51 protein-coding genes (2 of these 51 running past the window's edge) are annotated in these 57,671 nt (G+C 59.7%); 31 read left to right on the top strand and 20 right to left on the bottom strand.

What is annotated here, in order from left to right; all coding sequences use genetic code 11:
* A protein-coding gene (gene ydiJ / locus AC13Q5_RS18105; protein ID WP_488502644.1) for a D-2-hydroxyglutarate dehydrogenase YdiJ crosses the window boundary here: on the top strand, positions 1–275 show its end. Its footprint begins 2,761 nt before the window's first position; 275 of the gene's 3,036 nt are visible here — the last part of the coding sequence; its start codon lies beyond the left edge, outside the window; the stop codon is at positions 273–275.
* An 82-nt stretch (positions 276–357) separates the two neighbouring features.
* Here ydiJ and AC13Q5_RS18100 read toward each other — a convergent pair whose 3' ends face one another.
* Positions 358–1,461, bottom strand: a complete 1,104-nt coding sequence (locus tag AC13Q5_RS18100) for a saccharopine dehydrogenase family protein (RefSeq protein ID WP_457890823.1) — start codon at positions 1,459–1,461, stop codon at positions 358–360.
* A 138-nt stretch (positions 1,462–1,599) separates the two neighbouring features.
* On the opposite strand from AC13Q5_RS18100, the gene AC13Q5_RS18095 reads away from it, so the two are divergent.
* Positions 1,600–2,031: an Lrp/AsnC family transcriptional regulator gene (locus tag AC13Q5_RS18095; protein WP_075854123.1), complete on the top strand. Its 432-nt coding sequence runs from the start codon at positions 1,600–1,602 to the stop codon at positions 2,029–2,031.
* 10 nt (positions 2,032–2,041) lie between these two features.
* Here the strand turns inward: AC13Q5_RS18095 and AC13Q5_RS18090 are convergent, their stop codons facing one another.
* The 8 genes from AC13Q5_RS18090 to AC13Q5_RS18055 all read right to left on the bottom strand — a co-directional run bounded on the left by AC13Q5_RS18090 (position 2,042) and on the right by AC13Q5_RS18055 (position 11,270).
* Positions 2,042–2,866 (bottom strand): ABC transporter ATP-binding protein, encoded by an 825-nt coding sequence (locus AC13Q5_RS18090; RefSeq protein ID WP_488502643.1) that lies wholly within the window; start codon positions 2,864–2,866, stop codon positions 2,042–2,044.
* Positions 2,863–3,852 carry an ABC transporter ATP-binding protein gene (locus AC13Q5_RS18085; protein ID WP_488502642.1) on the bottom strand — a complete coding sequence of 330 codons (990 nt, stop codon included), beginning with the start codon at positions 3,850–3,852 and terminating at the stop codon, positions 2,863–2,865. Before AC13Q5_RS18085 ends, AC13Q5_RS18090 begins: the two co-directional genes overlap by 4 nt.
* Positions 3,853–3,854: 2 nt before the next feature.
* A complete protein-coding gene (locus AC13Q5_RS18080) occupies positions 3,855–4,712 on the bottom strand; it encodes an ABC transporter permease (RefSeq protein ID WP_075854120.1) in 858 nt (285 codons plus the stop codon).
* Between the two features lie 3 nt (positions 4,713–4,715).
* Positions 4,716–5,720, bottom strand: coding sequence for an ABC transporter permease (locus tag AC13Q5_RS18075; RefSeq protein ID WP_075854119.1), 1,005 nt, complete (start codon positions 5,718–5,720; stop codon positions 4,716–4,718).
* A 117-nt stretch (positions 5,721–5,837) separates the two neighbouring features.
* Positions 5,838–7,736, bottom strand: a complete 1,899-nt coding sequence (locus tag AC13Q5_RS18070; RefSeq protein WP_488502641.1) for an ABC transporter substrate-binding protein — start codon at positions 7,734–7,736, stop codon at positions 5,838–5,840.
* A gap of 195 nt (positions 7,737–7,931) precedes the next feature.
* Positions 7,932–9,440: an arabinosylfuranosidase ArfA gene (arfA, locus tag AC13Q5_RS18065; protein WP_488502640.1), complete on the bottom strand. Its 1,509-nt coding sequence runs from the start codon at positions 9,438–9,440 to the stop codon at positions 7,932–7,934.
* 218 nt (positions 9,441–9,658) lie between these two features.
* The gene (locus AC13Q5_RS18060) at positions 9,659–10,588 is read right to left on the bottom strand and encodes an ArsR/SmtB family transcription factor (protein ID WP_075854116.1); all 930 of its coding nucleotides are present in this window, start codon (positions 10,586–10,588) and stop codon (positions 9,659–9,661) included.
* A 181-nt stretch (positions 10,589–10,769) separates the two neighbouring features.
* Positions 10,770–11,270 (bottom strand): invasion associated locus B family protein, encoded by a 501-nt coding sequence (locus tag AC13Q5_RS18055; protein ID WP_075854115.1) that lies wholly within the window; start codon positions 11,268–11,270, stop codon positions 10,770–10,772.
* 285 nt (positions 11,271–11,555) lie between these two features.
* Here AC13Q5_RS18055 and AC13Q5_RS18050 point away from each other — a divergent pair, with 285 nt between their 5' ends.
* Entirely contained in the window at positions 11,556–11,852 is a 297-nt protein-coding gene (locus AC13Q5_RS18050) for a GNAT family N-acetyltransferase (protein ID WP_488502639.1), read from the top strand.
* Positions 11,853–12,145: 293 nt separating this feature from the next.
* On the top strand, positions 12,146–13,168 hold the full coding sequence (locus tag AC13Q5_RS18045) for an LLM class flavin-dependent oxidoreductase (protein WP_488502638.1): 1,023 nt from the start codon (positions 12,146–12,148) through the stop codon (positions 13,166–13,168).
* A gap of 149 nt (positions 13,169–13,317) precedes the next feature.
* Here AC13Q5_RS18045 and cml read toward each other — a convergent pair whose 3' ends face one another.
* Entirely contained in the window at positions 13,318–14,514 is a 1,197-nt protein-coding gene (cml, locus tag AC13Q5_RS18040; RefSeq protein WP_488502637.1) for a CmlA/FloR family chloramphenicol efflux MFS transporter, read from the bottom strand.
* A 337-nt stretch (positions 14,515–14,851) separates the two neighbouring features.
* On the opposite strand from cml, the gene AC13Q5_RS18035 reads away from it, so the two are divergent.
* On the top strand, positions 14,852–16,354 hold the full coding sequence (locus tag AC13Q5_RS18035; RefSeq protein WP_457880819.1) for a methyl-accepting chemotaxis protein: 1,503 nt from the start codon (positions 14,852–14,854) through the stop codon (positions 16,352–16,354).
* Between the two features lie 90 nt (positions 16,355–16,444).
* Here AC13Q5_RS18035 and AC13Q5_RS18030 read toward each other — a convergent pair whose 3' ends face one another.
* The gene (locus AC13Q5_RS18030) at positions 16,445–17,323 is read right to left on the bottom strand and encodes a LysR family transcriptional regulator (RefSeq protein ID WP_457880818.1); all 879 of its coding nucleotides are present in this window, start codon (positions 17,321–17,323) and stop codon (positions 16,445–16,447) included.
* Between the two features lie 170 nt (positions 17,324–17,493).
* Between AC13Q5_RS18030 and bla the strand changes: the two genes are divergently transcribed.
* Both bla and ampC read left to right on the top strand, forming a co-directional pair.
* Complete coding sequence (bla, locus tag AC13Q5_RS18025) at positions 17,494–18,387, top strand: class A beta-lactamase (RefSeq protein WP_488502636.1); 894 nt, start codon at positions 17,494–17,496, stop codon at positions 18,385–18,387.
* 106 nt (positions 18,388–18,493) lie between these two features.
* Positions 18,494–19,681: a class C beta-lactamase gene (gene ampC / locus AC13Q5_RS18020; protein ID WP_488502756.1), complete on the top strand. Its 1,188-nt coding sequence runs from the start codon at positions 18,494–18,496 to the stop codon at positions 19,679–19,681.
* A gap of 116 nt (positions 19,682–19,797) precedes the next feature.
* On the opposite strand, the gene AC13Q5_RS18015 is transcribed toward ampC, so the two are convergent.
* Together AC13Q5_RS18015 and AC13Q5_RS18010 are read right to left on the bottom strand one after the other, a co-directional pair.
* Entirely contained in the window at positions 19,798–20,718 is a 921-nt protein-coding gene (locus AC13Q5_RS18015; RefSeq protein ID WP_488502635.1) for a dihydrodipicolinate synthase family protein, read from the bottom strand.
* Positions 20,719–20,806: 88 nt separating this feature from the next.
* A complete protein-coding gene (locus tag AC13Q5_RS18010; RefSeq protein WP_457880891.1) occupies positions 20,807–21,520 on the bottom strand; it encodes a FadR/GntR family transcriptional regulator in 714 nt (237 codons plus the stop codon).
* A gap of 212 nt (positions 21,521–21,732) precedes the next feature.
* Between AC13Q5_RS18010 and AC13Q5_RS18005 the strand changes: the two genes are divergently transcribed.
* The 5 genes from AC13Q5_RS18005 to AC13Q5_RS17985 all read left to right on the top strand — a co-directional run bounded on the left by AC13Q5_RS18005 (position 21,733) and on the right by AC13Q5_RS17985 (position 28,928).
* Positions 21,733–23,679, top strand: a complete 1,947-nt coding sequence (locus AC13Q5_RS18005) for an ABC transporter substrate-binding protein (protein WP_488502634.1) — start codon at positions 21,733–21,735, stop codon at positions 23,677–23,679.
* Between the two features lie 86 nt (positions 23,680–23,765).
* A complete protein-coding gene (locus AC13Q5_RS18000; RefSeq protein ID WP_457880813.1) occupies positions 23,766–24,752 on the top strand; it encodes an ABC transporter permease in 987 nt (328 codons plus the stop codon).
* Between the two features lie 9 nt (positions 24,753–24,761).
* Positions 24,762–25,883, top strand: a complete 1,122-nt coding sequence (locus AC13Q5_RS17995) for an ABC transporter permease (RefSeq protein WP_488502633.1) — start codon at positions 24,762–24,764, stop codon at positions 25,881–25,883.
* 7 nt (positions 25,884–25,890) lie between these two features.
* Positions 25,891–27,612 (top strand): ABC transporter ATP-binding protein, encoded by a 1,722-nt coding sequence (locus AC13Q5_RS17990; RefSeq protein WP_488502632.1) that lies wholly within the window; start codon positions 25,891–25,893, stop codon positions 27,610–27,612.
* Positions 27,613–27,740: 128 nt separating this feature from the next.
* The gene (locus tag AC13Q5_RS17985) at positions 27,741–28,928 is read left to right on the top strand and encodes a galactarate dehydratase (protein WP_457890852.1); all 1,188 of its coding nucleotides are present in this window, start codon (positions 27,741–27,743) and stop codon (positions 28,926–28,928) included.
* A gap of 88 nt (positions 28,929–29,016) precedes the next feature.
* On the opposite strand, the gene AC13Q5_RS17980 is transcribed toward AC13Q5_RS17985, so the two are convergent.
* The 3 genes from AC13Q5_RS17980 to AC13Q5_RS17970 form a co-directional block, all read right to left on the bottom strand.
* Positions 29,017–30,327 carry an MFS transporter gene (locus AC13Q5_RS17980; protein WP_488502631.1) on the bottom strand — a complete coding sequence of 437 codons (1,311 nt, stop codon included), beginning with the start codon at positions 30,325–30,327 and terminating at the stop codon, positions 29,017–29,019.
* 92 nt (positions 30,328–30,419) lie between these two features.
* On the bottom strand, positions 30,420–30,626 hold the full coding sequence (locus AC13Q5_RS17975) for a KTSC domain-containing protein (RefSeq protein WP_075854101.1): 207 nt from the start codon (positions 30,624–30,626) through the stop codon (positions 30,420–30,422).
* Between the two features lie 116 nt (positions 30,627–30,742).
* The gene (locus AC13Q5_RS17970; RefSeq protein ID WP_457880808.1) at positions 30,743–31,174 is read right to left on the bottom strand and encodes a VOC family protein; all 432 of its coding nucleotides are present in this window, start codon (positions 31,172–31,174) and stop codon (positions 30,743–30,745) included.
* 70 nt (positions 31,175–31,244) lie between these two features.
* On the opposite strand from AC13Q5_RS17970, the gene AC13Q5_RS17965 reads away from it, so the two are divergent.
* The 15 genes from AC13Q5_RS17965 to AC13Q5_RS17895 all read left to right on the top strand — a co-directional run bounded on the left by AC13Q5_RS17965 (position 31,245) and on the right by AC13Q5_RS17895 (position 48,304).
* Positions 31,245–31,826, top strand: coding sequence for a TetR/AcrR family transcriptional regulator (locus AC13Q5_RS17965; protein ID WP_488502630.1), 582 nt, complete (start codon positions 31,245–31,247; stop codon positions 31,824–31,826).
* A gap of 199 nt (positions 31,827–32,025) precedes the next feature.
* Positions 32,026–33,012 (top strand): BMP family protein, encoded by a 987-nt coding sequence (locus tag AC13Q5_RS17960; protein WP_457880806.1) that lies wholly within the window; start codon positions 32,026–32,028, stop codon positions 33,010–33,012.
* 14 nt (positions 33,013–33,026) lie between these two features.
* Positions 33,027–34,451 carry an amidase gene (locus tag AC13Q5_RS17955; protein ID WP_457880805.1) on the top strand — a complete coding sequence of 475 codons (1,425 nt, stop codon included), beginning with the start codon at positions 33,027–33,029 and terminating at the stop codon, positions 34,449–34,451.
* Positions 34,448–35,974, top strand: coding sequence for an ABC transporter ATP-binding protein (locus AC13Q5_RS17950; RefSeq protein WP_488502629.1), 1,527 nt, complete (start codon positions 34,448–34,450; stop codon positions 35,972–35,974). Before AC13Q5_RS17955 ends, AC13Q5_RS17950 begins: the two co-directional genes overlap by 4 nt.
* On the top strand, positions 35,964–37,013 hold the full coding sequence (locus tag AC13Q5_RS17945) for an ABC transporter permease (RefSeq protein WP_075854095.1): 1,050 nt from the start codon (positions 35,964–35,966) through the stop codon (positions 37,011–37,013). Before AC13Q5_RS17950 ends, AC13Q5_RS17945 begins: the two co-directional genes overlap by 11 nt.
* Complete coding sequence (locus tag AC13Q5_RS17940) at positions 37,010–37,951, top strand: ABC transporter permease (RefSeq protein ID WP_488502628.1); 942 nt, start codon at positions 37,010–37,012, stop codon at positions 37,949–37,951. Before AC13Q5_RS17945 ends, AC13Q5_RS17940 begins: the two co-directional genes overlap by 4 nt.
* A gap of 15 nt (positions 37,952–37,966) precedes the next feature.
* The gene (locus tag AC13Q5_RS17935; protein ID WP_488502627.1) at positions 37,967–39,259 is read left to right on the top strand and encodes an amidohydrolase family protein; all 1,293 of its coding nucleotides are present in this window, start codon (positions 37,967–37,969) and stop codon (positions 39,257–39,259) included.
* A gap of 260 nt (positions 39,260–39,519) precedes the next feature.
* Positions 39,520–40,404, top strand: a complete 885-nt coding sequence (locus tag AC13Q5_RS17930) for a dihydrodipicolinate synthase family protein (RefSeq protein WP_075854092.1) — start codon at positions 39,520–39,522, stop codon at positions 40,402–40,404.
* A 21-nt stretch (positions 40,405–40,425) separates the two neighbouring features.
* A complete protein-coding gene (locus AC13Q5_RS17925) occupies positions 40,426–41,085 on the top strand; it encodes a GntR family transcriptional regulator (RefSeq protein WP_488502626.1) in 660 nt (219 codons plus the stop codon).
* A 60-nt stretch (positions 41,086–41,145) separates the two neighbouring features.
* Positions 41,146–42,477 (top strand): ABC transporter substrate-binding protein, encoded by a 1,332-nt coding sequence (locus AC13Q5_RS17920; protein WP_488502625.1) that lies wholly within the window; start codon positions 41,146–41,148, stop codon positions 42,475–42,477.
* Positions 42,477–43,409, top strand: coding sequence for a carbohydrate ABC transporter permease (locus tag AC13Q5_RS17915; RefSeq protein WP_075854089.1), 933 nt, complete (start codon positions 42,477–42,479; stop codon positions 43,407–43,409). The genes AC13Q5_RS17920 and AC13Q5_RS17915 overlap by 1 nt, the downstream gene beginning before the upstream one ends.
* 1 nt (position 43,410) lies before the next feature.
* The gene (locus tag AC13Q5_RS17910) at positions 43,411–44,226 is read left to right on the top strand and encodes a carbohydrate ABC transporter permease (protein ID WP_075854088.1); all 816 of its coding nucleotides are present in this window, start codon (positions 43,411–43,413) and stop codon (positions 44,224–44,226) included.
* A 31-nt stretch (positions 44,227–44,257) separates the two neighbouring features.
* The gene (locus tag AC13Q5_RS17905; protein WP_488502624.1) at positions 44,258–45,316 is read left to right on the top strand and encodes an ABC transporter ATP-binding protein; all 1,059 of its coding nucleotides are present in this window, start codon (positions 44,258–44,260) and stop codon (positions 45,314–45,316) included.
* A complete protein-coding gene (locus AC13Q5_RS17900; RefSeq protein ID WP_488502623.1) occupies positions 45,313–46,257 on the top strand; it encodes a sugar kinase in 945 nt (314 codons plus the stop codon). Before AC13Q5_RS17905 ends, AC13Q5_RS17900 begins: the two co-directional genes overlap by 4 nt.
* Before the next feature lie 325 nt (positions 46,258–46,582).
* The gene (locus AC13Q5_RS17895; protein ID WP_488502622.1) at positions 46,583–48,304 is read left to right on the top strand and encodes an ABC transporter ATP-binding protein; all 1,722 of its coding nucleotides are present in this window, start codon (positions 46,583–46,585) and stop codon (positions 48,302–48,304) included.
* Positions 48,305–48,383: 79 nt separating this feature from the next.
* Here the strand turns inward: AC13Q5_RS17895 and AC13Q5_RS17890 are convergent, their stop codons facing one another.
* Entirely contained in the window at positions 48,384–49,796 is a 1,413-nt protein-coding gene (locus AC13Q5_RS17890; RefSeq protein WP_488502621.1) for a helix-turn-helix domain-containing protein, read from the bottom strand.
* A 206-nt stretch (positions 49,797–50,002) separates the two neighbouring features.
* On the opposite strand from AC13Q5_RS17890, the gene aceA reads away from it, so the two are divergent.
* The gene (gene aceA, locus AC13Q5_RS17885; RefSeq protein WP_488502620.1) at positions 50,003–51,292 is read left to right on the top strand and encodes an isocitrate lyase; all 1,290 of its coding nucleotides are present in this window, start codon (positions 50,003–50,005) and stop codon (positions 51,290–51,292) included.
* Positions 51,293–51,318: 26 nt separating this feature from the next.
* Positions 51,319–51,564 carry an SMc00767 family acetate metabolism repressor gene (locus AC13Q5_RS17880; protein ID WP_075854082.1) on the top strand — a complete coding sequence of 82 codons (246 nt, stop codon included), beginning with the start codon at positions 51,319–51,321 and terminating at the stop codon, positions 51,562–51,564.
* 71 nt (positions 51,565–51,635) lie between these two features.
* Here AC13Q5_RS17880 and AC13Q5_RS17875 read toward each other — a convergent pair whose 3' ends face one another.
* Positions 51,636–52,598, bottom strand: a complete 963-nt coding sequence (locus AC13Q5_RS17875) for an asparaginase domain-containing protein (RefSeq protein WP_488502619.1) — start codon at positions 52,596–52,598, stop codon at positions 51,636–51,638.
* Positions 52,595–54,046 carry an amino acid permease gene (locus tag AC13Q5_RS17870; protein WP_488502618.1) on the bottom strand — a complete coding sequence of 484 codons (1,452 nt, stop codon included), beginning with the start codon at positions 54,044–54,046 and terminating at the stop codon, positions 52,595–52,597. Before AC13Q5_RS17870 ends, AC13Q5_RS17875 begins: the two co-directional genes overlap by 4 nt.
* 273 nt (positions 54,047–54,319) lie before the next feature.
* Here AC13Q5_RS17870 and AC13Q5_RS17865 point away from each other — a divergent pair, with 273 nt between their 5' ends.
* A complete protein-coding gene (locus tag AC13Q5_RS17865; RefSeq protein ID WP_488502617.1) occupies positions 54,320–55,744 on the top strand; it encodes an aspartate ammonia-lyase in 1,425 nt (474 codons plus the stop codon).
* Here the strand turns inward: AC13Q5_RS17865 and AC13Q5_RS17860 are convergent.
* Positions 55,719–56,432: a FadR/GntR family transcriptional regulator gene (locus AC13Q5_RS17860; RefSeq protein ID WP_488502616.1), complete on the bottom strand. Its 714-nt coding sequence runs from the start codon at positions 56,430–56,432 to the stop codon at positions 55,719–55,721. The genes AC13Q5_RS17865 and AC13Q5_RS17860 overlap by 26 nt on opposite strands.
* A 188-nt stretch (positions 56,433–56,620) precedes the next feature.
* Here AC13Q5_RS17860 and AC13Q5_RS17855 point away from each other — a divergent pair, with 188 nt between their 5' ends.
* Positions 56,621–57,671, top strand: the 5' portion of a protein-coding gene (locus AC13Q5_RS17855; protein WP_488502615.1) for an MFS transporter. 131 nt of this gene lie beyond the right edge of the window; 1,051 of the gene's 1,182 nt are visible here — the first part of the coding sequence; it begins with the start codon at positions 56,621–56,623; its stop codon lies beyond the right edge, outside the window.

The raw sequence follows: 57,671 nt of genomic DNA, 5'->3' as shown, positions 1-57,671 counted from the left end.
TCAAACAATGGTCCGTGCTCTTCGACAAATTGGGCATCAAGCTCGACATGACCGATGTCGGCTGTTGCGGCATGGCCGGCACCTTCGGCCACGAGGTGCGCAATCGTGCCATCTCGGAAAGGCTCTACGCGATGAGCTGGCAGGACAGGATCGCTGAGAACGGCAATCAGATCGTCGTCATGGCAACCGGCTTTTCCTGTCGCTCGCAGGTCGCCAAGATCGATCGGCAAGCTATCCCGCACCCGGTCGAAATCCTCGTGCGGCTGATTGGCTAACCGCTGAGGAGCCGCTCCCAAGGGGCTAAAACACATGTGGCGCCCGAGGGCGCCACATATAAAAACAAGTGAAAATAGCCGCTTAGACGGCTTCTCTCATCTTGATCTTTTCCAGGCTGTAGACCTGTCCGAAGCGATTGGCGAGGAAATCGCCGAGATCGATTTCTTCCTGGCAGACGAAGCCCTTGGCGGGAAGCTTGCCCTGAGCCAGCAGATCAAGCACCGTCGTAATGCCGGCAGCCGTGGTGATCTGGATCGCGCTCATCTTCTTGCCCGCAACGATGCCTGCATAAACCTTGTTGGCATAGGTCTCCTGCATGTAGCGACCCTCGCGCCAGCCGCAGACGGTGACGAAAACGACCACGACATCCTGCATGGTAGCCGGCAGCGCGTTTTCGAAGAGATCCTTCAGCACGTCGCGACGGTTCTTGAGGTTCAGGTCGTTGAGCAGCGCCTTGATGATGGCCTGATGGCCGGGATAGCGGATGGTGCGGTAATTCATCGTACGCACGCGGCCAGCCAAAGTCTTGGCCAGAGTTCCAAGGCCGCCCGATGTGTTGAAGGCCTCATAGGTAACACCGTCGAGCGAGAATTCTTCGCGCTCTTCCATGGCCGGCACGGTCACGAGCTTGCCTTCGACGATCGCTTCGCAGGGCTCGATATATTCATTGATAAGGCCGTCCGTGCTCCAGGTCAGATTGTAGTTCAGGGCATTGGACGGGTATTGCGGCAGCGCGCCGACGCGCATGCGCACGCTGTCGAGGCTGTCGAAATGCTTGGTGAGATCATTGGCGACGATCGAGATGAAGCCCGGCGCCAGGCCGCATTGCGGGATGAATGCCGTATTGGCACCCTGCGCCAGCTCTTCCACCTTCTTCGTCGTTGCGACATCTTCGGTGAGGTCGAGATAATGGACGCCGGCCTCGAGTGCCGCTTCCGCGACGAAACCTGTGAGATGGAACGGTGCAGCCGACAAGACGGCGAACTTGCCCTTCAAAACGCCGACGAGCCCGGCGCGGTCGGAAATGTCGACGGCGGCGGTGGAAATTGCAGGGTGACGGTCGATCTTATCGAGCTGCTCCTGGCTACGATCGGCGACAACGACCTTGTAATCGCCCGTTTCGGCCAGCATCAGAGCGATCGCACCACCGATCTTGCCTGCGCCGATGACCACTATGTCTTTCATATGACTCCCCTGCATTTCATTGATAAGATTTTTATAAGTGTAGGCAGGAGTTGGACGATTCATAGCGACGAAAAATGCATTTCGTTGTATAAATCTGTACAAACTGACGAATGAAATTCGCATAATGCAGGAAACGCCATGCAGGTTACAGATAAGGATCGCGAACTGATCGCCTTGCTCGGCCAGAACGCCCGCATGCCCGTGGCAACGCTCGCCAAAAGACTGTCGCTGTCGCGCACCACCGTTCAGGCGAGGCTCGAACGGCTGGAGCGGGAAGGTGTGATCTCAGGCTACGGCGTGCGGCTGTCTGAGACCTATCTTTCCGGCCTCATCCGGGCGCATGTACTGATCACGATCGCGCCGAAGGCGCTGTCAGCCGTGACGGCATCACTGGATGCCATTCCAGAGGTGACGACGCTTCATTCCGTCAGCGGCACATTCGATCTGATCGCCATCATCGCGGCGCCCTCGATCTCCGAGCTGGATCAGTTGATCGACGGCATCGGCACGATCGACGGCGTCGAACGCACCCTGTCGTCCATCATTCTCTCAACTCGAATTTCCCGTTGAAAGCTGCCGTTCAGCCGATTGCTGTCGACTCCATCTCGGGCGTGGCGGAAAGGACTGCCTCCTTCAAAGCCCGCGAATAGGGATGCTGCGGATTATCGAGTACGGCGCGCGCGCCGCCCTGCTCGACGATCTCGCCCTTCTTCATGATGATAATCCGATCGCTGATGTAATAAGCCGTTGCCAGATCATGGGTGATGTAAATGATCGAGAGCCCAAGATCCTTCTTCAGCTGGCCGAAGAGATTGACGATCGCCATTCTAAGCGACGCATCGACCATGGAGACCGGTTCGTCGGCCACCAGCAAGCGTGGCTGCGGGATGAGCGCCCGCGCGATGGCCGTTCGTTGCAACTGACCGCCGGACAGCTCATGCGGAAATCGCCCTTTCACCTCGGCAAGGGTCAGACCGATATGGGCAAGCGCCTCGTCAGCCATGCGCTCGACATCCGCGCGATCCGGCTTGACGCCGGTCGGCGCGAAATTCCTTGCCGTTTCAAATAGATATCGATCGACCCTCTTAAGCGGATTGAACGCTTCGAACGGATTCTGAAGAACCGGCTGCACCTCGCGCATGAAGGCGCGCCGTTCGGATCGTCCATGAATGGCAACGGGGTTTCCGCGAAAAGTGAGATCACCCGATGTCGGCGCCGTCTGGCCGAGAATCATCGCCGCGATGGTGGATTTGCCCGAACCGGACTCGCCGACGATGGAGAGTATTTCCGGCTCATCTCCCAGGCTCAGGCTGACGTCGTTCACCGCCACGATCTGACGACGGCTGAGCATCCCGCCCTGCCGGTAGACCTTGCTGACATGCGAGAGGGAAAGAAGATCGCTCATGACGCTCCTCCCGTCACCGCGAAGCAGGCGACGCGACGCTCCGGCTCGACGGTAACCATGGGCGGCGCTTCACGGCTGCAGATATCCATGCGTTTCGGACAGCGCGGATGGAAACGGCATCCCTCCGGCGGCATGGCGAGATTGGGCGGCCGCCCTTCCAGCGAAGGACGCGTGGAAGCGTCGCCGATCCGCGGCAGACTTGAAACCAAGTGCTGTGTGTAGGGATGGAGCGGCATATGAAAAAGCTTGCGCGTCGGCGCTTCCTCGACCAATCGGCCGGCATAGACGATACCGATGCGATCAGAAACGGCGGCGTGAACGCCCATGTCATGGGTGACAAACAGGAAGGACGATCCCATTTCGCGTTGTATCTCGCGGATCATCGACAGCACATCGCGCTGGACGATGACATCGAGCGCCGTCGTCGGTTCATCGGCAATGATGAACTCCGGCGTGAGAATGGTGGCGAGCGCGATCGTCATGCGCTGACGCATGCCGCCCGACAATTCATGCGGATAGGCATCGAGGAGATGCGCGTCGAGCTTCAGCCGCTGGAGATGAGCGCCAACCCGATCGAAGAAGGTGGCACGATCAGCTTTCATATGCCGAAAGGCGAAATCGGTGAACGAATGCCGGATGCGGCGCACCGGATTGAGCACATTCATCGAGCCCTGCATGATGTAGGAGAGATGCCGCCAGCGAAGCGACGCCCGCTGCTCCGCCGTCATCGCATAGATATCCTGCGTCCCATTGTTGAAATGAAACTTGACCGCGCCCGAGACGACACGAAGCGGTGGCCGGATGGCGCCCGCAATCGTCTTGATCAACGTCGTCTTGCCGCTGCTCGATTCACCGGCAACACCGTAGATCTCGCCGCGGCCGATCGAGAGGCTGACATCGTCAACCGCCCGCACCTCGCGATCGACACCGTAGAGAAAAGCCCGGTAATAGGCCTTGAGGTTATTGACCTCGACGACAGCCTCCATGCCTAGCCTCCCATCCGGTTCAAACGACTGCGGGGGTCGTTGTATTCATTCATCGACATCGATAGCAGGAAGAGCGCCATGAACAGCACAACGATGGCCGCCACCGGCGCTGCGACCCACCACCATGTTCCGGCGATCAGCGCCGAATGTGCGTTGGCCCAATAGATCATCATGCCCATGGTCGGCGTCTCGATATCGGTGAAACCGAGCACCGACAGCGTGATCTCCATGCCGATCGACCAGATCATGTTGTTCATCGTCGTGGCGAAGACGATCGGCAGCACGTAGGGCAGATGCTCCTGGACGAGGATTTTGGACATGCTCATGCCGGAATAGACGCTCTGCGTCGTAAACGGCCGCGTCTTCAGGCTGATCGCCACCGAACGGATCAGGCGCGCATCATAGGACCAGCCGAGCGAGGCCATGACGAGGATGAGCACCGTCCAGGTCATGCCGTCCTTGAGCACGAAATAGAACAGGATCAGCAACGGAAACTGCGGGATGACCATGATGCTGTCATTGATCGCCATCAGCACGCGATCGACGGCACCGCCGGCATAGCCCGCCACCAGCCCGACCACCAACGAGATGATGCGCGACAGAATGGCGACGCCGATGCCGAAATAAAGCGTGTTGCGGAGCGCTGTGGTCAGTTGCCAGAAAACGTCCTGGCCGCGCGACGTCGTGCCCAGCCAGTATTGCCCATCCGGCGGCATGTCGGGTGGCAGTAGGTAAAGATCCGAGGGGCCATAGGGCGAGAAATAAGACAGGATCACCAGCCCGACGATGATGACGAGCAAAAGCAGACCGCAAAGGAATTCCATATTCTGGCGAGCAAGGTCACGAACGATCGTCAGCATGGCCTACTCCACCTTGATGCGCGGGTCGATCAGCGGACCCAATATGTCGATGATGAAGACGGCGGCGGCGACTCCGGCGATCGAGAGGGCGCTGAGCCCCAATACGAGGCTGTAATCGCCGGCATGCACCGCCGAAATCAGGAGATTGCCGATACCTGGATAGCCGAAGACGATTTCGGTAATGACGGTGCCGTTGAAGACGGCGCCGAGCGACATGGCAAGCCCGGTAAATTGCGGCACCATGGCGTTGCGGGCGATGTAGGAGCGCAGGATCTTGCGCTTCGGCACGCCGCCGAGCTCGGCGAAGACGACATAATCCTCTGTGATGATATTGGAGACGAGTGCGCGCATGCCGATCAGCCAGCCGCCCGTCCCGACGAGGATCAGAGACAGCGCTGGCAGAATGGAGTGGCGAAGAATGTCGAGCACCAGCGCAAAAGACAGCTGCAGATTGGTGTTCATCTCATAACCGCCATTGATCGGCAGGATCGGCCAGACATAGCCGAAGAGGATGATGAGAACGAAGGCCAGGATATAATAGGGTATCGGCTGCATGGCGATGAAAACGAGGCTGACGGCCTTCAGTATCGTGCTTTTGCGGTAGTAGCCTGCGAGCGCGCCGATCATGTTGCCGAGCAGGAATGTGATGATGACGGAAACGGTCATCAGACCGATCGTCCAGGGCAGTGCCCTCATGATGATGGCCGAAACGGGGGTGGGAAATGCAGAGAGCGATGGCCCGAGATCACCGGTCGCAAGACGCTCCCAGAAATGCAGATATTGCTGCCAGATGGAGCCTTCGAGACCGTAAAGTTCCCGAAGCGACTGACGCATCAATTCGACGGCGCGCGGATCGGACGCACCCATTTGCTGAATGGCGCCGATGCTTTCCTCGACGGGATCGATCGGCGTCATATGAGTGATGAAGAACGTCGCGGAGATGCCAAGGAAGACAACAAGCAGGAATTGGCCAAATCGTTTTAATACGAAAACTGGATAGGACGTCATGCCGCCGTCTTCCTCACTGCTTGCGCTTCATCGTCAATTCAAAAGATTCGCCGGACGTGCCTAGTGTCCGGCGAAAGGTGCCTGATGCAGCGACTGCCGCACCAGGGTCGGGAGAAACTAAGGCTGGGCGGGCTTGAGCTTGACCATCATCAACCGGGAGTTCGCCCAATTGGGAACCGGGTCCGTATAGGGGTCGGCAATGGTCGGATAGCCCTTCCAGTAGGTCGTATCCATCGAGGTGAAGACGTTATAGGACATCAGAGGAATGGTCGGCATCTGCTGTGCCACCAGCTTCAGATAGTCCTTGCCAAGCTCGATGCCCTTCGGATCATCGGCGCTGACGCGGCGGATATTTTCGATGATCTTGTCGAGATCCGGATTGGACCAGCGCTGCCAGTTGCGAGCCGCCTGGTTCTCGCCTTTCTTGGCAACGAAATCCGAATGCCAGCTATCGAGGAAGAAGGACAGATCGGGATCGCCGCCCCATGTCTCGACGCTCCAGGCAATGGCGCACTGGAAGTCGCCGGTCGCCAGCCCCTGCCAGACGGCCGAGGAGGGAACGGCCTTGGCGTCGATGCCGAAGGCAGCCCATTGCTGCGCAATCAACGTGCCGGCACGGGTGAAGACCGAGCGGGTGTCGCCCTCGACCGTCATGCGGATCTTGAAGGGCTGGCCGTCAGGCGTCATCCATTTGCCGCCAGCCTTCTTGAAGCCGGCCTTTTCCAGAAGCTCGGCTGCCGCCTGGGGGTCGGGCTTCCACCAGCCATAGCCAAAGGCGCTGCTGATCGCGGCCGGGTCGGTCGGGATCTGATCCTTGTATTTCGGCTGTTTGCGCAGCAGGTCGGCGATTTGCTGGCCGATCGTCGGATCGTAAGGCTTGATCTTGCGCTTGCCCGTATCGATCTCGAAATTCTTCAGCCAATCCTGCATCGGCGCCTGATAGTCCGTCATGGCAATCGCCGTCGGCGGAACACCGAGCGCTGAAAGCGTCGCAGCACCACGATAGCTCGCCATATCGACGGCCTTGATATCGATGAGCAATGCCAATGCCCAGCGCACGTCCGGATTCTGGAACAGCGGATCCTGTGTATTGAAGATTACGGCAGGCAGCGTCGGATCGGGATGAGCGAAGGGGAAGCCGGGGAACCAGCTTTCGACGGTCTTCGACTTCTCCTTCAGCGTGAACATGCCTTCAGGCGTGTTGTCGTGAATGATATCGAGATTGTGCTCGAGCTGCGCGATCGTCCGCTTGTCCGGTGGGCCGGGATCGACATAGCTCACATATTTCGGAGCCGGCTCGCCGAAGCGGGCAAGCGAGGTGCGCTGCCAGTCGTCGCGCTTCTCCCAGGTGTACCACTTGCCCTGCGGGTCAAACGCCTTCAGCTTGTAGGCGCCGAGCGAAACGGGATTGGCAAAATCATAGCGAACCGGATCGGCGACCTTTTCGAAGACATGCTTCGGCATGATCCAGGCGCCGTTCCAGCGAACGGTGAAGATCGCATGGAAGCGCGAATTTGGCTTTTTCAGCTTGAAGACGACCGTATAGGGATCCGGTGCTTCAACACTCGCGACCTGGACCGAGAAGGCCGCACTCCAGTTCATGCCCGGATGGTCCATCTGGGTCTTGACGGTGTAGACCACGTCATCGGCGGTGAATTCGACGCCGTCGCTCCAGTAGATGCCCTTGCGCAATTTCACCGTCATCTGGGTGAAATCGTCGTTATATTGCGGCTTGTCGGCAGCAAGGGAATTATCCCATGCCGAACCGCCCAGGCCTTTCTCCGGATCGATGTACCAGAGCGTATCCATGGTCAATTGTTGAATGCCGGTCGAGACGCCGCCGCCGCCATTGACCCAGACGTTGAACCAGCCAGGGTTCTTGATCGTTCCCTCAGGATTTTCGACGATCAAGGTCTCCTTGCGTGGCAAGGCGGTATAATCCTGAGCCTTGGCCGCCGCGATGAGGCCGAACGTGGCCAGTGCGACGCCGAAGGCAAGCTTCTTCCACTGCTGCATGATCTCCTCCCATTTTTATCGACTGCGCGGCGCACCCAAGCGATGATGAGCAGACCGCGATTTTCACCCCTTTTTTCCCGGCTGGCCGCGCAAGTTGCGTGCGGCGGTCCGGGTCTGCAACAGATCGCCGGTCGCCTCCTCGCGACCGTTCGACCGTTTTCGGTGCCGGGGCGCATCGGCCCCAGCGGCAAGGCATCACACCGCCAGCCGGATCACCGTGTAGGATAGCGGCTTCAGCGTGGCGCGAAGGCGACCATCCTCGATCTTGGCATCACCCGTCTGGGTCGGGACGACCGCATTCGGCTGCGCCGCAGTGTTAACCGCCTGCAGGTCGCCATGAACCATTTCATGCTGTTCGACGACGCGAGCTCCGGCAAAGCCTTCGAGACGCGTGTCGAGATCGAGCGCGCTGTCGGGATGACGGTTGACGGCAAACAGCGTGACCATCTTGCCGAGCTCATCATGGACGGCCGACACATCCAGATAAGGCACGTCATCGGCCTCGTCGCTGTCATAGGACGGGCCGTCGGTGACGAGGCGCAAGGCATAGCCACGACCATATTTCGAAGCGAAATAGAGCGGGTAGTAAATCGTCTGGCGCCATGCCGGACCGCCGTCCTCCGTCATGATCGGCGCGATCACGTTGACGAGCTGCGCGATACAGGCAATGCGCACGCGATCGGAGCGGCGAATGAAGGTGTTGAGAATACCGCCGACCTGCAGTACGTCCTCGAAATTATAGACATCTTCAAGCAGATGCGGCGCATCCGGCCATTCGTCACGCGCCAGGATTTCCTTGTCCTGCTGGTTGGAGTGATACCAGACATTCCACTCATCGAAGGAAATCCCGATGGTCTTCTTCGAGCGCTTCTTCGCCTTGATATAGTCGATGACGCCACCGATGGTGACGATGTAGCGATCGAGCTTCTCGGCCTTGGCGAGATAGTTGAGCGTGTTCTTTTCGCGATTGGCGAAATACATGTGCAGCGAAATATGATCGGCGCTGTCGTAGCACTGATCCAGAACCTCAGCCTCCCAATCGGGATAGGTCTTCATATCGGAATTGGACGAGCCGCAGACGACGAGTTCGAGCGACTTGTCGAAGCCTCGCATGGCTTTGGCGGTTTCATCGGCCAGGCGGCCATATTCATAGGCGGACTTGTGACCGACCTGCCAGGGGCCGTCCATTTCATTGCCGAGGCACCAGAGCTTCACCCCATGCGGATCGGCCCAGCCATGCTTGCGCCGCAGGTCCGACCAATAGGTACCGCCCGGATGGTTGCAATATTCGAGGAAGTTTCTCGCCGCATCCAGGCCGCGCGAGCCGAGGTTGACGGCAAGCATCGGCTTAGTGTTGGCCTTCTTGCACCAATCGACGAATTCATTAACGCCGATCTGGTTGGCCTCGCGCGTCCGCCAGGCAAGGTCGAGGCGCACCGGCCGCTCGGAACGAGGCCCCACCCCGTCTTCCCAATTATAGGCTGAAACGAAATTACCGCCCGGATAGCGGCAATAGGGCGAGTTGAGCTCGCGCACTAACTCAATCACATCCTTGCGAAATCCGTTCTCATCGGCGGTCGGATGGCCCGGCTCGTAGATGCCGCCATAAATCGCCCGACCCAGATGCTCCAGAAAAGAGCTGTAGAGCCGATCATCGATGTCGGCAATTCGGAAATCACGGTGGACGATCACATGCGCCTTCACGGCCTTCCTCCCATATATATCAGATATTTCGTTCTTATACCTTGATCTTGATACACTTTTGGAAGGTCGTCAACGCACTCAAGGCGGAAAATATCACAAAAGCCACAAGAACATCGCCCGCGGATTGATAAAATATCCCGAAAAATCAGCGACTTATGAAAAATATGACTTATCGGAATTCAGCTCCGACAATATGCTATGTATCACAAATTACGATACTATTGCGCCAAATCGATGCGCATCAGGATATCGCGGCCATAATTGCCGAAGCCGCGGCCAAAAATATTGATGCCGCCGGTGTTACGCGCATCCTCGGCAATCCCGATCCGCAAGCGGATCGACGAATGCTGGCTGATGGCGAGATCATCGATCGTCACATCGGAAGCGGCAACGCCGTCGATGAACGTGCCCTTCTTCGAGATTCGCCAGGTCTTGAGCTTGCCATATTGCGAACCTTCCAGCTTCCACCAGCTTGGCGTGAAAGCCCCACGCTTGTCGCCGTAATCGCCGGGAGACGTCCATGTGCCGACGGCGACACCGTTGATCCAGACGGTGATGTCGGACGGCCAGTCCGGATTGGTGCCAGGCACCTCGGAGGACAGCTCCATCGAGAATTCGATGGCGTTGACGTTCCGGTTCAAGATCTTGGCATTATTCGGGAATTTATATTCGACATGGCCGCGGCCGAACCAAAGAAGACCAGCCTGCATGCGTTGCGGATCGAGAAAATAGTCGGGAACGTCGAGCAGACCAATGACGCCCTCGGTGGAGCATAGCCCGCATGGTGCATGCGTCTCGCAGCTCGTATAGAGGCCGATCGGCATGGCGACTTCGATCACGTCCTCGTCATGCTTGAAGGCCTGGTCCTCGAAGCTGAGCAGGATTTCGTCGTAAAGCGCGGTGCAGATCTTCTGGTAGCCCTTGCGCGCTTTCGCGGCCTTGGTCTCGACAAGACCGGCCTCCTCCAGGATCATGATGCCCGTTGCGACGGTCGATTGCGGCAGATCCAGTTCCCGGGCGATCTCGTTGACATTCAGCGAGCCCCTGGCGCAGAGCAGCTTCAGCATATCGACACGCGCCGGCGCCGAAAGCGCCCGGAAGACCGCCGCATTCTCACCCGCATAAATTGTCAGAAAGCCGCGCTTCATCGAATCCTGAATTCCCCATCAACAGGTTTCATTTATATCAGGATTTTTGATTTCACAAGAGATATCAGTTCGAAAGCCCAGACTGGCGCCTTCTCCGCGGAATGAGAAGACGCCAATCCGCCTATCCTCTACACAACTCGCCGCAACGAAATCGCCGGTCGATCTTCAAAAGCCGCCGCCCTCACTGGCAAGTCTCTATCCGCTTCAATGCGGCCGTAATGCCGGAAAGAGAATAGGAATAGCTCGTCTCGGTGCCACGCTTCGAGGTTGCCTGCAACTGCAGCTGTGCGCCGCCTTTCATGGCGTTGACCATGGTCGGCTCCTGTGCCTCGTTCCTTACCCAGCCGTGCCGATCTTTCGTAAACATCGGGAACGTCTTGTCGCCGACCGTCGCCGTCATCTGCGCACCGTCTTTCAGGTCGTAGCCCATCGCGGCTTCGGGAACCAATTTGTCGCCGGGGGACAGGCGCGACACGATGAAGAAGTTATCGCCATGGTCGACACTGGCTGGCTGCTGCGCAACCGGCCTCGATAAAACATAGCAACTGACGCTGTCGCCGGATTTATAAGAATATGCGCCCCAATGATCGAATTGATCGATACGGACGGGCACTTCCGCATGCGCGATACCGGCGCTGAATGCGACGAAGACCAGAACGGGGGCGAAATTTCTTGCAAACATAGTTTCCTGCCATTTCTTGTTTCAAGGACGTTGAAAGCGAGAGATGCACTCACACGCGCGGCAGTTTCGGTGCGGTGCGTTATCCGATTGTTAACGTGTTCCTTAAAATTTGTTCATGTTAGAAAACACGCAGAAAACCATGCCGGAGAGAAATTCAATCATGTCGAGCGCCACTATTTCTGTCCTGGATAGCCGACGGACGCCGATCGCCGCGCGATTCTTGCGCCTCTGGACGCCTTTAACACCGCAAAGGCGGGCAATGAGAATTACCAGCCGATTGCCGTCGTGCTGCGCGACGAAACGGGCGGCATCATTGGCGGTCTCTGGGCGCAGATCTACTTCGACTGGGCTTTCATCGAGCTGCTCTTCGTCCCGGAAAGCCTGCGCGGCGCGGATTTCGGATCGAAGCTGATCCGCGAGGCGGAGGACATCATCAAGGCCAAAGGCTGTGTCGGCGTTTGGCTCGATACGTTCAGCTTTCAGGCCCCAGGCTTCTACGAGCGTCAGGGCTATGAGCGCTTCGGCGCGCTGGAAAACTATCCGCGCGGGATGGCCCGCCATTTCTATCGGAAGATCTTCTGACTTTCAGCATCGGCTCAGAAGCCGTTGCACTAAAAGGGGGCAAACCCGACCCGGAGAACGGTCAAGGCTTCATCGAGTATCGACGCCCCTATCGATATTGACAATCAGTTCACAGATTGTGTTGTTCCATTCAAACGCATCCATGCACATATACGCGCCTCAACCTACGGCCTTTTGCGAGTCCTAGCGTGAAGGAGCAGGCAACGGATGTATCAGATATGTTCGACTGGATTTGCTTCGGCATGCAGGACGCATAATCGGGCCGTGCTAACCGGATATTGTAGGATGGTATCATGAAGAAGATCGGTTTCCTTTCATTCGGCCACTGGACGCCCTCACCCCAGTCGCAAACGCGGTCGGCAGCCGACACGTTGCTGCAGTCGATCGATCTTGCCGTGGCGGCTGAACAGCTAGGCGCGGACGGCGCCTATTTTCGTGTCCACCATTTCGCCCGTCAGCTCGCTTCGCCCTTCCCGCTGCTGGCCGCGGTCGGCGCCAAGACCAGCCGTATCGAAACCGGGACCGCCGTCATCGACATGCGCTATGAGAACCCGTTCTATATGGCCGAGGATGCGGGCGCTGCCGATCTTATCGCCGGCGGGCGGCTGCAGCTCGGCATCAGCCGCGGCTCGCCGGAGCAGGTGATCGATGGCTGGCGCCATTTCGGCTATACGCCGATGGAGGGCGAAAGCGACGCCGACATGGGCCGCAGGCACACGGAAGTGCTGCTCGATCTCCTGCGCGGCGAAGGATTTGCCCAGCCCAATCCCCGGCCGATGTTTCCCAATCCGCCCGGCCTGTTGCGCCTGGAACCCTATTCCGAGGGCCTGCGCGAGCGGATCTGGTGGGGTGCCGGCTCCAATGCCACGGCCGTATGGGCAGCAAAGCTCGGCATGAACCTGCAAAGTTCGACGCTGAAGGATGATGAAAGCGGCCTGCCCTTCCACGTCCAGCAGGCCGATCAGATCCGCGCATATCGCGAGGCCTGGAAAGAAGCCGGGCACACGCGCGAGCCTCGAGTCTCGGTCAGCCGCAGCATCTTCGCGCTGGTGAACGATCTCGACCGCGCCTATTTCGGCAGCAGCGGCAAGGATTCGGACAAGGTCGGTTTCATCGATGAGAAGACACGCGCCATTTTCGGCCGCAGCTACGCCGCCGAGCCGGATGTGCTAATCGAGGAGCTGGCAAAGGACGAAGCCATCGCCGCAGCGGATACGCTGCTCTTGACCGTGCCGAACCAGCTCGGGGTCGACTATAACGCCCATGTTATCGAGTCTATCCTGACGCATGTCGCACCGGCACTCGGATGGCGCTAGGACGGTCATGAATACCAAAGATGGCGTCTGACGACAGGCGCCCTCGTATCAAGCAGGAAGTGGAAGAAACGAAATGACCGCCCGCGAAAGCCAGCTTTCGCGGGCGGTCATTTCAGATTTTACACAATGAGCGCCGCGCGCTCAGCAATTCAGGCCAAGGCATTGCGACGCTGCAACAGATGAAGTGCTGCCAGTACCAGCAGCGCCATCAGCGTGGCGAAAGCGATCAGCGGCCATGCGCTATCGCCGTCCAAGGTTGTGACCGCCAGGGTACCTATCAGACTTACGATCAGGCTCTGAATGCAGAAATAGAACGCCACGGCAGATCCGGCGATATCGCCGAACTCCGCCAGTGCCCCATTTGCCGTCACCGATCCCGCAAGGACGATGCCGACCGCCATGATCCACATCGGCAGCACGAAGCTTGCAAAAGATGGCACTCCATAGAGTTGACCAAGCACAAGGGCAGCCGCGCCGGCAAGGAGCAGCATCATGCCCCGCGCAACGCCGCCCGCGACACCCCATTTCTCGACAAACAATCCGGCAAAGCGCGCCGTAACGATCATCACGACGGCAACCGTTGCAAAGGCAATGCTGAAGCCAAGCTCGGAATAGCCCGCCCGGCCGATCAGAACGCGCGGGGCGGTCGAGAAGAACACGAAGAATGTACCCATGCCCGCACTGAAGGCCAGCGTATAGGTCCAGAACGATCGACTTTTGAAGATCGTCCATATGGGACGGCGTGGACCTGCCTCCCCTTCGGGTCGCGTTTCGTGCCAATTCGCGAGGGCATGGGAAATCGCAGCCAGGGCAAGAATCGCAAGCAAGACGAAGATGGCGCGCCATCCAAACCGGTCGGCAATCATGGCGCCGGCTATGGGGCCGAGTGCGGGCACGAAGGACAGTATCGAGCCGAACGTCGCGTAGATAATGGCCTGTTCCGGGCGATTGCCGTAGACATCGCGCACCGTCGCGAAGGTCGCGACCAATGCCGCCGAGGCGCCGATCGCTTGCAGCAGGCGGCAAAGCACGAAGCCGGTCGCATCCGATGACAGCGCCGCTCCGAGGGATGCACCTGCGAACAGAAGCGCACCCGACAGCAGGACGGGACGACGCCCGATGCGATCCGCAAGCGGACCGAACGCGACCTGACCGAGACCCAGCATGATCATATAAAGGCTCAGCGTCAGTTGGATCACCGCAGGCGTCGTGTTGAGAATGCCGGGCATGGACGGCACGATGGGAAGGTAGATATCCATGGCCAGCGAGGCGAGGATATCAAAGGGCGCCATCAGCAGCAGCGCCGCCGGCAGCGAGTAGGCCCATGACGGGCGTATGTCAGACATGAGAAAATTCCGCTCGAAAGAGAGTTCGGGCGGCGTCTGCCACTGGCTTCAATTGCAATGAATTCGACAGCGCGCCGCAACAACAAAAAGCTGTTGCGGCTTAACTATCTGCTGACTTGGAGTTCCCCATGCCAATTGCCCCATGGCGAGATACGTGATGACCACTAGCCTCTAGCAGATGCCGACAAGACGGGCAATGACGTTGCAATGCGCCAACGGGCGCAACCTAGCTCTGTGGAGCTGCGACAATCTTGCCGCGAAAATCGGCTGCAAATCTAATAAATTTTTAACCATACCCATGCCCTAACTGCTTGTAATTTCTTCATCGGAGCAGGTTATGGTGCGCGCATCGAAAATGGACGAGTTGAACGATCGGCTCGACTTTGTTGGACTGGGGCAGGATGCCCGGCAGGCTCTTTCAGAGCTGCAGCCGACCATCGAATCTGCCGTCAGAGGCTCTCTCGACACCTTCTATGAGCGCATCGTCAAACATCCGGCGATGTCGAAGTTCTTCTCGTCACAGCAGCATGTGGCGCATGCCAAATCCAAGCAGCAAGATCATTGGAAGACGATCGCATCAGGCAAATACGGCCCAGACTATGTCGAAGCGGTCTCGGCCGTCGGCAGGACCCATGCCCGCCTCGGGCTCGAACCGCGCTGGTACATTGGTGGATACGCCTTGATCCTCGAAGGCATGGTGCGCTCGATCGTCGCGCAGCAGCTCAATGGTTTCATGCAGCGCAAGCATGAACAAGCCCTGTCACGGCGGCTGTCGGCGATCGTCAAGGCCGCCCTCGTCGACATGGATTACGGCATTTCGGTTTACCTGCAGGTGCTGGCCGATGAGCGTGATCGCGCGGAATCCGAGCGCGCCGCTGCTCAACGCGAGCAGGAGCGCGCCCTCAATGCGCTCGGCATCGCCCTGAAGGGGCTGGCGAATGGCGACCTGACGGCTGATATCAGCGAAGCCCTTTCAGCCGAATTCGAGCTTCTGAAGAGCAACTATAACGAGTCGCTTTCCTCGCTCGGAAGCGCCATGCAACGCATCGAAGATTCGGTGACGCGCGTTCGCGACGAAGCCGGTTCGATCTCGTCTGCCGCCGATAACATGGCGCGACGCACGGAACAGCAGGCGTCCGCACTCGAGGAAAGTGCAGCCGCGATCGACCAGATCACCACCATTTCCGAACAGACGGCAGAACGCACGCGCGAGGTCCAGGCAATTGTCAAGGAATCCGCTTCCGAGGCGGAGCGCTCCCGCGAAGTCGTCCAGCAGGCCGTGTCCGCCATGGGCGATATCGAAACCTCGTCGCGCAGGATGACCGATATCATCTCCGTCATTGACGACATTGCGTTCCAGACCAACCTTCTGGCACTGAACGCCGGCGTCGAGGCTGCGCGGGCCGGCGAACAGGGCAAGGGCTTTGCCGTCGTCGCGCAGGAAGTCCGCGAGCTGGCGCAACGCTCTGCAACCGCGGCAAAGGAAATCAAGGACCTGATCGACCGCTCGTCGAACGACGTTCGTCGCGGTGTCGAACTGGTCAACCGGACTGGCGAGGCACTGACCACGATCGGCAATCAGGTCGCCTCCATCGACCGCAATGTCGGTGCCATCGCCCGTTCGACGCAGGAACAAGCCGTCGGCATCAGCGAGATCAACTCCGCAGTGCGCAACATGGATCAGATGACCCAGCAGAACGTCGCGCTGATGGAAGAAACGAATGCCTCGACACGGCATCTCGCCGACATCAGCAACGAGCTTGCCGGCCTGGTCGGCCGGTTCAAGACGGTGCGCTCCGGCACGCGGACGGGGGCCGTAAGATTGAAGCTCGCCAGCTGAGACAGCTAGCTGCCGTCATTGCCTGCATTCCAACCCGTTCCCTGCTATCGGCTCCGGACTCACGTCCGGGGCCGTTTTCGTTTGTCCAGCCTAGCCCGGCATGTCCTCGATTTCCGCCAGCAACCACTGGCGAAACACCTTCATCGATGCCGTCTCCGCCCGCGATTTCAATCGCGTCAGCCAGTAGCTGCCGGTCATCGCCGTAATCTGGAACGGCTGCATGATGCGTCCGGCCTCGATGTCATGGGAAAACATGGCGACCGGCACGAGGGCGACGCCGACGCCGCGTGCCGCGGCCTCCACCAGCGTCAGCGAGGAATCGAACATCCAGCCCCGAAGATGGGGAGGCTGCAGGCCTGCCGCCCTGAACCAGAGCGACCATTCATCGACCCGGTAGGATCGCAAAAGCTCGACATCGGCGAGATCGGTAGGCGTGCGCAATCGTTCACCGATATCGGGCCTGCAAACGGGAGATAGTGGCGCATCCATCAGATGGATAGCCTCGGTCCCGTGCCATGCGCCATCGCCGAAGCGCAGGAAGAAATCCAGCCCGTCTAGCACCATGTCGGCGCGGTTGTTGTTGGTCTTCAGGCGCAGATCGACATGCGGATGCTGGGCCTTGAAGCCGGCAAGGCGCGGCAGGAGCCAGCCGATCGCGAAAGTGCCGACAACACCGATCGTCAGGATCTCGGCAAAGTTCCCCTCCTCCAGTTGGCTGAGCGTGGCGCTCATGCGGCGGAAGGCATCGGTCAGCACCGGCAGCAGCGCATGCCCTTCATCGGTCAAGGCAAGACCGCGCGGCAGGCGCTTGAAGAGGGTCACGCCCAGCACATCTTCCAACGCCTTGACCTGATGGCTGATCGCCGTCTGCGTGACCCGGAGTTCAAGACCCGCCCGCGTGAAACTGCAATGGCGCGCCGAGGCCTCGAAAACGCGCAGCGCGTTCAACGGCAGCTGTGAGATGTCCATTTGTGTCCTAAGACCAAGTTTTTCTCATGTCTAAGCCCAGAATTGATCGTTTGTCTAGGGCACGAAGCAACGCCATAGTCCGGCTCACAAGGTGATTTGCAGGGTCCCAATGACGTCCACGGGGCCTGAGATGCACCTCTTTGCGCAACATCAATCGAAGTGGAAACAAGATGACGATCCTATTGTCGCGTCGGCAAAGCCTTGCCGGCAGCTTGCTTGCTTTGCCCATTCTGGCGGGGCTAAGCGCGGTTGGACGCACTGCAGACGATAATTCAGGCGAAGCGCGGCTTGCAGCACTCGAGGCCAAGCATCGCGGCCGCATTTGTGTCAGCATTCTCGACATGGCAAACGGCAGGCGCATCGAGCACCGCGCCGGCGAACGCATCCTGATGTGCAGCACCTTCAAGGCGCTGGCGGCGGCTCTCGTGCTTGCCCGCGTCGACAAGGGCGAGGAGAAACTCGACCGGCGCATCTATTACAAGAAGAGCGATCTCGTCGCTTATTCTCCTGCGACCGAGGCTCATGCCGGAGAGAGTGGCATGACCGTCGGCGAGCTCTGCGCGGCGGCCGTGACACTCAGCGACAATAGCGCAGCCAATCTGCTGCTCACGAGTTTTGGCGGCCCCAAGGCGGTGACCGCCTTCTGCCGTCGCCTTGGCGACGACCTCACGCGCCTTGACCGCACGGAGCCTACATTGAACTACCACGACACTCCGGACGATCAGCGCGACACGACGACGGCTTCGGCCATGCTGGAAAACCTGCGGCGGCTTCTGTTTACCGATGTGCTGTCGCCGTCATCGCGATCGCAGCTGGCCGCCTGGCTGATCACCAACAAGACGGGCGACACCCGCCTGCGCGCCGGGCTTCCGAAGGACTGGCTGGCGGGTGACAAGACAGGAACGAATGGCGACAAAGCCGGCAATGCCAATGACATTGCAGTGCTGTGGCCGGCAAATCGAGCGCCGATCATCGTAACGGCCTATTGCGAGATACCAGAAATCGCAGCCGACGAACGCAACGCCATCATTGCCGAGATCGGCCGGATCGCCGCGACGATCTGAGATTGTAGACGTTGGACAATAGTCGCCGCCTTTCATCAACACGTTTCCCCTTTGGGCCGCGCGATCCAGCGCGGCCGATCATCACCACGAGGATATCATCTTGAATATACGTCCCAATTCGCTGCAGAAGCTCGGCATTATCGCGGGCTGCCTTTTCTACGGGATCGGCGCCCATGCGGCCGAAGGCAACGACCAGGATCAGCTGGAGCGCGCCGTCAACGAGACCATTCGCCCGCTCATGAAGGAAAACGACGTGCCGGGCATGGCGATCGCGATCACCGTCAAGGGCAAGCGCTACATCTTCAATTACGGCCTCGCCTCGAAGGAGAACGGCCAGAAGGTGACGAACGACACGATCTTCGAGCTCGGCTCCATCAGCAAGACCTTCACGGCAGCGCTTGGCTCCTACGCGCAGATCACCGGAAAGCTGTCCCTTTCCGACAAGACGACGAAATATATGCCGGAACTTGCGGACAGCAGCTTCGATAAGATCAGCCTCCTTGATCTCGCCACGTACTCCGCAGGCGGTCTGCCCCTGCAATTTCCCGGCGGCGTAACGGATCAGGACAAGATGGTTGCCTACTATCGCAACTGGCATCCTTCCTTTGCGCCTGGCACGTATCGGCAATATTCCAACCCCAGTATCGGCCTGTTTGGCTACCTGGCAGCGCAGGCCATGGGCCAGCCATTCGACACGCTGATGCAGGAAAAAATTCTTTCCGGCCTCGGCCTCAGCCACACCTATGTCCGCGTTCCACCGGCTGAGATGGGCAACTATGCCTATGGCTATTCGAAGCAGGGCAAGCCGATCCGCGTCAATCCCGGCGTTCTCGATACGCAAGCCTATGGCATCAAGACCACCGCCTCCGATATGCTTGCCTTTCTCGAAGCGAATATGGGCGAGGCAAAGCTCGACGGCACACTTCGGCAAGCAATCGATGCAACGCATGTCGGCTATTATAGCATCGGCAACATGACGCAGGCGCTCGGCTGGGAAATCTATGCCTATCCAACGACGCTCGCCCGGCTGCTTGCCGGCAATTCGTCCGACATGGCACTTGAGCCGCACAAGATCACTCGCCTCGACCCACCCCAGCCGCTGCGCAAGGATGTCCTCCTGAACAAGACGGGTTCGACGAACGGCTTCGGCGCCTATGCCGCCTTCATTCCCGCCCGGCAAGTCGGCATCGTCCTGCTGGCGAACAGGAATTTTCCAATCCCGGCACGGATTTCATCGGCCTACAAGATCCTGACCGCCGTCGAAAACCTGCCGGGATCGAACGAGACGAAATAGAGACCGGCCTGAAGGTTTGGTCCGCTTCAACGAACGGCCGACCCCAGCGAAAGCTGACGGGTCGGCCAATATCATTTTACGAATTGCCGGAGGAGGTCGCCACGCCGGATACCGCATCAGGCGGTGGAAAGTTCGCCTGCTTCCTGCCAATTGCGCAACAAGGCAAACAGCTCCTCGCGGTCCTTGGCATCGAGCTGTGGTACGCCTGGAACGCGGACAGGGCCGACACTTAGGCCGGAATAGGTAACGGCCTCCTTGACGACGGTAACGTTTGTTCCATTGCGGAACTTGGTGCGCATGCGCTCGAAGGGCTCGAGCTTGTTGACGATGGCGCGGGCAGCGGCGAAATCACCCCTCGCCAAAGCCGCATGCACGGCAAGCGACAACTTCGGAGCAACGTTGACGAGGCCCGAGGTGAAGCCCCTTGCGCCGGCGGCGGCGAATGTCGAGGCCCAGCTTTCGGCAAGACCGCAGACGAATAGCGCGCCATTCGGATCGGAAGCCGCGATCGCCCGTGAAAGCAGCATCAGATCCGTCGTCGCAAACTTGATGCCGGCGATATTGCCGTGACCGGCCAAACGGACCATGTCGTCGACGCTGAAGCCTTCGGCACGGACATAGGCGACGAGCGGCAGCGGCGAGGCCTCCGCCAGATCGCGAAAATAGTCGATCTGCGAGCCGGGCGCGGCAAATGGGTCCACCGGCTGATGAGACATTACGGCCGAAGCACCAATCGAGGCGGCATCCTTCGCCATCTGGATCGCCTCGCGCAGTGAGCGGCCAATTGCCGCCGTCACCGGCGCCTTGCCATCGACGCCGGATATTGCCGCTTCGTGGACGCGGCGGATTTCCTGCGGAGTGAGCGCATAAAACTCGCCCGTATTGCCCGCTGCAACGATATTGTGAATGCCGGCAGCCGCTACTCGCTGATAGACCCGAGCGGTGAGGCGCGGCTCCACCTCGCCACTACCATCATAGGCCGTGACTGGAACGCCGGAGACGCCGGTCAGCACTTGCCGCATGGTTTCAATGCTCATCTTCCTACCCTTACCCTTCATCACCCATCGAGACACAAACGAGGAAGCATAAAGAAGCCATCACCTCGCCCTCGCCTCATCCAATTCCCTATACGCCCTGGAACATGCGGGCGCGTGCATTCAAGATATGTCGCTTCATCGCATCGTGAGCCTCCGCCTCCTGACGCGCGAAAATCGCCTGCACGATGACGGCATGCTCATCCTGAACGCTGCGGATCTGCTCTGGCGTCCGCTTGAGGCTGAGGCTGCGGGTCACGGAATGACCGATGGCGAAATGCGGCCGGAACAATTCGCGGGCGGTGATATGGAACTGATTGCCGGTTGCAATCGCAATGGCGTCGTGCAGTTCCTGATCCTCCTCGGCACCGAGGCGGCCTTCGCCAAGACACTGTTCGATCTTCTGAAGCGCCGCCGTGATCCGCTCCTTGTCATCAGGCTGCCAGTTGCGCGCTGCGAGCTCGGCGGCCTCGGCCTCAAGCCCGGCACGAAATTCGAAAAAGCGCTGGACATCGGCAAGCGATCCCACGGGCACCATTTTGAGGACCGAAGAATCCGGCCTCTGCCTGACATAGGAACCAGACCCCTTACGCGACACGATCAACCCATCCATGCGCAGCCGCTCAAGGGCGTCGCGCACAACGGGTCGTGACGCGCCGAACATCTCCGCGAGCTTCGCTTCCGCCGGCAGCCGCTCACTCACCGGAAAGGTGCCGTCCGCAATCATGGCGACGATCCTCTCATAGATGATGTCGCCGAAGCGCGTCGCGCCCGCACCGGAATCGTTGGCGACAGAGAGTTTCATCATCGTCCTTCGTGAATGCCGGCCAGCGACAGCCATAGCGCATTTCCTGCGCGACAGGGCTACTAAATCTGTAAAAATCTGTCAACTCTTGTAATTATCTGAGAACGTAATATGGTCTCGACGCTGCGCCAGAGGGGTGCATGGCGACGGGACGGGAACCTGTCGCATCGGCCGAGGCAAAGCCCGGCTAAAGTCAAAACGGGAGGGATTCGATGCGCGATGAAATATTGTCCCGCGGCGTGAGCAGGCGTGCCGTCCTCGGCGGCATGGCGGGAATGGCAGCCCTGTCCTTGGCCGGTCGTGTCGGCGCGGCCAGTGCCGGCGGCGAGGCGCCGGCACTGGCGCAGCTCGTCAAGGACGGCAAGTTGCCGGCACTTGCGGACCGACTGCCGAAGAAGCCTATGGTCGTTACCCCTTACGAAAAAGTCGGCACGTATGGCGGCACCCTGCGGCGCGGTCTGCGCGGCTCGTCCGACCATAACGGCATTCTGCGCATGGTGGGCAATCAGAGCCTGGTGCGCTGGAACCTTGAGTTCACCCAAGTCCTGCCGAACCTCGCCGAGCGCTGGGACGTCAATGCCGACGCCTCGCAATTCACCTTCTATCTTATTCAAGGCGCCCGCTGGTCCGACGGCCAGCCATTTACGGCCGATGACGTCGTTTTCGCCATCGAGGATTGCGTCAAGAATACCGATCTCTACAGCGCGACGCCGGCTCAGCTGTCCGTTGCCGGCAAGGCGGTCGACGTCACGAAGATCGACGACTATACGGTGAAATTCACCTTTGCCGCACCGAACGCGCTTTATCTGGAAAATCTCGCAACCCCGCTCGGCCAGCATCCGACGCTGTTTCCAAAGCACTATTGCAGCCAGTTCCTGCCGAAATACAATCCGAACGTCGCCGAGGATGCGAAGAAGGCCGGCGTCAGCAGTTGGCCCGAACTTTTCCGCGCCCGCTGCGGCGACATCGAAATTCCCTCGCGCTGGGGCAATCCGGACAAGCCGACGCTCGATCCCTGGGTCGTCAAGGAACCCTATACGGGTGGCGCAACCCGCGTCGTCATGACCCGCAACCCATACTTCTGGCAGGTCGATACATCGGGCAACCAGCTTCCCTATGTCGACGAGATCAATTTCGGCATTTCGCAGGACGTGGAATCGCTGATGCTGAACGTCATTTCGGGCAAGATCGACATTCAGGAGCGCCATATCAGCGTGCTCGCAAACAAGCCAACGCTCTCACAAAACATGAAGAAGGGCGACTATCGCCTTCTAACTCTTGTTCCTTCCACCTCGCAGCAGTGCCAGATCTACTTCAACATCACCCATAAAGATCCGGCCATGCGCAAGATGTTTGCCGACAAATCGGTGCGGCAGGCGCTCTCGCTTGGGATCAACCGGCAGGAAATAATCGACATCGTCTATTTCGGCCAGAGCGAGGGATACCAGGCCGGACCACGGCCGGAGCATCCCTGGTATAATGAAAAATATGCCCGCCAATTCACCAACTACGATCCGGACAAGGCCGGCGCCATGCTCGATCAGGCCGGCTACGGCAAGAAGGATGCGAACGGTTTTCGCCTGAGACCTGATGGCCAGAAGGTCTTCTTCGCCGTCGACGTCATTCCGACCCTCTACCCCGATCTGGTCGATGCCCTTGAACTGGTGAAGGCGCATTGGGCACAGATCGGCGTCGACATGAAGGTCAACACAATCGAGCGCGCGCTTTACTATACCCGTGGCGACGACAACGCCCATGATGCCCAGGTCTGGCCAGGGCCTGGCGGGCTCGATCCCATGCTCGATCCGCGAGATTTCTTTGCCTTCCATCCGCAGGGTTCGCGCTACGCCATTCCATGGTCGGTCTGGTACACATCGAACGGCAAGCAGGGCGAAGAGCCGCCGGAAAGCCAGAAGAAGCGCATGAAGCTTTTCGACGAGGCTCGCTCGACGGCCGATCTCGACAAGCGCGGCGCCGTCATGAAGCAGATTTTCGACATCGCGGCCGAAGAGTTTGAAACCGTTGGGCTTTGCCTTGCAGTCGGCGGCTTCGGCATCATCCGCAACAACTTGCGCAATGTTCCGGAAAAGCAGCCCGATAGCTGGTCCTGGCCCAACCCGGGACCGGCCATGCCGCAGCAATTCTTCTTCACCAGCTGATCACACCGATCAAGCGCCGCCTTCCATGGGCGGCGCTTTCCTTCATGCGGAGCTGCCCGTGGCAGCACTCACTGCGAGAAACAGCCATGCTGGTCTTCATCGGTAAACGCCTTTTGTGGATGATCCCATCCCTTTTCGCCATCAGCTTCCTCGCCTTCGTGCTGATCCAGCTCCCTCCCGGCGACTACGTGACGACCTATATCGCCACGCTCGCCTCCTCGAATGAGGTGGTCGATCAGAACACGGCCGCGCAACTGCGCGAACGCTTCGGCCTCGATCAGCCGATGCTCATCCAATATTTGAAATGGATGTGGGGCATTCTCTCGCGCGGCGACTTCGGCATCTCGTTTGAATGGCAGCAGCCGGTCTCCGGCCTCATCTGGGAACGCATGGCGCTGACGCTCATCCTGGCGCTTGCAGCGCTGATCGCGACCTGGGCGATCGCGCTGCCGATCGGCGTCTATTCCGCAGTCAAGAAATACTCGATCGGCGATTATTTCTTTACCGCCTTTACCTTTTTAGGCCTTGCCATTCCCTCGTTCCTGCTGGCGCTGGTGTTGATGTATGTCGCCGCCGTCGAGTTCGGCCAGGATGTCGGCGGCCTCTTCTCCTCCGAATTTGAGACAGCACCCTGGAGCATCGCCAAGATGCTCGACCTGCTGTCGCACCTATGGCTGCCGGTCATCATCCTTGCCGTCTCTTCGACGGCAAGCCTCATCCGTGTCATGCGCGCCAATATGCTCGATGAACTGCCGAAACCCTATGTGACGACGGCGCGCGCTAAAGGCCTCTCCGAATTCCGGCTGCTAGTGAAATATCCCCTTCGCATAGCACTCAATCCGTTCATCTCGACAATCGCTTGGCTGCTGCCCAATCTCATTTCGGGCTCCGTCGTCGTGGCGATCGTTCTCAACCTGCCGACGGCGGCGCCATTGCTGCTGCAGGCCCTGATGGCGCAGGACATGTATCTTGCCGGGGCCTTCGTGCTTTTGATCTGCGCGCTGACGCTGATCGGGTCACTTATCAGCGACATCCTGCTTGCCCTCGTCGATCCCCGCATCCGGTTGGAATAGGAGCAGCCCATGGCCGATATCGCCGTCACAAACCTGCGCCCCGACCGCAACGCGGTTGCCTCGCAATGGCAGTTGATCTGGTGGGCGTTCCGCCGCCACAGGCTTGCCATGGTCGCGCTTGTCGTCACCCTATTGATGTACATCGTCGCGATCGCGCCCGGGTTCTTTGCCATCAACGATCCCAATCAGCAAAATGCGCGTGCAACCTTCCATCCGCCGCAGCGCGTCCATTTCTTCGACCCCGACAACGGTTTCTCCTTCGGCCTGCACTATTACCCGCTGAAGCTCACCCGTGATCCGGAAACGCTTGCGGCGATTTTCAAGGAAGACACGACGAAGCGCGTCTCTATCAGCCTGTTCGGTCGCGGCTACGAATATTCCGTGCTCGGTCTCTTCACAACCAACATCCACTTGCTGGCATCCTCGGACAAATCGACGCCTCTTCTATTGTTCGGTGCGGATCGGCTTGGCCGCGACGTCTTCAGCCGTACCGTTCAGGGCGCGCAGATTTCGCTGTCGATCGGCCTCGTCGGCGTCTTCTTTTCGCTTCTGCTTGGCATCGTTCTCGGAGGGATTTCAGGCTATTATGGTGGAAAGCTCGACTTCTTCATCCAGCGCCTGATCGATTTCGTGCTGTCGTTGCCCACCATCCCGATCTGGCTCGCCATGGCGGCAGCGCTGCCGCAGGGTTGGCCGGCAGCACTACAATATATGATGATCACCATCATTCTGTCTCTGACCGGCTGGGCGCAACTTGCCCGCGTCGTGCGTGGCCGCTTCCTGTCGCTGCGGACGGAAGAATTCGTTGCAGCTGCAAGACTCGACGGCGCCAGCGAGGGGCGCATCATCTTCCGCCATATGCTGCCGAGCTTTGCGAGCCACATCATCGCTTCCATCACGCTTGCCGTGCCAGCGATGATCCTGGCCGAGACGTCCCTCTCCTTCCTTGGGCTCGGCCTGCAGCCGCCGACCATCTCCTGGGGCGTGCTGCTGCGAGAGGCGCAGAACATCCGCTCGATCGCGACCGCGCCATGGCTCTTTCTGCCGGGCCTCGCCGTCGTCATCGCCGTCATGGCGCTCAACCTTCTCGGCGATGGCCTGCGCGACGCAGCCGATCCCTACAATAAATGAGGCGGGCATGACCGATATCGTTTCCATGAACACCGCCCGTCCGCTGCTGCAGGTCAAGAACCTGACCGTCGACTTCCCCTTGAGAACCGGCACGTTTCGAGCGGTCGATAATCTCTCCTTTGCCATCGAACCGGGAAAAACGCTCTGTGTCGTCGGAGAAAGTGGCTCGGGCAAATCCGTGACCGCCCGCTCCATCCTGCAGATCGTCGACGCCCCCGGCCGTATCACAGACGGTTCGATCATCCTGAATGTCGCTGGGGGCAGTTCGGTCGATCTCGTCAAGCTCAATCCGCGCGGGCGGCAGATCAGATCGATCCGCGGACGCGACATCGCCATGATCTTTCAGGAGCCGATGGCGTCGCTCTCGCCCGTCCATACGGTCGGCGACCAGATCATGGAAGCGCTTCGCCTCCACACGAAGATGAGCAAAGCCGAAGCACGGGCCGAGACGATTTCGCTTCTAAAGCAGGTGGAAATCCCCTCACCTGAAAAAGCGATCGACCGTTACGCCTTTCAGTATTCGGGCGGCATGCGCCAGCGCGCCATGATCGCCATGGCGCTTGCCTGCAGGCCGCAGTTGCTGATCGCAGACGAGCCAACGACGGCGCTCGACGTGACGACACAGGCCGAAATCCTCGACCTCATCGCCCGGCTGCAGAAGGCCAACGGCATGGCAGTGCTGTTCATCACCCACGACATGGGCGTGGTCGCACAGATCGCCGACGACGTGCTTGTGATGCACAATGGTGTGGTCAAGGAATACGGTCCGGTCGAGCAGATCTTCCATGCGCCGAAGGACGACTATACCCGCATGCTGATCGGCTCGGTTTTAAAGCTCGAAAGGAAGGCGGAAATCCGTCTGGCGCGACCGCCGCTCGACAGAGCGGCAGCCCCGATCCTCGAATTGCGCAACGTCTCGATGGCCTTCGGCGAGGTCCGCGCCCTCGATGATGTCTCGATCTCGCTTTTGCCGCGCGAAACGCTCGGCATTGTCGGCGAGAGTGGGTCAGGCAAGACCACGATGGGCCGCTCGATCATGCGCCTTATCGATCCAAGTGCAGGCGAAATTCTCTATCGCCGCGCGGATGGCGACGTTACCGATCTGGCAAGCGCCAAGGGGACGGCCCTTGCGGCAGCACGCCGCGAGCTACGCATGGTATTTCAGGACCCCTTCGGCTCACTCAACCCGCGCATGACCGTCTCCCAGATCATCGGTGAGCCGTTACTCGTCAACGGAATCGCCAAGGGCCGGGTATTGGATGAGCGCGTTTGCCATCTGATGGAACAGGTCGGGCTCGATCCGAGGACGCGAGAGCGCTATCCGCATGCATTCTCGGGCGGCCAGCGCCAGCGCATAGGCATCGCCCGCGCCATAACACTCAATCCGCGCGTGATCGTCGCTGACGAGGCGACGTCCGCCCTCGATGTCTCCGTGCGCTCCCAGGTGCTTGATCTCCTGATGCGCCTGCAGGACGAGCTTGGCCTTGCTTATATCTTCATCAGCCACGATATCGGCGTCATCCGCTACATGTGCGATCGTGTCGGCGTCATGTACAAGGGGCGGCTGGTCGAGGTTGGCGATGCCGACAAGGTCTGCAATTCACCTGAACACGCCTATACGCAAGCACTGATTTCGGCGATCCCGCGCCCCGATCCCCGTGATCGGGATCGCTCGCGACGCTTCCGCTATGTCGAGCCCGAAACCGTGAAGAACGGGAGCGCGGCGTGATGGCTTCCCTCGACAGCGCCGTAACGCCCAATTGCGACGGATCAGACTTCGCCGCAGCACAGCGACCATTTCCCCACCTGTGGCACCTCCCATGCCGCATTCATGTCAATCGATAGAAGGAAAGTAAGATGAAGATCGACCGCATGCGGGTATTCATGACCCGCGACAAGGATCGCCCGCGCGTCATCGTGGCGCTGGATACGGATGACGGACTGACCGGCTGGGGCGAATGCTACAATCACGGCCCCGATTTGGCACTGCCGCCGATCCTCGACTATCTCTATGGCTTCATCGCCGGCCAGGACCCGAGCCGCGTCGACTATCTCATCAACCTGCTGATCCAGCAGAGCCGTTTCCCGCCTGGCGCACTTGGCCTATCGGCCATTTCCGCGCTCGACCATTGCCTTTGGGATCTCTCGGCAAAGGCCCTCAATGTTCCGGTGTACAAGTTGCTCGGCGGCGCGGTTCGTGATCGCATCAAGGTCTATGCTGGCGTCTATACCGCACCGGATGCTCCGGCCGCCCGCGACGAACTCGACCGGCTAAACGCCGAATGGGGCTTTACCGCCTTCAAGCTCAGCCCGTGGCGTATCGACATGCATGCCCATCGCTGGGGCAATGTCGTCAAGGCATCTGCCGACTATTTCCGCTCACTGCGCGAAACGGTACGTGACGACTACGAGATCGCCTTCGACGCGCATGCCAAGATCTTCGAACCGGTTGCAGCCCGCCAGCTCGGCAATGCGCTCGCACCTTATGACCCGCTCTTTTACGAAGAGCCGTTGCGCCCCGAAAATATCGAGATGTGGGGCGAGCTGAAGCAGGGCCTCAATTGCGTATTGGCGACGGGCGAGTCCCTTTATAACCGCAATGAGTTCCTGCGTCTGCTGCAGGTCAAGGGCGCCGACCTCATCCAGCCCGATATCTGCGTCGTCGGCGGCATCAGCGAGATGCGGCGCATCGCGACGATCGCCGAAGCGCATTTCGTCGGCGTTGCCCCGCACAATCCGATGGGACCGCTCGCAACCGCCGTCAACGTGCATTTCTCGGCCGCCGCGCAGAACTTCAAGATCCTGGAGTATCGTCTGCCCAAGGGTCAGGCCTATGTCTATGGCGGCAACGAAGTCGAGCAGCGGCAGGGCGAGACCCGCTATGTCGTCGATCCCTACCTGCCGAAGGATGGCTATCTCGAGCTTCGGCCCGATCGGCCGGGCTGGGGTGTCGAGATGGATGAAAAGGCAATGGAAGAGGAAGGCTACATCCATTGGCAGCGGCGCGTACCCAAGCGCCCGGACGGCTCCTACGCCTTTGCGTGAGCTTGGTGTCCGTAGCTACTCGAAAAATCGGGGCGGCCATCGGGCCGCCCTTCTCATTTTCAGGATGCCTTTGCATACATGAGCGCAATCACTTCACGCGGGCTGCGTTCACATTGCCAATATCTTCCGGCCTCGGCATGCGTGGCACCATGCGCCCGATCACCAGTACCAGAAGTGCCGCAACCAACAGGCAAGCGGCCAGGAAGAACATCGGTGCGATCGTGCTTCCTGTGGAATCCTTGATCCACGGGACGACGTTCTGGGCGATGAAACCACCGAGATTGCCGACGGAGTTGATCGCGGCAAGGCCCGCTGCGGCACCCGCCCCCTGCAGGAAGCGAGAGGGAAGGCTCCAGAACACCGGCTGGCCTGCGAATATGCCGGCTGCCGCAATGGAGAGGAAGGCAAATTGCAGCGTATGGTCCGGAATAACCGCGGATAAAACTAGGCTCACAGCGCCGACCAGCGCGGGAATGACGATATAGGGCGTCTTGGACTCGGCCTTATCAGCTGCCCGCGGCACGGCATAAAGAGCGATGGCGACAAGAAGCCAGGGGATGATGTTCAGGAATCCGTTCGTCGTGTTGCTGACGCCGAAATTCTTGACGATGGTTGGCAGCCAGTAGCTGAGACCATAGGCGGCAAGCGGAAAACCGATATAGCAAAGCGCCATCAGCAGCACGCGCGGATTGATCAACGCCTTGAAGCCATCGGCGGCGTTCTGCTCCATGCCGGAATTTTCCGCCGCGATCCGATCCTTCAGCCAGTTCTTTTCCGCATCGTCGAGGAACGTCGCCTTGGATGGCAGATCCGGCAGATAAAACAGGGTGATGAAGCCGGCAATGATGGCGGGAATGCCGGTCACCAGAAAGACCCATTGCCACCCGGCAATACCATAGAGCCCATTCAAATCCAGCAGTACGCCACCGAGCGGCGCGCCAATCGCATTGGCAAAGGCGCTGAAGATCATGAAAAGCCCGACCATCGTGCCGCGATAGGCCGACGGATACCACAGGGTCAGCAGATAGAGCACGCCTGGAAAGAAGCCGGCTTCGCAGGCGCCGAGCAGGAAGCGGAGAATGTAGAACATGGTCGCATTCTGCGTATAGGCCAGCGCGACCGTGACCGCTCCCCAAGAAATCAGGATACGCGCGAACCACCTGCTGGCTCCGAACCTGTCGAGAAGCAGGTTGCTCGGCACCTCGAAGATGAAATAACCGATGAAGAACAGCGACGCGCCAAGGCCATAGGCATATTCGCTCATGCCGAGCGCATCGACCATCTCAAGTTTGGCGTAACTGACGTTCTGGCGATCGATATAGGCGATCAGATAGAGGATGCCCAGAAAGGGCATAAGCCTCCAGGTGATCTTGGATATAAGCTGCTTCTCATCAATCACGCCTCTTCCTCCCTGAAAGATGGTTATGATTGATATAGATAGCGCAACTCAGCGTTTATCAATGCGCCGAGAGATAAAGCTCATCTCGCGCTTCAAGCGACACGTTCGAACTGGGTGCGGATATGCTCGATATAGTGCTGGCCGGGCGACGACGCCTTCACCATGGCGATCGCCGCCTTTTGCGGAACGCCGGTGAATTGACGCTCCTCGCCATTTCTGAAGCGAATATAAAGCCGCCCGTCATCCGGGCGGAAATAGACTGATTTGATGATTTTTGACGAAACCGGGAGCTCTTGCATGGGTCACCTTACCTTTGGCCGGTTTTGTCGCATGAAAACCGAAATATTGGGTGAAGCGACCTAGTTAATCAAAGATAGAGTTGCATCGCTCGATTTTATCGATTGCACCCAGTGCCTTAGCGCTCCTGCGGCAGAGCCTCCTCGGCATAGAGGGCTGCAAATTCCGCGCTCGGTGGAATAGGCTTGATAATGTCGATCAGCACGCCATTCGGATCTGCGGTAATGAAATGACGCTGACCGAAATCCTCGTCGCGGATGGCAAGCAAAATGGGCAATCCAGCTTCGCGTACGCCATCATAGACGGCGTCGACATCTTCCACCTCGAAATTGAGCAACAGGCCACCAACCCGGCCGCGTCCTTGTGCCGGGATCGTCTCGTGTCGGCCGTCCAGAATGGCGAGATTGATGGCGCTATCCTCAGCCGATTGCAGGTGCACGTACCAATCGCTCGCGAAGTTTTCCTGAAATCCGAAATGCTTGACGTAGAAGGCGGCGGTCTCCCCTACGCGCTCGGTCATGATGACAGGATAATAGCTTGTTACCTTCATGCTTCACATCTCCCCCAAAAAGACATACAATCTGTCTGTATTTTTTTCAAATAACATACAGGCTGCATGCATGCAAGATCCTCGTTCCAATCGTGAAAGAACCGAAAAGACCAAGGCTGCGCTCATCGCGGCCGCACGCGCCTTGTTCGTGGAAAAGGGTTATGCCGAGACATCGACGCCGGAGATCGTCGCCGCAGCCGGCATCACCCGCGGCGCGCTCTATCATCATTTCGAGGATAAGCGGGCACTGTTTCGCGCTGTCGTCAGGGAGGAAGCGCTCGCGGTGACCGCCGCGATCGAGGCGGCAACGCCTGATCGTCTTTCGGCTCTGGATGCACTGATCGCCGGCAGCAACGCCTATCTCGATGCGATGCGGGTGAGTGGCCGCACACGACTTTTGCTGATCGAAGGGCCGACGGTGCTCGGCTATATCGACATGAAGCAGTTGGACGAGGAAACCACGGCACTGACCCTGCAGCATGGGCTGGAAGCGGCACTCAATCCAGGCCGTGCTTCCGGCATCCCAGCCGACGCACTTGCCGACATCCTTTCAGCAGCCTTTGATCGGGCGGCCCTAGCGGTCGATGCCGGCGGCGATGCGGAACGATATCGCGCAGCGATTGCGCATCTGATCAAGCAAATTGCAGGATGAGGAACACGCCCTTTTGATGCTAGGAGATTGCGGTTCGCTAGCCACGCAAATACCGGCTGTTCGGACTGTTTGAGGTTCATCGCGACGTACGGATGGCCATCGTTTCGCATATTATTTGAGCACGGCTGTTGCTTGACACTTTTTTAGACGCCTCCTATGATTTTTTTACCAAATGATCAAAAAGCAGGGGAACTAAAAAATGACCAAGCAGATCATACTGACACGCCGTGCCGTCATCGCGTCGGGCATTGCTCTCGGCGTCGGTGCGCTTGCACCGGCCGCTCGAGCGGCAGCACCACTCAAGGTCGCTGGCATTCATGCCTCGCCGGTCGAAAATGCCTGGAATTCCTGTCTTCACAAAGCCCTTCAGGACGCCGCAAAGGAAGGCGTCATCGAATACGTCTTCTCCGAGGGAGTCTCGGGCACGGACTATCCGCGTGCCATGCGCGAATATGCCGAACAGGGCAACAAGCTGATCATAGGCGAAGCCTATGCCGTGGAGAAGGAAGCACGCCAGGTTGCCGCAGACTACCCGGATACGGCTTTCGTTCTCGGCTCGAGCGGTGAAGCAGCCGGCGGCAACTTCGGCGTCTTCGGCACCTGGAATTACGACGGCGCCTATCTCGCCGGCATGCTGGCGGGCAAGATGACCAAGTCGAATGTGGTGGGATCCGTCGGCGCGATCCCGATCCCCGAAGTCAACATGCTGATCAATGCCTTTGCTGCCGGCGTCAAAGCAGTCAATCCCGACTGCAAGCATCTCGTCTCCTTCATCGGCACCTTCTTCGATCCGCCGAAGGCGCGCGAAGCCGGTCTCGCACAGATCGACGCCGGCGCCGACGTTCTCTTCGGTGAGCGTATCGGCACGGCCGACGCTGCCAAGGAGCGGCATATTAAATCGGTGGGATCGCTGATTGATTACACGCCGCGCTACCCCGATACCGTCTTTGCCAATGCCATGTGGTATTTCCGCCCCATTCTCAACGCGGCGATCGCCGATGTCGCCGCCGGCAAGCCAGTGGGGCGCAGCTACACGGCCTATGGGCTCATGAAAGAAGGCGGCAGCGACATCGTCTATGTGAAAGGCGTCGCTCCCGCAGAGGCGGAAGCCGCAATGGAGAAGGTCCGTGCCGACATCAAAGCCGGCACCTTCGAAGTGCCGAAGGTTATGGATCAGCCAAAGTAACCCTCGGCTCGATCATGAGCGGCTCGTCATTTGCCGATGCCACAGAGCTGGCCGGCACCATCAAGTCCGGCAAGCTTACCTGTGTGGATGCCATGCAGGCAGCTCTTGCCGCCTGCGCCAAGCGAGATGAGCTTGGCGCCATTACCTATCTTAATCCTGAAGCCGGGCTTGCCGCAGCGCGCGCCCTGGATCAGGAAGCATCCGTGTATCCCGAGCGCTTCGCGCGGCGAGCCTTTGCCGGTGTGCCGACGATCGCCAAGGACCTCGGCGGTCCCTTTCCGGACCTGCCGGTGACGGCTGGCTCTCGCCTGTTCGCACGCGCAGGAAAAGGCGCGGACAGTGATCTGGCGAGGCGTTTTCGCGATGCCGGCCTCTGCGCCTTCGGCTTGAGCACCAGCCCGGAATTCGGCTTCTCGCTTGCATCCGAGCCGGTAATCGGCCCGATCTGCCGAAACCCTTTGGATCCGAGCAGAACTGCCGGTGGCTCTTCGGGCGGCGCAGCGGCCGCAGTCGCCGCCGGCATCGTGCCGATCGCACATGCGACGGATGCGGGCGGCTCGATCCGCGTGCCAGCTGCCTGTTGCGGTCTTGTCGGACTGAAGCCGACGCGTGGTACCGTGCCCGCCGGCCCTTCCTTCGGCAATCATCTTGGCGGCATCGCCAGCGAACTCGCCGTGACGCGCTCGGTGCGCGATACTGCGCGGATGCTCGATGTCGTGCGAGGTCGGACACGGGGGCCGTTCGCGGATATCGCGCAATTCCCGCCCAAGACGAGCAAACTTCGCCTCGGTCTCCTTGCTAGCGCGGGACGGCGCTATCCCATTGCAGCCGATCGAGCTCAAGCTGTCGAAGCGGCGGCCCGCTTTCTGGAAAGCCAAGGCAGCGAGCTGCTATCCCTTCACTGGGACGAGGTGGAAAGCGCCGTAGAGGCCAGTGCCCGCGCCTTTGGCGATATCATCTCTGTCAATATCGCCGGCCTGATTGACGATCTTAAACTCGACATGCACGCCGCCGAGACGATGACACAGGCCTTCATCATGCGCGGGCGCGCCATGCCGGCAACGGTCCTTTGGAGCTCCCTGAATGGCGCCGTGAAGGCCAGCCGTATTCTGTGGGAGATTTTCAACAAGGTGGATGTCATCGTCATGCCGATGCTCGCCTCGGCCCCACCACCGATCGGGTCCTTCCCCACGGATCATTCGGACACCGATTTGCACCTTGAGCGCATGACGTCCCTCGCCCCCCTTGCCTCACTTGCCAACATCTCCGGTTTTCCTGCAATCACACTTCCCTTCGGCGAAGATACGCAAGGATTGCCATTGCCGGTCCAGATGATGGCACCCATGGGTGAGGATAAGCTGTTGCTACAGCTTGCATCCGCGCTCGAGGCCGAGCAACGTTGGCAGCACCGCTATCCGATTGCAGGATTTCCGGCATGAGCACTCCCGTCCTGACCATCGAAGGCGTCAGTAAACGCTTCGGCAGCACCATTGCCAACGATAATATCTCGCTATCTTTGGCAAAGGGCGAGATCGTTGCCCTGCTCGGAGAAAACGGTGCGGGCAAGACGACGCTGATGAGCATCCTCTTCGGGCACTATGTGCCAGACACCGGACGCATCCTGATCGACAATGTGGAATTGCCGCAGGGCAAGCCGCGTGCGGCAATCCGGGCCGGTGTCGGCATGGTGCATCAGCATTTCTCGCTCGCCCCGAACCTGACGGTTCTCGAAAACATCATGACGGGTACGGAAAGGCTGTGGTCGCTCCAGTCTCAAACGGCGACGGCCCGCAAGAAGCTCATGGCGATCTCCGAGCGCTTCGGCCTCAGGGTCGACCCCGATGCCCGCCTTGGCGATCTCTCGGTCGGCGAGCAGCAGCGTGTGGAAATCCTCAAAGCGCTCTATAATGATGCGCGCATCCTGATCCTCGACGAACCGACCGCCGTTCTCACCCAGGTCGAGGCCGAGAAGCTTTTTTCGACCCTGAAGCAGATGGCCGCACAGGGCTTGTCCTTGATCTTCATCTCTCACAAGCTCGATGAGGTCATGGCGACTGCCGACCGTATCGTCGTCCTGCGCGGCGGCAAGGTTGCAGCCGAAAGGCAGGCATCCCAGACCAGCAAGGCCGAGCTTGCCGAGCTGATGGTGGGACATCGCGTCACACGCCCAACCCGTGAGAAAAGCGCACCCGGCGACATCGCGCTCGAAGCTCGCGAGATCACGCTCAAAAGCGGCGGTGTCGAACGCCTCAAAAAGATCAGCTTTCATCTGCGTGCCGGCGAGATTCTCGGCATCATCGGCGTGTCGGGCAACGGCCAGGCAAGTTTGGGGCAGATCCTGTCCGGCACCTCAAACCACTCCTCCGGCGAGCTTCTTCTGTTTGGCAAGCCCGTCGGCAATCTCGACGTCGCCTCGGTCATCGATGCAGGGATCGGGCGCATTCCGGAAGATCGAAACCGCGACGGCGCCATCGGCGAAATGGCCATCTGGGAAAATGCCGTGCTCGAGCGCCTGTCTTCCTATTCGAAGCATGGTCTGGTCGACAAAGGCGCGGGCATGGCCTTTGCTCAGGAGATCATTGAGGGATTCGACGTGCGCGGCGGCAATGCTGCGACACGGACTCGGCTGTTGTCGGGTGGGAACATGCAGAAGCTGATCCTCGGACGCAACCTCCATGAAAGGCCGCGCATCCTCATCGCTGCCCAACCAGCGCGCGGACTGGATGAAGGCGCTGTCGCCGCCGTTCACGGACGCATCCTGGAAGCACGCCGGCAAGGCACCGCCGTTCTTCTGATCTCGGAGGATCTGGACGAGGTCATTGCCTTGGCCGATCGCATCCAGGCAATCGTTGGCGGGCGTCTTTCGCTATCCGTCGACGCCGCTGAGGCTGATGCGCGCCTGCTGGGGCTGATGATGGCCGGGGAATGGAAAGAGACGAGCGGTACCGAACATGCGATTTGAACGGCGCGAACACCGCCCTCTTTACATGATGATCCTTGCTCCCGTGCTTGCAATCATTGCCGCGCTCGCACTCGCCGGCATCCTGATCGCCATCGCCGGCGCGCCCGTCTTCGAAGCCTACAGGCGGATCCTGCTCGGCGCCTTCGGCTCGCGGCTTTCGGCAACGGAGACGCTGACGCGTGCGACACCACTGATCCTGACGGGACTTGCCGCCGCTGTTGCCTTTCGTGCCCGCCTCTGGAACATCGGCGCCGAGGGGCAATTCTATTTCGGTGCCATTGCCGTTGCCGCCTTCGGCTCGAAAATGCTCGCCGGCATGCCCGGTCCGATCCTCATTCCGCTCCTGATGGTGATCGGCGCCATTGCCGGCATGATCCTGATCCTCGTGCCGCTATGGCTGCGGCTGCGCTTCTCCGTCGATGAAGTCGTGACGAGCCTCATCCTGAATTTCATTGCTGTTCTCTTCGTCTCCATGCTGATCGACGGTGTGCTGAAGGACCCGACGGCATTTGGCTGGCCCCAATCGCAGGCTCTTGGCGATCACGCCATGCTGCCGAAGCTCATCGCGCGGTCGCGCCTCCACATCGGCTTTGCAATTGCGATTGTCATCGCCGCGATCGTCTATTTCATCCAGTCGCGCACCGTCTTCGGCATGCAATCGCGGGCAGCCGGGCTCAACCCGTCGGGTGCCGTTTTTGCCGGCGTCAGGCTCGGCTCGACCCTTGTCAAGGTCGCCTGCCTCTCAGGCGGACTTGCCGGACTTGCCGGTGCGATCGAGGTTATGGGCGTCAAAGGCTATGTGACCACCGATCTGTCGCCCGGCTTCGGCTACGCCGGCATCGTGGTTGCCATGCTTGCAAACCTGAACCCGCTTGGCGTCGTCCTTGCGGCGATCTTTACCGCGACGATGTTCGTCGGTGCCGACGGCATGAGCCGCAGCCTCGGCATTCCCACCTATATCGCCGACGTCACGGTCGCCCTGTCGCTCTTGACCATGCTGATCGCCTTGTTCTTCACGCAGTACAGGATCCGCCGATGAGCACGCTGATCGACATCATCGCTTCAGCCGGACTTTGGGCTGCCGTGCTGCGGATTGCTACGCCCCTGATCTTCGGCACGCTCGGCGCGCTTCTTTGCGAGCGAGCCGGCGTTCTCAATCTCGGCATCGAGGGCATCATGACCTTCGGCGCGATGATCGGCTGGCTCTCGGTCTATCACGGCGCCGATCTCTGGACCGGACTTCTGATTGCGGCGATTGCCGGCGGCATTTTCGGGCTGCTGCATTCGGCGCTGACGGTAACGCTAGGCCTGTCGCAGCATGTTTCAGGCCTTGGCGTCACGCTCTTTGCGTCAAGCTTCAGCTATTACATTTTCCGACTGGTCGTGCCCGTTGCCGGAACGCCGCCGACCGTCACCCCTTTCCAGCCGATCGCGATCCCCAGCCTGTCGACCCTGCCCTTCATCGGCCCTGCTCTCTTTACACAGACAGCACCGACCTATCTCGCGATCCTGGTGGCACTCGCGATGGCCTACATCATTTTCCGCACGCCGATCGGGCTTGCGATCCGCATGACGGGTGAAAACCCGCATGCGGCCGAGGCTCAGGGTCTTAACCCGATGAAAATCCGCTATGGCGCCATCATTGTCGGCAGCGCCCTGATGGGCGTGGGCGGCGCCTTCTTGACGCTTTCCGCCTTCAACAGCTTCTTTCCGACCATGGTGCAGGGCCGCGGCTGGATCTGCATCGCGCTGGTCGTCTTTTCTTCCTGGCGGCCGGGATGGGCACTCTTCGGCGCCCTGCTCTTTGCCTTCTTCGACGCATTCCAACTGCGGCTGCAAACAGCAGTACAGGGCGTACCCTATCAGATCTTCCTGATGACGCCCTACATCCTGTCCATCGTCGCCCTTGCCGTCATGAGCAGGCGAGCTCGCGTGCCGCAGGCGCTGATGCAACCCTATCGCCGTGGCGAAAGATAATCCGAGGAGCCGTTCATGTTCGATCTCATCATTCGCAATGCCAATCTCCCCGACGGTCGCAAGGGCATCGATATCGCGATCAAAGATGGCAAGATCATAGCAATCGAAGCCTCAATTGCCGCCGAGACCAAGGAAGAGATCGATGCGACCGACCGGCTGGTGAGCCCGCCTTTCGTCGACCCGCATTTCCATATGGACGCCACGCTTTCACTCGGCTTGCCACGCATGAACGTCTCCGGCACGCTTCTTGAGGGCATCGCGCTCTGGGGTGAGTTGCGCCCGATCGTGACGAAGGAAGAGCTTGTCGATCGCGCGCTGCGTTATTGCGATCTCGCCGTTACGCAGGGGCTGCTGTTCATCCGCAGCCATGTCGATACCTCCGACCCCAAGCTGGTGACGGCCGAGGCGCTTCTGGAGGTGAAGGACAGGGTCAAGCCCTATATCGACCTGCAGCTCGTCGCCTTCCCGCAGGATGGCTACTACCGCGCGAGGGACGGCGTCGCCTCGCTTGAGCGGGCACTTGACATGGGCGTCGACATCGTCGGCGGCATTCCGCATTTCGAGCGGACAATGGATGAAGGACGTGCTTCTGTTGAAGCACTGTGCAGGATCGCAGCCGATCGAGGCCTGCCGGTCGACATGCACTGCGATGAAACCGATGATCCCCTCTCACGCCATATCGAGACGCTGGCGGCCGAAACGGTCCGCTTCGGGCTGCAAGGCCGCGTCGCCGGCTCGCACCTGACCTCGATGCATTCGATGGACAATTACTACGTCTCCAAGCTCATCCCGCTGATGGCGGAAGCAAAGATCAATGTCATTCCCAATCCGCTGATCAACATCATGCTGCAGGGCCGGCATGACACCTATCCCAAACGCCGCGGCATGACGCGCGTACGTGAGCTGATGGAGGCCGGGCTCAACGTCTCCTTCGGCCATGATTGCGTGATGGACCCCTGGTATTCGATGGGCTCCGGCGACATGCTGGAAGTCGGCCACATGGCGATCCATGTGGCCCAAATGGCCGGCATCGAAGACAAAAGGAGGATCTTCGACGCACTCACCGTCAACTCCGCCAAAGCGCTCGGGCTTGACAGCTACGGGCTGGAAAAGGGCTGCAATGCCGATCTTGTCGTGCTGCAAGCCGTCGATACGCTGGAAGCGTTGCGCCTGAAACCCAATCGTCTCGCCGTCGTCAAGCACGGCAAGGTCATCGCCCGATCTGCGCCTCGTATCGGCGAAATCTTTCTCGATGGCCGACCGTCAAAGATCGATGGCGGGCTCGACTACGTGCCCATCCGGAACTAGCACCTCCTCGGCCGGACAGGCGATACCATCGCGACGTTGCTGATCGTGCCTTCTCCGCACGGTCGGGCTAAACATCGTCTTTTCCAGGGTTTCGACGGCAAGAACATGCCGCATACACGACATTCATTGCGGCGGCAGCTTCCTTTGCCGTCCCCCTTTTCCACACCGGTAGATCATATATGCGCCACTGAAACGAAGCTCACTTTACAACTAACATGTCAGTGTGATACGCACTAATCTCACAAGATCGGGAGGATCGGATGAGTGAGAATTTTGGCCTGTCGGCCGCCCTGGCCACACCCTTCGACGCGGATGGTGAGATCGCGATCCCAGGCGTGATCGAACAGGCAAAACATTGCCTTTCCAATGGCTGCAGAAGCGTCACGCTTTTCGGCACCACCGGCGAAGGTGCTTCGATCGGCATGCAGGAACGCAAACAGGTTCTTGCCGCCATGATGGCCGCCGGCATCGCGCCTGAGCAAATCGTCATGGGCGTGCTCGTCGATGCCGCCGAAGATGCTGCGGCCCAGGCTGGGCAGGCGCTGGCGCAGGGTGTCCGCAACATTCTTCTGGCCCCGCCATCTTACTTCAAGAATGTCAGCGATGATGGTCTCTTCAAATGGTTCGCAGCCGTTTTCACCATGCTGGGCACGCATGCCCGTGACGTGATCGTCTATAACATCCCGTCGGTAACGATGGTGCCGCTCTCCATTTCCCTCGTTGGCCGACTGCGCGCGGCATTTCCGGATGTTGTCGTCGGCGTCAAGGATTCCTCCGGCGATTGGCCCTATACCGAGGAGTTGCTGAAGACCCACGGCGATCTCATCATTCTGATCGGCGACGAGCGGCACTTGGCTCGCGGCGTTCGCCTCGGCGGACAGGGCGCCATCTCCGGCATGGCAAACCTTCTTCCGCGCGAAGTCCAGGCCATGGCGGAAAAGGGCATCGACGACGCCAATGTCGAGCGTTTCGTCGAACAGCTGCTGAACTATCCGATCATTCCCTCGATCAAGGCAATTCTCGCTCGTTTGACGGAGGACGATAGCTGGCTTGCCGTGCGCCCACCGCTCGTGGCATTGAACAGCCAGGATTCTGACACGCTCTTTGCTGCCTTCGGCGCCCTGTTTCGCGCCAAGGCAGCCTAACCGAACAGCCCGGAGCTGCTGATGGACGGACCAGGCGAACAGCCGACGTTGAGAGAGAAGGCCTATGAGAGCTTCACGCGTCATCTTTTGGCGCGCGACGTTCGGCCAGGCCAATTCATCTCGCAACGACGGCTGGTCGAACTGACGGGACTGACGCTTGGTGCGATCCGCGAATTGATCCCGCGCCTGGAAGCCGAAGGGCTTATCAAGACGGTTCCACAGCGCGGATTGCAAATCGCCCATATCGATCTGGATCTGATCCGTGAGGCCTTCCAGCTTCGTCTTTTTCTGGAGAAGGAAGCAGTCGCGCTGTTCACCTATTCGGCATCGGACGAGACGATTGCCAAGCTTTTGAAGGACCATCGCGATATCGCGGACGCGATCCGCTCCGGCGACAGTTCGCAGGAGCTGGAGATCCATGCCCAGTCGGTGGATTGGGGCATGCATGACGCGTTCATCGACGCACTTGGCAATACGATCATCTCGAATGCCTATCGGGTGAATTCGATCAAGAAGCGGCTGATCAGCCAGGACCGGTTTCGCATCAACGGCCATGTCGGTCCTGTCATGGAAGAGCATTTGAAAGTGCTCGAGGCCATTGAGCGACGATCCGCAGATGAAGCCGTTGCCGCTCTCGTATCGCACATCGGCGGAGCACGGGATCGCGCATTGAAGATATAAACCGCTTTGCATAACAAGGCCGCGAATGAGGAGATTCCCGGCCAAAGGAGGAGGAACGGAATGTCATCGTCATTTTTCAATCCGACACGTCGCGGCTTCATGGCCGGTACGGCAGCGCTCGGCGCGGCAAGCCTTCTGGGTGTCCGCACCGCCTCGGCGGCCGTCGACTGGAAGCGCTTTTCCGGCACGACGCTCGAGGTCAATCTGATCAAGAGCCCGCGCAGCGAAACAATCCTCAAATATCTGAGCGAGTTCGAGGCATTGACTGGCATCAAGGTCAATGCCGAAGCAACGCCGGAACAGCAGCAGCGCCAGAAGACCACGATCGAGCTTTCTTCCGGCAAGCCAAGCTTCGATGTCGTGCATCTCAGCTACCACGTCCAGAAACGTCAGTTCGAAAAAGGCGGCTGGCTTGCCGATATCAGCGGCTTCATGAAGGACCCTTCGCTCACCGATCCCTCGCTGACGGAGAGCGATTTCGCCGAGGCCGGTCTCAAATTCGCAAAAGACTCCGCCGGCGTCATGCGCTCCCTGCCCTTCTCCGTCGACTACTGGATCGTCTACTGGAACAAGGCGCTGTTCGAGAAGAAGGGCCTCGCCTATCCGGAGACCTTCGACGACATGGTCAAGGCCGCCGAGGCGCTGACCGACAAGTCGACCAACACCTATGGCTTCGTCGCCCGCGGCTTGAAGAACGCCAATGCACCGGTCTGGACGACCTTCATGCTCGGACATGGCACGACGCCGCTTTCGGCCGACGGCAAGCTGCAGACGGAATCGCAAGGCGCCGTGGACGCTGCCAAGCTCTATCAGCGCCTGATGACGAAATCGGCGCCTCCCGGTGTCTCCGGCTTCAACTGGGCGGAAGCGCAATCGGCCTTCCTGCAGGGCAAGATTGGCATGTGGCTCGATGGAGTCGGCTTTGCGCCGCCGATCGAAAACCCGGAGAAATCCCGCGTCGTCGGCCAGGTCGGCTACGGCATCATGCCGAAGGGGCCGAACGCGCAGGCAGCCGCCACCACCGGTGACGGCATTGGTGTGACCGCCGCCAGCCAGAAGAAGGAAGCCGCCTATCTCTTCTGCCAATGGGCGATCTCGCACGACATGGGCGCACGTCTCCTGCAAGCCGGTGCCGGCGTTCCCTTCCGTCAGTCGATTCTGGAGGACAAGAAGGTTCGCGAAGGCGTCAAGATGCCCGGCGCCTGGCTCGATGCCGTCGCCGGCTCAGCCAAGGTCTCGCAGCTGGCGCTGCCCGTTATCATCCCGGTCACTGAGTTCCGCGACATCTATGGCGTTGCGCTGACGAACATGATCGGCGGCGCCGATCCGGCAGCGGAATTGAAGACGGCAACCGCCCAGTTCGAGCCGGTGCTCGCACGAAGCGAGGGATAATGGCCTCCGTGAGCATCGAAGATACCAGAACGACAGCTGAGAAGAGGAGCAAGCCGCAAAGGCTTGCTCCCAACTACTGGCCGTTCGTCGTTCCCGCGCTGATCGTGATTGCCGGTGTTATCGTCTTTCCCTGGGTCTTCACCCTGTGGATGAGCGTCAACAAGTGGACGCTCGGCCAGTCGCAGAGTTTTGTCGGCTGGGACAACTATGTCCGGCTGGCGACCGATGCGCGCTTCTGGGAATCGCTATGGCACACGGTTCTTTATACCGTGCTGTCCGTTGTCGGCCCTTTGATCTTCGGGACGCTTGCCGCTCTGATCTTCGATGCAAACTTTCCGTTGCGCGGTTTCCTGCGCGGCATCTTCGTCATGCCGATGATGGCGACACCCGTCGCGGTGGCACTCGTCTGGACGATGATGTTCCACCCGCAGCTCGGCGTCCTCAACTATCTGCTATCGCTTGTAGGTATCGGACCGCAGGAGTGGATCTACAACCAGGCAAGCGTCATCCCCTCGCTCGTCCTGGTCGAGGTCTGGCAATGGACGCCGCTAGTCATGCTGATCGTGCTCGGTGGTCTCGCCTCCGTGCCGCGCGAACCCTATGAGAGTGCCGAAATCGATGGCGCCAATGCCTGGCAGAAATTCCGCTATCTGACGCTGCCGATGATCTCGCCCTTCCTGATGATCGCGGTCATCATCCGCGGCATCGATGCGATCAAGAGCTTCGATATCATCTACGCGATGACGCAGGGCGGGCCGGGAACTGCTTCCGAGACAATCAATATCTACCTCTATAACACCGCGTTTTCCTACTACGACATCGGCTATGGCTCGGCCATGGCTGTGGTGTTCTTCATCCTCATCGTCGCGCTCTCCTTCGTCCTCCTGATGATGCGGCAGCGGACGAAATGGACAGACGCGGAGGGACATTGAGATGAAGCGTTCGACACTCAACCGCATCGGCCTGTTCTTCGTGGCCCTGGTCATCGTCTCACCCGTTATCTTGTTCTTCCTCTGGATGATCTCGCTGTCCTTGAAATACGAGATCGACAACGGCGCCTATCCGCCGATCCTCATTCCGGATCGTTTCGCCTGGACGAACTACATCAATGTCTTCCAGGAAAACAACTTCTTCCTCTATTTCTGGAACTCCATTCTTGTGACCGGGGCAGCCACCCTGCTCGCGCTCGTTATCGGCGTGCCTGCCGGCTATGGCATTGCGCGGCTGAAGGCCGAGAAATCGGCGATCGTCATCATGATCGCCCGCATGACCCCGGGTCTTTCCTTCCTCATTCCGCTGTTTCTGCTGTTCCAGTGGCTCAATCTGCTCGGAACCCTCTGGCCGCAGATCATCATCCATCTCGTCGTGACCGTTCCGATCGTCGTCTGGATCATGATCGGCTATTTCGAGACGACACCGATGGAACTGGAGGAGGCTGCAAGCATCGATGGCGCCACGCCCTGGCAGGTTTTTCGCCTGGTCGCTCTGCCGATCGCGAAGCCCGGCATCGTCGTCGCCTTCATTCTCTCCGTGATCTTCTCGTGGAACAATTTCGTCTTCGGCATCGTGCTTGCGAGCCGCGAGACCCGCACGTTGCCGGTCGCCGTCTACAACATGCTCTCCTTCGAGCAGGTGAGCTGGGGGCCGCTTGCGGCGGCCGCCTTGATCGTGACGTTGCCGGTTCTCGTGCTGACGATGTTCGCGCAGCGGCAGATCATCGCCGGCCTGACGGCCGGCGCCGTCAAATGACCCGCCTTACCTTTTGGACAGGATCACATTCATGGCACCCGTCAATATACAGAACATCCAGAAGCGCTACGGCCAGGTGAAGGTCATTCACGATATCAGCGTCGATATCGCCGACGGCGAATTCGTCGTCCTCGTCGGCCCTTCAGGCTGCGGCAAGTCTACGCTGCTGCGGATGATCGCCGGGCTCGAAGAGGTCAGCGATGGTGAGATCCACATTGGCCGGCGCGAAGTCAGCCATCTTCCAGCGCGCGATCGCGACATTGCGATGGTCTTCCAGAACTACGCGCTCTATCCGCATATGACGGTCGCCGAAAACATGGGCTTTGCGCTGAAGCTGAAAAAGGCAAACGCTTCCGAAATCGCCGGCAAGGTGCAAAAGGCGGCGGCCGTTCTCGGCCTTGAAAATCTGCTGGATCGGCTGCCTCGCCAGCTTTCCGGCGGCCAACGCCAGCGCGTCGCCATGGGGCGTGCGCTGGTGCGCGATCCGCAAGTCTTCCTGTTCGACGAGCCGCTCTCCAATCTCGACGCAAAACTGCGCGTGCAGATGCGCGGCGAGATCAAGTCCATGCATCAGCGCGTCGGCACGACGACGATCTACGTGACCCATGACCAAGTCGAGGCGATGACCATGGCCGACAAGATCGTCGTGCTGCATGGCGGCCTCATTGAGCAGGTCGGTGCACCTCTCGATCTCTATGATCGTCCGGCCAACCTGTTCGTCGCCGGCTTCATCGGTTCGCCCTCGATGAACTTCATCGACGGCAGGATCGAGGAAGGCGTCTTCCGCAGCGACAAGGGCCTCATCCTGCCCTTGCCGGAGGGCTTTCCGAGCGCGCAGCATGGCGGACACCCACTTGTCTATGGCATCCGGCCCGAACATATCCGCGCTGCGGCAAGCGGCCTGTCCGCCCGGGTCGGCATTGTCGAAGGCACCGGGTCTGAGATCTACGCCAAGCTCGATTGTGGCGGTGAGGAAATCTCGTGCCTGTTCCGCGAGCGGCTGGACATCCGCTTCGGCGACACGATCGAAATTGCGATCGATCGGGCAAGCATCCATCTGTTCGACAAGGCGAGCGGAAAACGGCTTTGAGCCCTTTGTCCATCTTCGATCCACCCATCGGCAAGGCCAAGCACATTCTTTGCGTCGGTGCTGCCGTTCTGGATACGCTCTTTCGCGTCCGCACTCTTCCGCAGGGCCAGGGAAAGGTCCTGCCCTATGACATGCTGCAGATCGCGGAAGGCATGGCCTCCAGCGCCGCCTATGCCATTGCCCGCCTCGGTGGCGAGGCGAGCCTCTGGGGTGCCGTTGGCCGCGACGATACCGGCGAGCGCATTATCCACGATCTTGGTGCTGCCGGCATCAATGTCGGTGGGATTTCTCAGGTGGAAGGCGCACGCTCTGCCGTCTCGACCATTCTGGTGGACGATGACGGCGAAAGGCTGATCGTTCCCTTCTACGATCCGAAGTTGCATCATACGGTGAAGAAATTTGCGACAGATGATATTGCCGCGTTCGACGCCACACTGGTCGACGTGCGCTGGCCAGCGCTGGCGCTGCAGGTTCTCAAAGCTGCCAGAGCGATGGGCAAGCCCGCCATTCTCGACGGCGACGTGGCGCCCGACGGCATCATCGAGCAGCTGGCGCCGGAAGCGACGCATATCGTTTTCTCCGAACCGGCTGCTCAGCGCCTGACGGGAACAAGCAATGTGTCCGAGATGACGCATCTTCTGAAACAACGGTTCGATCATGCCTTCATTTGCGTGACGGCAGGGGCGGCCGGCAGCTATTGGTTCGACGAGCAAAACAATGACGTGGCGCATTGCCCGACCATTTCCGTCAGGGCCGTCGATACACTCGCCGCAGGAGACATCTTCCACGGCGCCTTCGCGCTCGCAATCGCGGAAGGAATGGCACCCGCGGACGCAATCCGCTTTTCCTCTATCGCTGCCGCCATCAAGTGCGAGTCGTTTGGTGGAAGATCCGGAGCACCGACGCGAGCCGACGTGATCCTCCGAACGCATTCGCTTTGAAAGCCAGGACGAGCGATATTCTCGACAGCACACATTGCGAGTTCATGGTTGCCGACAGAGATTTGTCTCGGGGCGGCTACACCATTCAAAACGCACATCTTTGTACCTCCAAACCGCAGTCTCAGCCCGGCAGCGGTTACTCACCGCCATAGAGGTGACAAGGTTGCACGCGTCGGTTATACCAAACGCGCGACTCAAGCAGGAGGATCGCCAGATGAGAAATTTCGGCACCCACTGACGCTGAACGGCAACGCCGAATTCGGGCTGTCGTTCGGTCCGTTCTTGTCTCCCCGGTCCTCTTCAATGCCCATGGAGGGCATTAATCATGCTTCGTCGTTTCTTTTCCTACTATGCCCGCTACAAGACGCTGTTCCTTCTCGATTTCGGCTGTGCCGTGCTTGCCGGCCTTCTGGAACTCGGCTTCCCGCTGGCCGTCAAGGTTTTCGTCGACCAACTGCTGCCCGGCCGCGACTGGGGTCTGATTTTCGCGACCGCTGCTCTCTTGCTTGTTGTCTATGCGGTGGCAACCGGCCTTTCGGCTATCGTCAACTATTGGGGCCATGCGCTTGGCATCTCGATCGAGTCCGACATGCGCCGCCAGGCTTTCGATCATATCCAGAAGCTCTCCTTCCGCTATTTCGACAACAACCGCACCGGTCATCTGATCACCCACGTTACCAAGGATCTCGAGGAAGTGGGCGAGATCGCCCATCATGGCCCCGAGGACCTGTTCATTGCCATCATGACCTTCATCGGCGCCTTCCTGCTGATGTTCAGCGTCCACTGGAAGCTCGCGCTGCTGACGACGACCATCGTGCCGTTCATGACCTGGCTCGTCAGCCGCTATGGCTCGAAGATGACGCTGAATTCGCGCAGCCTGTTCGGCAAGGTCGGCAACTTCAACACGCGCATGCAGGAAACCGTCGGCGGCATCCGGGTGGTCAAGGCCTTCGCCAACGAGCGATACGAAAGTCAGCTGTTTGCCAGCGACAACGAGGACTACAAGGCGACCAAGCTGGATGGCTACGCCTATATGACGGCAAGCATTGCGCTCAGCTATTTCAGCACCCGCCTGGTACAGCTCCTCGTGATGATGGCGGGAACCTGGTTCGTCATATCGGGCGAGCTGAGCTATGGCGGCTTCATCAGCTTCCTGCTGCTCATCAATGTCTTTTTCCGCCCGATCGACAAGATCACGTCGGTGATCGAGACCTATCCCAAGGGCATTGCGGGCTTCAAACGCTTCCTGTCGCTGATCGATACCGAACCGGATCTCGCCGACCGACCAAATGCGATCGCGGTCCATCATTTGAAGGGTGATATCGCCTACAAGCATGTCGGTTTCGGCTATTCCGAACAGACTGCGATCTTCAGCGATCTCTCCCTGACGATCGCGCCTGGCGAGACAGTAGCTTTCGTCGGCGCTTCGGGCACCGGCAAGACAACGATCTGCTCGTTGCTGCCGCGCTTCTATGACGTGACATCCGGCAGCATCACCATCGACGGCATCGATATCCGCGACATGACCCAAGCCTCGCTGCGCAGCCAGATCGGCATCGTCCAGCAGGACGTCTTTCTGTTCGGCTCGACCATTCGCGAGAACATCGCCTACGGAAAGCTCGGTGCGACGGACGAAGACATCATGAAGGCGTTGCAGCGCGCCTCGCTGGACGAATTCGTCCGGTCCCTGCCCGCCGGCCTCGATACGCCGACGGGCGAGCGCGGCGTCAAGCTTTCCGGCGGACAGAAACAGCGTCTCGCGATCGCCCGCATCTTCCTGAAAGATCCACCGATCCTCATTCTCGATGAGGCTACGTCCGCGCTCGATACCGCGACCGAATATGCGATCCAGCAGGCTCTATCGGAGCTTGCGAAAGGACGCACGACCCTGGTTGTCGCACACCGGCTGTCGACGATCCGCAACGCCGACCGCATCATCGTCATGGGCGACAGCGGCATTGTCGAACAGGGATCGCATGACGAGTTGCTTGCTCGCCGCGGCGCTTATGCGCGGCTGCATACTGCACAGTTCGGACTTTATGCCTGATTTGCCCGCAGGAGCGAATAAGAGAGGAGCCGAGGCTTGGCGTCGCAGCTCCCCTTCTGAACGACAATGATCAACGCAGTCACTGAAAATCGAACACGCTCAGGCCGGCCGCCATTTCATCGAGGCCGAGCGGGCGCGTGACTGGCGGTTCGGCTCTTACCAGACAACCCTGGCGTTCGCATAGGCGACAGGCAGGACCGATCATGACCTGATCGCTACCCAGCGCCTTCCCATAGACCACCTCGTCGCGATGGGCGACATCGCAGCCGATGAGAAGTGCCGTGCGGCGCACCCTTTCTCCGAAGTCGGCCCGCGGCCCCTCGATCGTTCGCGATACTGTCAGAAAGCCGGCACCGTCGGGCATCTGGGTAGCGTCCACCAATATCTGTCCGGGCTGAGCGAAGGCGGCATGGATGTTAAGTTTCGGACAGCCGCCGCCGAAGCGCGCTTGCGGAAAGCCTTGCGCCCCCGCCTTGCGCAGGCGATGGCCGGCATTGTCGATCTCCATCAGGAAAAACGGAATGCCGGATGCGCCAGGACGCTGCAGACTGGTCAGCCGCGTGGCGGCTTGCTCATAGGAAACGCCGAAACGAGCACTCAGACCCTCGATATCGCAATGCAGCCGCTGCGCCGCCGAGAGATAGGCGCCATACGGCATGAGAAGCGCATGGGAAGCATAACGCGCCAGCTCGAAACGGGCGATGCGATTGGCTTCGGGCGTCGAAAGCGCGAGGGTGTTTAGCTCGGCGGCGATCTCCTCACGCATCACCAGAAGCGAGACTTCCGTCGCAATCTCCCTGAGCTGATCGAAGGGCGACAGCCGCTCGGACAGGAAAAGCCGCATCGAATGCCGATCGTAGCGCCGACGCAAGCCGGGCATGGCGCGTACCGGCAACAGACGCACCGCTATACCATGCTCGCCCTTCATCCAGGCCTTCAACGCGCCCACGATGTCATCGCCAGGCGACAGGCGTTCGTGGAAAGTCTCCGCAGCATCTTCGATGCGGGCAAAGAAATTCGGACGCGACTGCAGGCGATCGTGAACCTCGTCGAGCGGCAGACGCGGTCCGGTGACATCGGCAACTCTGCCCTCGCGCGATAGGAGCTCGGCGAGATCGGACAGCCTTGCCGCCTGCTCACGATAGGCTCGATAAAGCCGGATCATGCCGTTTGCCGCATTCGGTGCGGCGTCGGCAAGTTCGATCAGTTCCTGATCGCCTGGGATCTCTCCGGCAAGCAATGGGTCGGCAAAGACTTCACGCAACTGCCCTGCACTGCCGCCCTGTTCACCCTGCAGTTCGTCGAGATCGACCTTATAGACCGCCGACAGCTTCAAAAGCAATTGCACGGTCAAGGGTCGCTGATTGCGCTCGATGAGATTGAGATAGGACGGCGAGATATCAAGCGCCTGCGCCATCGTCGTCTGCGTCAGACCGAGACCCATGCGGATGCGCCTAACCTTCGGGCCGGCAAAGATCTTGCGCTCAACCATGAGTCATACCTTTTACAAGTCCTTCACCGGCAATATTTTACAAGATTTACAATTTTACCGAAGACCTATGTCAACAATAGCACATCATAACCCTTTTATCTAACGGGATTTTCCGGTTTTTCTCGCTCCTGTAGCGCCGATATTGTAAAAACAGTCATGCAATCGAGATCGATCGAAGGGTCGAGAGGAAGTATCAGGAGAATCGCATGACAGATTTTTACAAACTGGTTCCCAGCGCGCCTGCCGGGCGTTTCGATGGTGTCGAGCGCCCGTATCAGGCCGCCGATGTCGAGCGGTTGCGCGGATCGATCACGATCCGCCACTCACTTGCGGAGATGGGTGCGCACCGCCTCTGGCAGCTCATTCACGAAGAGGATTTCGTCAATGCGCTCGGTGCGCTCTCGGGCAACCAGGCCATGCAGATGGTTCGCGCCGGCCTGAAGGCGATCTATCTCTCAGGATGGCAGGTTGCTGCCGACGCCAATACGGCGTCTGCCATGTATCCGGATCAGTCGCTTTATCCCGCCAATGCCGGTCCGGAGCTGGCAAAGCGCATCAATCGCACCCTCCAACGCGCCGACCAGATCGAGACTGCCGAAGGCAAAGGGCTTTCCGTCGACACATGGTTAGCGCCGATCGTTGCGGATGCTGAAGCGGGCTTCGGGGGGCCATTGAACGCTTTCGAGATCATGAAAGCCTATATCGAATCGGGGGCCGCCGGCGTTCATTTCGAAGATCAGCTCGCATCGGAGAAGAAGTGCGGCCATCTCGGCGGCAAGGTTCTTATCCCGACCGCTGCCCATATCCGTAATCTCAACGCAGCTCGGCTTGCCGCCGATGTCATGGGCGTACCGACGCTCGTCGTTGCGCGCACCGATGCCGAAGCAGCCAAACTTCTGACGTCTGACATCGACGAGCGCGACCAGCCCTTCGTCGACTACGATGCCGGACGGACGGTCGAAGGCTTCTATCAGGTCAGGAACGGCATCGAGCCCTGCATCGCCCGCGCCGTCGCCTATGCGCCGCATTGCGACCTCATCTGGTGCGAGACGTCGAAGCCGGATCTCGAGCAGGCGCGCAAATTTGCCGAAGGCGTGCATCGGGTCCACCCCGGCAAGCTGCTGGCCTATAATTGCTCGCCGTCGTTCAACTGGAAGAAAAACCTGGACGATGCGACGATCGCCAAGTTCCAGCGCGAACTGGGGGCAATGGGCTACAAGTTCCAGTTCATCACGCTTGCCGGCTTCCACCAGCTGAATTTCGGCATGTTCGAGCTTGCCCGGGGCTACAAGGCCCGCCAGATGGCCGCCTATTCCGAACTGCAGGAAGCAGAATTCGCCGCCGAAGCCAATGGCTATACCGCCACCAAGCATCAGCGCGAAGTGGGTACCGGCTATTTCGATGCGGTCTCGCTGGCGATCACCGGCGGCCAATCATCGACGACGGCCATGCATGGATCGACCGAGCATGCCCAGTTCAAGCCGGCAGCAGAGTGATATCAAGATCATAGGAGGAGAATGAAATGCCATCGATAGCACGCGTTCGCGAGAGAGCCGAGGAGCAGTCTCTCACGATGAATACCGATCAGCAGGCCGTCATCCGCATGTTGGCCAACGAGCTGCATCGCCTCAACCAGGCCGTCATGAATGCCGTCGAAGCCGGTGTTTCGGTCGAACTCGTCCGCTCGGCCCGCCACCACGGAGGCAACGGCAACTGGGGTGATCTCTTGATCCCGGTCGTCGTCGCCAAGGCTGCGCACACGGCTTGACGACGACACAATTCCGCGAATGTCCGGGCCGCGCCGCCATCCAACGGCCGGCCCGTTTCCATGGCTCGCAATCAGGGCGCCCTGTTGCCGGCGAAGTCCGCAAACGCGTGTTCGATTGCCTCGCTGCTCGCGCCGGAAGCAACGAGCGCGGCCAGCAAAACCCTCGCCTGCCCCGGCCGCAGCGTGGAGGAATGGATTGCACCGGCTTCGGCAAGATCATGTCCGCCACCGCCGCCGCCATAGCTTGAAACAAGCAATCCGTCCGGCACCCGGCTGGACACGACGACAGGTACACCGACGCCGACGCAGCGCCTGACTGCTTCGACGAGCCGCGGGTTGGCGTTGCCCGAACCGAGGGCAGCCAGAACGATGCCGTGGGCATCGGCCCTCAGGCTTGCATCGACATGCACCGAGTCACAGCCCGGATAGATCGCCACGACATCGACACGAACGCTATCGAGGGCTGCGGCAAGGCGCGGGCTCGGCGGATTTTCGAGTGGCCGCGACTGCCTGAAGGCATCGGCGACATCCGAGGACCGCTTGTAGAGCCCCCAAGCCGGCAACAGCCGGCCGCCGAAACAGACAAGCACGCCACGGCTGGCATTGGCCGGATCGATGGCGGCAGCGACGGCTGCGGCAAGGTTGGCAGGGCCATCGGCTTTGGGATGATCGGCGGTGAATTGGGCGCCGGTAAACACAACCGGCTTGTTCAACCCATGCTGCAGCTGGACGAGCAGAGCCGTCTCTTCCATCGCGTCCGTGCCATGCAGAATGACGATGCCGCTGACCGCGGCATCGTCAAGCAATTCCCGCACCTTGTCGCTGATCCCCTGCATGTCCGCGAGGGTCAGGCTTGCCGAATCCTTTGCCATCAGCTCGATCGGCCTGAGATCGACGGGCATGTCGGGAAGCAGTGCCAGCAGGCTTTCTCCCGTCAGTGACGGTATACTGGCGCCGCTATCTGTGCGCTCGCTTGCAATGGTGCCGCCGGTGGCAATGACTGCCACCAGCGGATTGACCTGCCCTGCCGTCACGACTGGCCTCGCTCGGTCGCGAGCCGATAGATGCGGTCGCGCAGCAGATACCAGCCGATGACCAGCGCCGGCGCGATCAGGACAAGCGAGGCGATCGTCCAGGTGCCGACCGGATAGTCGAGCGCCATCAGCACCAGTACCGCAAAGAGGAAGACCAGCGTCAGGATACCGGTATAGGGCGCCCCAAACATGCGGAAATCCGGACGCGCCATCTCGCCACGCTTGGAGAGCTTCCAGAGTTTCAGCTGGCACAGCACGATGACACCCCAGGCAGAGATGATGCCGAGTGCCGAGATATTGAGGGCAATCTCGAAAGCGGCCGATGGCACAACGGCGTTCAACGCCACGCCGATGACGGTCACGACAGCCGTTACGGCGATGCCTACATACGGCACGCCAGCCTTGTTCATCTTGGCAAGTGCTGCCGGCGCGGAGCCGGAGACGGCCATCGAATGCAGGATGCGGCCGGTGGAATAGAGGCCGGCATTGAGCGAGGACAGCACGGCGGTCAACACGACGAGATTCATGATGATATCGGCGCCCTTGATCCCGATCAGCCCGAAGAAGGTGACGAAGGGGCTCTCGCCAGCTTTATAGGCCGTATAGGGCAGAAGCAGCGACAGAAGCAGCACCGAGCCGACATAGAAGATCAGCAGGCGGGCGACCACCGTGCGGATCGCACCCGGCATGACCTTGCGCGGATCTTCCGTTTCGCCTGCGGTCGTGCCGATCAGCTCGATCGACGCATAGGCGAAGACCACGCCTTGTATGATGACGAAGGCTGGCAAGATGCCATTGGGGAAGAACCCGCCGCTGTCGCTGATGATGCTGAAACCCGGCGTATGACCGGCAATGGGCGTGCCGGAAACGACGAAGTAGATACCGATGGCAAGGAAGCTGAGGAGAGCCAGGACCTTGACCAGGCTGAACCAGAATTCGAGTTCGCCGAAGACCTTCACCGACAGAAGGTTCATGACCAGCACGACCATCAATGCAATCAGCGCGAAAACCCACTGATCGACGCCGGCAAGCCAGGGAACGTAATGCTTAAAGAAATTCATGTAGAGGGCGACGGCCGTCACGTCGGCAACCGATGTCATGGCCCAGTTCAGCCAGTACATCCAGCCGACCGCGAAAGCCATCTTCTCGCCGTAGAACTCGCGGGCATAGGAGACGAAGGAACCGGAGCTCGGCCGGTGCATGATGAGTTCACCGAGCGCCCGCAGCACGAGAAAGGCAAAGAAGCCGCAGAGCGCATAGACGAATATGAGCGCCGGACCGGCCGCGGCAAGGCGGCCGCCCGCGCCGAGGAAGAGACCGGTGCCGATGGCGCCACCGATGGCGATCATCTGGATCTGCCGTGGCTTTAGCGCCTTGTGATAGCCAAGGTCCTCATTGACCGGCGGCCGGCGATCCGCCGGAATATTCTGAATGGGTTCGACTGACATTGCTCCTCCCTTGAGCCGTTTGTCTGTGGACGGGTCCGGGGTGCTCGTTTGCACCCGACAGGATGCCGTTTGCCTTAATCAAGCCGTCAATCATCACTAGAGATCGCCGGTCATGCTGTAATGCTGTATGACAGATTTTCTCTTAGACACAGAAATAACGGCAGGTCAAGCCAAGCGGCACTTATTGACGCGGTTGGGCGCAGCAGGTAACAGATTTCAAAATCTGTCTTACAGCTTGACAGATATGGCTTGATTCGACCATAGGAGGATAATGTGGTCAAGACGCGAAGCGAGTATGACCTGCTGGGCGAAAAGGATATTCCGGCCGAGGTTTATTGGGGGGTACACACCGCAAGAGCGGTTGAGAATTTCCAGGTCACGGGAACGCCGATCGGTCGCTATACGCACCTCATTCGCGGCCTAGCCTTCGTCAAGGAAGCGGCAGCCCTCGCCAATCACGAGCTGGGCTTGCTCAGCAAAGAGAGGCTCGACGCCATCATACGCGCCTGCCGCGAAATCCGCGCCGGCGAGCTGCACGAACAATTCGTCGTCGATGTCATCCAAGGTGGTGCCGGCACCTCCACCAACATGAATGCCAACGAGGTCATCGCCAACCGAGCACTGGAACTGCTCGGATATGCCAAGGGTGACTATGCTCACCTTCATCCGAACGATCACGTCAATCTCAGCCAGTCGACCAATGACGCCTACCCGACGGCTGTCAATGTCGCGCTGATCGAGGCGATCGACGGTCTGGCGGCGGCTATGGAGACGCTGCAGGAGGCCTTCGAGCGCAAGGCAAAGGAGTTCGACGGCATTTTGAAGATCGGCCGCACTCAGTTGCAGGATGCCGTGCCGATGACGCTTGGCCAGGAATTCAGGACCTTCGCCATCATGCTCGGGGAAGACCGGTCCCGCCTGATCGAATCGGCGGCACTTCTGCATGAGGTCAACCTCGGCGCCACGGCGATAGGTACCGGCCTCAATGCACCGGTGGGCTATGCCGCCCTTGCCTGCGCTCATTTGGCTGAGTTGACAGGCCGTCCCCTGGTCACGGCAAGTGACCTCATCGAAGCGACACAGGATCCCGGCGCCTTCGTCCATCTTTCCGGCGTTCTGAAGCGCGTTGCCGTCAAGCTGTCGAAAACGTGTAACGACCTGCGCCTGCTCTCGTCCGGACCGCGGGCCGGCATCGGCGAGATCACGCTGCCTGCCATGCAGGCCGGTTCGAGCATCATGCCCGGCAAGGTCAATCCGGTGATCCCCGAAATGGTCAATCAGGTGGCATTCTCCGTCATCGGCAATGACATCACCGTGACAATGGCGGCGGAAGCTGGCCAGCTGCAGCTCAATGCCTTCGAACCGATCATCGTGCGTTCGCTGTCGGAAAGCATCATGCATCTGACCGCAGCCTGCCATATCCTTGCCGCACGCTGCGTCGATGGCATCACGGCCAATCCAGCTCTGATGGCACAACGGTTGCAGGAATCGATCGGCCTTGCCACAGCGCTCAATCCGTTGATCGGCTATCAGGCGGCGACCAAAGTTGCCCGCGAGGCGCTGGCAACGGGACGTACCGTGCCGGAAATCGTGTTGGACCATGGATATCTGACCGCCGAGCAGCTCTTCGAGGCACTCCGGCCGGAGCGGCTCGCGAACCTGCCGGCCGCTCTCAATGATGCGGCTGTCCCTCGCTGATGATCGTGGTCACAACCTGCTTGACCTGACCGAGATGGGCCTCCATCGCCGCGATGGCCTTCTCTTCCGATCCCGCCGCAATCGCCTCGACGATGCGGCGGTGCTCGACATTCGAGGCAACGCGGCGCTGTGCCATCATATTCACCAGTTCCGACTGCCGCATCAACGCGTCGCGGGCATCGGCGACGATTTTGGCGAAAACTGCATTTCCCGAGGATTGCGCAATCGTCGAATGGAATTCCGAGTCTAAATTCACCCACTTCAAAGGATCTTCTTCTCGATCCATTTCATCGCAGAGCTCAAGTAGGCGCGCCAATTGCTGCTCCGTGCGCCGCAGCGCCGCCCAGCCGGCGGCCGGAACCTCGATGAATGGCCGTGCCTCGATCAGGTCGCGGGCAGAATAACCGCCATAACGCAGCTCCGGACCTGGTGTCGAGGTCACCACATATGTGCCGCTGCCGGTGCGCGTCTGGGTAAGGCCGAGTGTCTGAAGTGAGCGGAGCGCCTCACGAATGATCGGGCGGCTGACACCATAACGCGTCGCAAGCTGCGACTCGGCGGGCAGCCGTGTCCCGACCGCCAACCGTCCCGATGTGATTGCCGAACGAATATCCTCAAACACTGCCTCGGCAGCGTTTTTCCGACTGATCGGACTTGTATAAGATAACCAATCAGCCACCTCACTCATGACAGCCAAACTTCACAAACATTCCTCGCTTGTCAAGGATCGGACCACGAAATGGTGCGTGTCCGCCCGGCTCAAAGCACCCGAAAGAACCCGCGTTACGTGGCGAGTACCATCGACAACAACTCACACTTGATGTCTCCTTCATAGCAATATAAAGAAATCCTTATTCCTTTATATCGGAGCTGGATGTGCCTTTACCCCTCTTCGCTTTGTTTCTGGCTGCCTTTGCTTTCGGCACGACCGAGTTTGTCATCGCGGGCATTCTCCCAGATGTAGCCGAGGGCTTGGGCGTCTCGATTCCTTTTGCCGGCTATCTGGTTTCCGGCTATGCGTTGGGAATTGCGCTCGGCGGACCTTTCCTCACCATGGCGACACGGCAGGTTTCGCGCCGTAACATTCTGGTCGCACTTACGATCGCCTTTTGCCTGGGGCAAATCGCCTGCGCGCTGGCACCAGACTTCGCCACCATGCTCCTCTTCCGGGTTGCAACCGCTATCGCTCATGGCGCCTATTTCGGTATTGCCATGGTGGTTGCAGTCGGCCTCGTCCCGCAGGCCTTTCGAGGACGCGCAGTCTCCGTGATCCTCGCAGGCTTGACCGTCTCGAATATTATCGGCGTTCCTGTCGGCGCGGCAATCGGCGGGCTTTGGGGATGGCGTACGACTTTCTGGGCAATGACCCTGGTCGGCGTTCTCGCATTGATCGCGATATGGGCCTTGATCCCGCCGACGAAAGCCGAATCTCAGCAATCCAGCCACTTGAGCAGCGAAGTGCGCGTTCTGGGCCGCCAGCAGGTCTGGACGTCCCTCATCATGATGCTGGCCTTGATGATCGGCCAGATGGTGCCGTTTACCTATATAACACCGCTCCTGCGGGAAGTGACAGGCCTTGATGCCATGCTTATTCCCTGGGTCCTCCTGCTCAATGGCGTCGGGGCAACATTGGGTGTTGTGATTGGCGGCCGGCTGTCGGACTGGAAGCTGATGCCTTCGCTTATCGTCATGCTCGCCGTTCAGGCCGCCATACTTGTCGTGCTTTACCTGGTAAGCCCCTATCCCGTCCTGATGAGCCTGACGATCTTCGTTTGGGGTGCTCTTAATTTTGCCATCGGCACCCCTATCCAGGCTCGCATTCTGATGTGGACCGCCGATGCGCCGGGCCTTGCCTCCTCGCTCATCCCGTCAGGGTTCAATATCGGCATTGCGATCGCAGCAAGCGTGGGTGCCGCTCTGCTTGAAA

The sequence above is a fragment of the Martinezella sp. CNPSo 3964 genome (assembly GCF_057784375.1).
Note: the sequence above shows the minus strand (reverse complement) of the source record. Positions and strands in the feature narration are given on the sequence as shown.

What these genes read in the sequence shown, in the direction of transcription:
- AC13Q5_RS18100 (WP_457890823.1), bottom strand. Translation starts at nt 1,461, where the DNA reads ATGAAAGACATAGTGGTCATCGGCGCAGGCAAGATCGGTGGTGCGATC.
- AC13Q5_RS18095 (WP_075854123.1), top strand. Translation starts at nt 1,600, where the DNA reads ATGCAGGTTACAGATAAGGATCGCGAACTGATCGCCTTGCTCGGCCAG.
- AC13Q5_RS18090 (WP_488502643.1), bottom strand. Translation starts at nt 2,866, where the DNA reads ATGAGCGATCTTCTTTCCCTCTCGCATGTCAGCAAGGTCTACCGGCAG.
- AC13Q5_RS18085 (WP_488502642.1), bottom strand. Translation starts at nt 3,852, where the DNA reads ATGGAGGCTGTCGTCGAGGTCAATAACCTCAAGGCCTATTACCGGGCT.
- AC13Q5_RS18080 (WP_075854120.1), bottom strand. Translation starts at nt 4,712, where the DNA reads ATGCTGACGATCGTTCGTGACCTTGCTCGCCAGAATATGGAATTCCTT.
- AC13Q5_RS18075 (WP_075854119.1), bottom strand. Translation starts at nt 5,720, where the DNA reads ATGACGTCCTATCCAGTTTTCGTATTAAAACGATTTGGCCAATTCCTG.
- AC13Q5_RS18070 (WP_488502641.1), bottom strand. Translation starts at nt 7,736, where the DNA reads ATGCAGCAGTGGAAGAAGCTTGCCTTCGGCGTCGCACTGGCCACGTTC.
- AC13Q5_RS18060 (WP_075854116.1), bottom strand. Translation starts at nt 10,588, where the DNA reads ATGAAGCGCGGCTTTCTGACAATTTATGCGGGTGAGAATGCGGCGGTC.
- AC13Q5_RS18055 (WP_075854115.1), bottom strand. Translation starts at nt 11,270, where the DNA reads ATGTTTGCAAGAAATTTCGCCCCCGTTCTGGTCTTCGTCGCATTCAGC.
- AC13Q5_RS18045 (WP_488502638.1), top strand. Translation starts at nt 12,146, where the DNA reads ATGAAGAAGATCGGTTTCCTTTCATTCGGCCACTGGACGCCCTCACCC.
- cml (WP_488502637.1), bottom strand. Translation starts at nt 14,514, where the DNA reads ATGTCTGACATACGCCCGTCATGGGCCTACTCGCTGCCGGCGGCGCTG.
- AC13Q5_RS18035 (WP_457880819.1), top strand. Translation starts at nt 14,852, where the DNA reads ATGGTGCGCGCATCGAAAATGGACGAGTTGAACGATCGGCTCGACTTT.
- AC13Q5_RS18030 (WP_457880818.1), bottom strand. Translation starts at nt 17,323, where the DNA reads ATGGACATCTCACAGCTGCCGTTGAACGCGCTGCGCGTTTTCGAGGCC.
- bla (WP_488502636.1), top strand. Translation starts at nt 17,494, where the DNA reads ATGACGATCCTATTGTCGCGTCGGCAAAGCCTTGCCGGCAGCTTGCTT.
- AC13Q5_RS18015 (WP_488502635.1), bottom strand. Translation starts at nt 20,718, where the DNA reads ATGAGCATTGAAACCATGCGGCAAGTGCTGACCGGCGTCTCCGGCGTT.
- AC13Q5_RS18010 (WP_457880891.1), bottom strand. Translation starts at nt 21,520, where the DNA reads ATGAAACTCTCTGTCGCCAACGATTCCGGTGCGGGCGCGACGCGCTTC.
- AC13Q5_RS18005 (WP_488502634.1), top strand. Translation starts at nt 21,733, where the DNA reads ATGCGCGATGAAATATTGTCCCGCGGCGTGAGCAGGCGTGCCGTCCTC.
- AC13Q5_RS18000 (WP_457880813.1), top strand. Translation starts at nt 23,766, where the DNA reads ATGCTGGTCTTCATCGGTAAACGCCTTTTGTGGATGATCCCATCCCTT.
- AC13Q5_RS17995 (WP_488502633.1), top strand. Translation starts at nt 24,762, where the DNA reads ATGGCCGATATCGCCGTCACAAACCTGCGCCCCGACCGCAACGCGGTT.
- AC13Q5_RS17990 (WP_488502632.1), top strand. Translation starts at nt 25,891, where the DNA reads ATGACCGATATCGTTTCCATGAACACCGCCCGTCCGCTGCTGCAGGTC.
- AC13Q5_RS17985 (WP_457890852.1), top strand. Translation starts at nt 27,741, where the DNA reads ATGAAGATCGACCGCATGCGGGTATTCATGACCCGCGACAAGGATCGC.
- AC13Q5_RS17975 (WP_075854101.1), bottom strand. Translation starts at nt 30,626, where the DNA reads ATGCAAGAGCTCCCGGTTTCGTCAAAAATCATCAAATCAGTCTATTTC.
- AC13Q5_RS17970 (WP_457880808.1), bottom strand. Translation starts at nt 31,174, where the DNA reads ATGAAGGTAACAAGCTATTATCCTGTCATCATGACCGAGCGCGTAGGG.
- AC13Q5_RS17965 (WP_488502630.1), top strand. Translation starts at nt 31,245, where the DNA reads ATGCAAGATCCTCGTTCCAATCGTGAAAGAACCGAAAAGACCAAGGCT.
- AC13Q5_RS17960 (WP_457880806.1), top strand. Translation starts at nt 32,026, where the DNA reads ATGACCAAGCAGATCATACTGACACGCCGTGCCGTCATCGCGTCGGGC.
- AC13Q5_RS17955 (WP_457880805.1), top strand. Translation starts at nt 33,027, where the DNA reads ATGAGCGGCTCGTCATTTGCCGATGCCACAGAGCTGGCCGGCACCATC.
- AC13Q5_RS17950 (WP_488502629.1), top strand. Translation starts at nt 34,448, where the DNA reads ATGAGCACTCCCGTCCTGACCATCGAAGGCGTCAGTAAACGCTTCGGC.
- AC13Q5_RS17945 (WP_075854095.1), top strand. Translation starts at nt 35,964, where the DNA reads ATGCGATTTGAACGGCGCGAACACCGCCCTCTTTACATGATGATCCTT.
- AC13Q5_RS17940 (WP_488502628.1), top strand. Translation starts at nt 37,010, where the DNA reads ATGAGCACGCTGATCGACATCATCGCTTCAGCCGGACTTTGGGCTGCC.
- AC13Q5_RS17935 (WP_488502627.1), top strand. Translation starts at nt 37,967, where the DNA reads ATGTTCGATCTCATCATTCGCAATGCCAATCTCCCCGACGGTCGCAAG.
- AC13Q5_RS17930 (WP_075854092.1), top strand. Translation starts at nt 39,520, where the DNA reads ATGAGTGAGAATTTTGGCCTGTCGGCCGCCCTGGCCACACCCTTCGAC.
- AC13Q5_RS17925 (WP_488502626.1), top strand. Translation starts at nt 40,426, where the DNA reads ATGGACGGACCAGGCGAACAGCCGACGTTGAGAGAGAAGGCCTATGAG.
- AC13Q5_RS17920 (WP_488502625.1), top strand. Translation starts at nt 41,146, where the DNA reads ATGTCATCGTCATTTTTCAATCCGACACGTCGCGGCTTCATGGCCGGT.
- AC13Q5_RS17915 (WP_075854089.1), top strand. Translation starts at nt 42,477, where the DNA reads ATGGCCTCCGTGAGCATCGAAGATACCAGAACGACAGCTGAGAAGAGG.
- AC13Q5_RS17910 (WP_075854088.1), top strand. Translation starts at nt 43,411, where the DNA reads ATGAAGCGTTCGACACTCAACCGCATCGGCCTGTTCTTCGTGGCCCTG.
- AC13Q5_RS17905 (WP_488502624.1), top strand. Translation starts at nt 44,258, where the DNA reads ATGGCACCCGTCAATATACAGAACATCCAGAAGCGCTACGGCCAGGTG.
- AC13Q5_RS17895 (WP_488502622.1), top strand. Translation starts at nt 46,583, where the DNA reads ATGCTTCGTCGTTTCTTTTCCTACTATGCCCGCTACAAGACGCTGTTC.
- AC13Q5_RS17890 (WP_488502621.1), bottom strand. Translation starts at nt 49,796, where the DNA reads ATGGTTGAGCGCAAGATCTTTGCCGGCCCGAAGGTTAGGCGCATCCGC.
- aceA (WP_488502620.1), top strand. Translation starts at nt 50,003, where the DNA reads ATGACAGATTTTTACAAACTGGTTCCCAGCGCGCCTGCCGGGCGTTTC.
- AC13Q5_RS17880 (WP_075854082.1), top strand. Translation starts at nt 51,319, where the DNA reads ATGCCATCGATAGCACGCGTTCGCGAGAGAGCCGAGGAGCAGTCTCTC.
- AC13Q5_RS17870 (WP_488502618.1), bottom strand. Translation starts at nt 54,046, where the DNA reads ATGTCAGTCGAACCCATTCAGAATATTCCGGCGGATCGCCGGCCGCCG.
- AC13Q5_RS17860 (WP_488502616.1), bottom strand. Translation starts at nt 56,432, where the DNA reads ATGAGTGAGGTGGCTGATTGGTTATCTTATACAAGTCCGATCAGTCGG.